Source organism: Polaribacter pacificus (genome assembly GCF_038024035.1).
Classification (GTDB): Bacteria; Bacteroidota; Bacteroidia; order Flavobacteriales; family Flavobacteriaceae; genus Polaribacter; species Polaribacter pacificus.
The window spans coordinates 692055-749725 of sequence record NZ_CP150664.1 but is presented as its reverse complement, the minus strand read 5'-3'; the positions used below and the strand labels follow the sequence as shown (position 1 = coordinate 749725).

The window sequence follows — 57671 nt, the reverse complement described above, 5'->3', positions numbered from 1 at the left end:
GTTCCCTTGTCATTACAATTGCTGTTGGAGAATGCTGTAAAGCACAATGTGGTTTCATCAAACAAGCCTTTGGTGTTGCGAATTTTTGAAGAAGATGGATTTTTAATTATAGAAAATAATGTTAGCCCAAAAGAAGCCATCGGGAAAAGTACAAAAGTGGGGCTAAATAATATTACAGATCGTTATCGATTATTAACTAGAAGAAGCGTAAGCATTGTAAACAATCAAAAAACGTTTAAAGTAAGCTTGCCTTTATTAACCAAAAACAACAAACCTATGTTTTCAGAAGATATAAAAACAACCAGCTATGTAAGAGCTGTAGAAAAAGTAGAAAAATTAAAAGAATTTTATCAGAATTTAGCCTCTTATTGTATTGTAATCCCTTTTTTAATCTTTATAAACCTTTATACCTCTCCAGGCTATCATTGGTTTTGGTTCCCGCTATTTGGATGGGGGATCGGAGTGATTTTTCACGGATTAGATGTGTATAATTACAATCCTTTTTTAGGGAGAAACTGGGAAAATAAAAAGATCAAAGAATTGATGGAGGAAGATGATGATACCTCTAATTGGGAGTAGTATAAAACACAAAATAGTTAGTTATGGAATTTAATAAAGAACAAAAGTATTTAAGAGCAAAAAAACAAGTAGATAAATTAAAAGGGTTTTATGCCAATGTAGCATCCTATTGTATTGTCATTCCTTTTCTAATATTTATTAACCTTAGATTTGTTCCAGAATTTCACTGGTTTTGGTTTCCGATCTTTGGATGGGGAATGGGCTTGACTTTTCATGCCATGGATACCTATAATTTTAATCCATTTTTAGGAAGAAATTGGGAAGAGCGAAAAATTAAAGAATTGATGGAAGAAGAAGAGAAGTATAAAAACTATAAGTAAGAAGAAGATGAACAACCAAAAAACATTAGAAGGTGTAAAATACCTTAAAGCAAAAAAAAGAGTAGAAAAAATTAAAGGTTTTTATGTTCATTTAGTCGTTTATATAGTTGTTAATTCTTTTTTAAGTGGCATCATAATTTTTGGCCTCATGCAGGATGAAGGAGATTCACTCTCTGAGGTTTTACAGAATTTTGGAGTGTATTCAACCTGGGTGTTTTGGGGGATAGGGATCTTCTTTCATTGGTTAGGTGTCTTTGGCTTTTCGGCGGTAGGTAAAAATTGGGAAGCCAAAAAACTAAAAGAAATTCTGGAAGAGGAAGAGCGGAATTCTAAATTTTAAGAGTTTATGGAAGTCGTTCCGTGTCTATTAATGAAAAAGATAGTTGATAAATTAAAAGTGATTTTAGAAAAAGAGTAAACTAATTATGGAAAATAAAGACAAGGCAGATAAGTTAATACAAGCTAAAAAGCGAGTAAAAGAATTAAAAAGCTTTTACAAACACGTAGCTGTTTATCTAGTTATTAATGGGTTTTTTATTGGGAGAAGAATTTATAAAGATATTTCTTATGGTGATTCTATTATTGATGCTTTTACAGAAGTTAGCAACTATAGATTCTTCTTTTGGTGGGGTATAGGGTTAATGATTCATGGTTTAAATACCTATCGATATCTTTTTTTTGGTAAAAACTGGGAACAGCGAAAAATAAAAGAAGTAATGGAAAAGCAAAACGAACACTATTAATGGAGCTTTCTAAAATTAAATTGTTAAAAGCAAAACAGAGAGTTGCAGAGATTAGGCAGTTTTACAAACACGTAATGACCTATTTGCTTTTTAACTTTGCATTTATGTATTTGGGTAATTTTTATGGAGTCAAAATTCGTATTTATGCTGATTTTATTGTGAGTAATAAATTTACGGCGGACGGATTTGAATATTACCCATTGTGGTTTATCTGGGGAGTTTTTTTAATCTTAGATACCATAAAAGTTTTTGTGATTCCAAGTTTCTTTGGCAGTCGATGGGAAGCAAAAAAGATCAAAGAACTTACAGAGAAATAAAGATATACGTATAAAAAAGAACACATGAAAGTACTAATCATAGAAGATGAAAAGCCAGCAGCAAGAAGGCTAAGTAGAATGCTTGAAGAGCTGGAGTTAAAAGCCAATACGATGTTGCACTCTGTAGAAGAATCCATTAATTGGTTTCAAAATAATGAGCATCCTGATTTAATCTTCTTAGACATTCAATTGTCTGATGGTTTGTCTTTTGAGATTTTTGAACACGTGACGATTTCTAGTGCTATTATTTTTACAACGGCCTATGATGAGTATGCTTTAAAAGCGTTTAAATTAAACAGCATTGATTATTTGTTAAAACCCATCGATGAAGATGAGTTAAAAATTGCTGTAGAAAAGTTTCATCAGCAGCAGGCAAAACAAAACGAAGTTCAATTAAATTTTAACGATATTAAAAAATTGTTGGTACATCCTTTAGATCGCAAGTATAAAAAACGATTTAGCATTAAGGTTGGTCAGCATTTAAAAATTGTCGCAACTGATGAAATTGAGTGTTTTTACAGTGAAAATAAGGCCACTTATGTGCATACCAAGTCTAATAGAAAATACCTTTTAGACATTCCTTTAGAGCAGGTTCAAAATGAATTAGATCCTGAATCTTTTTTTAGAGTTAATAGAACATTTATTGTTCAGTTAAACGCTATAAAAGATATTATATCATATACCAATAGCCGCTTGCAATTACATTTGCTTTCTTTTCAAGATTCAGAAATCATTGTTAGTAGAGAACGGGTTAAGGATTTTAAAGAGTGGATTAGTGAATAGTTTATAGAAAAAAGGATTTAATTTTCTACATTTGATTTTTAATCAGCGTTTTAGCTGATTTGTATTTAACAAATTTATTTAAATGATCAAAAAATCAACAACTCCAGCACAATTAGTACTTATCTTTTTTGTTTTTTTAACAATCGCATGTACCAATGATGCCCCGCCAAAAGATTCAGAAATTACCTCTTCAAAAGAACTTTTAAAAGAAGCAGATAGTTTGTTAAGAGCAAAGCAGCTTACTTTAGAGCAAGTAAATGCTAAAATAACCAAAGACCTTGCTGCATTTAATATGAATAATTTGACGCTAGAGCAAATTAATTCATTGGCAGAAAGCAATATGTTATACAAGTTTAATGCTTTGAGAAAATTAGTTGAGCCCTCTTTGATAAAGCTTTCTAATCAGAATGATGTTGTTGGTGCTAATGCAGCATCGATATACAAGACAAATTTACCAATGCCAGAAACATCAAAAGATAGCGCCAGCTTTCAACAAAGATGGATTGCCGCCTATTCTGATTTCATTTCGCATCCGGGAATTGACGCTTACATTAATACTGATGATAGAATGTTATTTGATGTCTTCGGAAGAATTCAGTTTCTTGATCCAGCTTCAGTTGGGAAATCAAATCTAATAGAAGAGATGATGGTTTTGTTAGATAGACCGATGTCCTCTAGAGTAGGTACTACAAGTGTTATTCTATTTGATTTTGTAAAAAAACCAGAATTTGGCGCATCTGAAGAGTATATTCAAGAAGTAAGAACGAAAGTTCTTAAGAAAACAAGAGAGATCATTGCTGAATTGAAAACTCAAGAATCACCAAGTAAATCTACACTTGAGAATTTAGAGCATGTTGCTCTTTATTTAGATGGAGCATCAGCAAGAAAACAACTTATAGGATATGAAGCGCCAAAAATGAAATTTAATTATAATACGATCAAAAATGTCAAGTCACTTTCTGATTTAAAAGGAAAGGTTGTCATTTTAGATTTTTGGGCAACTTGGTGCTCGCCTTGTGTGGGTAGTTTTCCAAATGTAGTCGAATTGCAAAAGCGTTATAAAGATTATCCAGTTGTTATTTTAGGAGTTACGAGTTTGCAAGAAGCACACACCGATAGAAAAAATGGCAAAAGAATTGATACAAAAGGAAAACCTGAATTGGAGTATTCTTTAATGAAGCCTTTTATGGAAGATATGGGGATGACTTGGGAGGTTGCTTTTTCTGAAGCATCTGTTTTTAATGAAGATTTTGGCGTTCGAGGAATTCCGCATGTAGCAGTTGTTGACGCTAAAGGAATTGTAAGATATAATGAGTTAAGACCCTATCATGCACCTTGGCATGAAGCAGAAAAAATAGATCAATTGCTTGAAGAAGCTGGTCTGCCATTTCCATCCGAGCCTATGGAAAAAACCAACTATAGCAAAGTGACAGATTAGCCTACTACTTTGTGTTTTTTATTTCATTTTAATAGCTTCTTTAACAAGGAGCTATTCTTTTAATTAGCAGTATTTTAATTCGTAAAAATTTATTGTTAAATAAATAAATTTTAGTAAATTTGCACTCCTTTTTACGAGAACAGATTTGGAAAGGAACTAGAAAAACAACAATTTATACAAACATCTCTTGATGTTATTATCGTTAAAAATCTGACTAACAGAAAGATACAAAGTAAATTCAGAATGTCTGAAGAAACAAAAAACACTGCTGAAGAAGCAGTACAACCAGCTGCTGAACAAGCAGTGAACCCACAAGAATTTTTAGCAAACTTTGATTGGTACAAATACGAAGAAGGTATTGAAGCAGTTGATGAAGCAAAATTAAAAGAATTTGAAACAGCGTTAGAGGGAACTGTAGGTTTCGTAAACGAACGTGACGTTATCGAAGGAACTGTTGTAAGATTAACAGAAAGAGATGCCATTATTGACATCAATTCTAAATCTGAAGGAGTTATTTCTTTAAACGAATTTCGTTACAACCCTAGCTTAGCTGTTGGAGATACTGTAGAGGTATTAGTTGACAAAAGAGAAGATTCTTCTGGTCAATTGGTATTATCACACAAAAAAGCTCGTGTAATTAAAGCATGGGATAGAGTAAACAATGCACATGAGACTGGAGAAATCGTTAACGGTTTTGTAAAATGTAGAACTCGTGGAGGTATGATTGTTGATGTATTTGGAATTGAAGCATTCTTGCCAGGTTCTCAAATTGACGTGAAACCTATCCGTGACTACGATCAGTTTGTAGAAAAAACAATGGAATTCAAAGTTGTTAAAATCAACCACGAATTTAAAAACGTTGTAGTTTCTCACAAAGCATTGATTGAGGCTGATTTAGAGATTCAAAAGAAAGAAATCATCGGTCAATTAGAAAAAGGACAAGTATTAGAAGGTGTTGTAAAAAACATTACTTCTTACGGAGTGTTTGTTGATTTAGGTGGTGTAGATGGATTAATCCATATTACAGACTTATCTTGGTCAAGAATCAACCATCCAAATGAAGTAGTAGAATTGGATCAAAAATTAAACGTTGTAATTTTAGACTTTGATGATAACAAATCTAGAATTCAATTAGGATTGAAACAATTATCTGCTCATCCTTGGGAAGCTTTAAATGCTGATTTAAAAGTTGGTGATAAAGTTACTGGTAAAGTAGTAGTTTTAGCTGATTATGGAGCATTTATCGAAGTTTCTGAAGGTGTTGAAGGATTAATTCACGTTTCTGAAATGTCTTGGTCTACGCACTTAAGATCTGCACAAGATTTTGTAAAAGTTGGAGATGAGGTTGAAGCTCAAATCTTAACTTTAGATAGAGAAGAAAGAAAAATGTCTTTGGGTATTAAGCAATTACACCCAGATCCATGGACTGATATCACTACTAAATACCCTGTAGGTTCTAAACACAGTGGTACAGTAAGAAACTACACTAATTTTGGTGTGTTTGTAGAATTAGAAGAAGGTATTGACGGATTGGTTTACATTTCTGATTTATCTTGGACTAAGAAAATTAAGCACCCATCTGATTTTGTAAATGTTGGTGATACTTTAGAAGTTGAAGTACTAGAATTAGATGTGGAAAACCGCAAACTTAATTTAGGACACAAACAAACTCAAGAAAATCCATGGGATGGTCATGAGAGTACTTACCAAATCGATTCTATCCACGAAGGTACAATCTCTGAAAAATCAGACAAAGGAGCAACAGTTCTTTTTGCTGATGGAGTAGAAGGTTTTGCACCTAGCCGTTTCTTAGATAAAGAAGATGGTAGTAAATTAGGAAAAGGTGATACTGCAGACTTTAAAGTATTAGAATTTTCTAAAGAATACAGAAGAATCGTAGTTTCTCACACTTCTATCTTTAAAGAAGAAGAAAAGAAAAACGTAAAAGCTGCTGCTAAAAAAGCTGCCGATGTAGAAAAAACTACGTTAGGTGATATTAGCGGATTGGCTGATTTAAAAAAGAAAATGGAGGAAGGTAACTAAGACCCATTTTTTATAGAATTTAAAAGCCGTTGCAATTTGCAACGGCTTTTTTATTACATCAATTTTAGTTTACCAAAATTATTGTGTTTTTAAGAACCCAACGAATTGATTTTTATAAAGATATTACTTTTTCTTTCACGTTAATTTATTTCAACTTCTCCACAAATAATTTATCTTTGTTCAGCTAATAAAAAAAGAACATGACATTAATAAAATCTATTTCAGGAATAAGAGGAACCATCGGTGGAAACACAGGTGAAAATTTAACACCTATTGATGCGGTAAAATTCGCAGCAGCCTATGGTACTTTTATCTTAGAAAGAAATAAAAATAAAGAAAATATTACCGTTGTTTTAGGTAGAGATGCACGTATTTCTGGCAAAATGATTTCTAGCCTTGTTGCCAATACCTTGGTGGGTCTTGGAATTCATGTAGTTGACTTAGGTTTGTCTACAACACCAACTTTAGAAGTTGCTGTTCCTCTAGAGAAAGCAGATGGAGGAATCATCTTAACGGCGTCTCACAATCCCAAACAATGGAACGCATTAAAGTTACTAAACGAAAAAGGTGAATTCTTAAATGGGGCAGAAGGCGAGTTAATTTTAGCAAAAGCAGAAGCTGATGACTATGATTTTGCAAGCGTAGACCATTTAGGTAGTTATACTAAAGACAGTAGTTATTTAGAAAAGCACATACAAGAAGTATTAAATTTAGAATTGGTTGATGTTGAAGCCATCAAAAAGGCTAATTTTAAAGTGGTGGTTGATGGTGTAAATTCTACTGGAGGGATTTTTATTCCAGCCTTGTTAAAAGCATTGAATGTAACATGTGTAGAATTGTATTGCACACCTAACGGTGAGTTCCCTCACAATCCAGAACCTTTAAAAGAACACCTAACAGATATTTCTGAATTAGTGGTTAAAGAAAAAGCTGATTTAGGAGTTGTTGTCGATCCAGATGTAGACAGGTTGGCAATCATTTCTGAAGACGGCTCAATGTTTGGAGAAGAGTATACCTTGGTTGCCTGTGCAGATTATGTATTGGGAAGATTAGGTGGAGGAAATACCGTTTCTAATTTATCGTCTTCTAGAGCTTTAAGAGATGTTACTGAGAAACATGGCGGAACCTATACCGCAAGTGCAGTAGGTGAAGTGAATGTTGTCATCAAAATGAAAGAAACCAATACTGTTATAGGTGGAGAAGGTAATGGAGGGATCATTTATCCAGCATCACATTACGGAAGAGACTCCTTAGTGGGAGTAGCTTTGTTTTTATCGCATTTAGCAAATAAAAAAATATCTTGTAAAGCATTAAGAGATTCGTTTCCTAGTTATTTTATGAGTAAGAATAAAATACAGTTGACACCTCAGATTGATGTTGATGAAGTACTAGCTACGATGGCAGCTACCTATAAAAATGAAGAAGTAAACACAATTGATGGTGTTAAAATAGACTTTAAAAATGAGTGGGTGCATTTGAGAAAATCAAATACAGAGCCAATAATTAGAATCTATACAGAAAGCACAAGTCAATTAAACGCCGATACATTGGCCAAAAGATTTATAGATGAAATACAAGCAGTTATTGCCTAATAAAAAAGGGTTTTTAGTAGTACTTATCGGTTTCTTATTGATGAGTACCGTTGGAGTTGCTCAAAGCACAACAGTGCCATCTCACAAAGGAAAATTTTACTTTTTTTGGGGTTGGAATCGCGGGAGTTTTTCTAATTCAGATATCCGTTTTAATGGGGCTAACTATGATTTTACCTTATACGATGTCAAGGCAAAAGATCGTATGACTCCGTTTAGTTTTAATGACTATTTTAATTTAACGAGAATCACCATTCCTCAGACCAATTTTAAATTAGGGTACTTTTTAAATGATAACTATACCATATCTATTGGTGTTGATCATATGAAGTATGTAATGACCAATGGACAATCAGTTGCCATCGATGGGCGGATTAATGCAGGAACTCCCTATGATAAGGTTTATGCAAATGAAAACATACTACTAGATGAGGACTTTTTAACCTTTGAGCATACAGATGGCTTAAACTATGTAAATGTTGAGTTTAAAAGGTTTGATGATATTAGCGCTCTAATTGGAATGCACTCAGAACGATTTCAACTGAACCTAACAGAAGGTGTTGGAGCAGGGTTTTTATTCCCAAAAACAAATACCACACTTTTTGGACAAGAACGCTATGATGAGTTTCATGTGTCTGGCTGGGGGATTTCTGCAGCAGCAGGGATTAACTTTACTTTTTTCAAGCATTTCTTTGTTCAAACCGATTTTAAGTACGGCTATATTAATATGCCAAATATAAGAACCACAAAAAATACTGCAGATTCTGCTTCACAACATTTTACTTTTTTCGAAAAAACCTTGGTTTTTGGAGGGAGATTTAGACTGTTTTAATACTCTTTTTAATGAATTCCTTAGAACAATACTTTGATCAATTTCGCAAGCATATAGTTGGGGTGGACCAAACCTTTAAATCACCCTATGGCGAACAACAATTAATTTATACAGATTGGACAGCTAGTGGACGATTGTATAGACCAATAGAAGAAAAATTATTAAATGATTTTGGCCCTTTTGTAGCCAACACTCATACGGAAACATCTACCAGTGGAGCTGCCATGACTTTGGCTTACCACGAAGCTAGAAAGATTATTAAAAGCCATGTAAATGCAGATGCTAACGATGTCTTAATTACAGAAGGATCTGGAATGACAGGTGTTGTAAACAAGTTTCAACGTATTTTAGGGCTTAAAGTAACCGAAAGCTTAAAAGAATATACAGAGATTCCAGATAGTCTAAGACCGATTGTTTTTGTCTCTCATATGGAGCACCATTCCAATCAAACTTCTTGGTTAGAAACGATTGCTGATGTAGTGGTAATTCCCTGTGATCAACAAGGGCTTATTTGTTTAGATAGTTTTGATAAGATTATCAAAGAGCACGAAGATAGACCCATTAAAATAGCTTCAGTAACAGCTTGTTCTAATGTTACTGGAATCAAGACAAACTATCATCAAATAGCAAAGATTATACATAATTATAATGGTTTGTGTTTTGTAGATTTTGCATGTTCTGCACCTTATGTAGATATCAATATGCATCCAGAAGATCCAGAGGCTTATCTCGATGCTATTTTCTTTTCACCTCACAAGTTTCTTGGAGGTCCAGGAACTTCTGGAGTGTTAATTTTTAATAAGAAACTGTATAAAAATTTGGTACCAGACAATCCAGGAGGAGGTACGGTTAGTTATACAAACCCTTGGGGAGATCACGACTATTTTGACGATGTAGAAACCAGAGAAGATGGTGGAACTCCAGCTTTTATGCAAACCATTAAAATTGCACTTTGTGTTTTGTTAAAAGAGCAGATGGGTACAGGTAAAATTAAGGCTAGAGAAGATGAAATTAACGCTGTAATTTTTAAAACTTTAGAGTCTATTCCTAATTTAAAAATATTAGCTCCCGATCATAAAAGCCGTTTGGGGATCTTTTCTTTTTATGTTGATAATGTACACTTTAATATGATCGTAAAGTTATTAAACGATCGTTATGGAATCCAAACAAGAGGAGGATGTTCTTGTGCAGGTACTTATGGACATTTCTTATTAAATGTAGACCAACAAAAGTCAAAAGCCATAGAAAAGCAAATTATAGAAGGTTGTTCAGTAGAAAAACCAGGATGGGTTCGTTTGTCAATACATCCAACCATTACAAATAAAGAGGTTGATTTTATTTGCAAAGCTTTAAAAGAAGTTTGCGCAAATGTAGAGGAGTGGTCAAATGATTATGACTATGATGCTGTGCAAAACGACTATAAACACAAGAGTGCCGTTTCTATAGAGAAAGATTTGGTTGCAGCTTGGTTTTCAGATTTGTAAATCAACTTTAGTATCACTTAAATTTATTAGCAAAGTAAAAGGGGGGGGTTAAACCCTCTCTTTGCCTTTGTGCTTAAACCGTTTGTGAGACCATAGGTAAAACTCAGGAGCTTTGTGTATATGTGCTTCCGTTATACGTAGGTACTTGTTTGTAATCTGATGTTCTTCTAATTCTTTTGGTCTGTCTGTAATGAGCTCAAATTCTGATTCATAATACCCTCTTTTGACTCTAGTAGTATTCATATTAACCACTGCAAAATCAAATTTTTTAGAAATCATTTCTGCCCCCATAAATATAGGGACCTTAACGTTTAGAAAATCTGCCCAATATTGGTTTTTTTGAAGCATTGGAGATTGATCACTAATCAATAAATAAAGCCCTTGCTTCTTTTCTTTTACATTCTTAACAATCCCTTTAATGATTTCGCTTGATTTTAAACAAGTCATGCCAAATTTGCTACGAGAATCTTTAATGAGGTTTTCAAATTTTTTATTCTGAATCTTGGTGTAAGAACAATAACAATCCATGTTAGTTAACAGAGGCATCCCAACAACCCATTCCCAGTTTCCGTAATGTGCTCCTACTAGAATAATGCTTTTACCTTGAGCGTGCAAGGAGTCAATGAGCTCAATGTTTTTGTATTTGTATCTTTTTTTAATGCTGGTCTCTGAGATTGTAATAGCCTTAATTGCTTCGATTAAGGTGTCTACAAAGTGCATAAAAAACTTTTTTTGAATGACTTTTAAATCGCTTTCAGATTTTTCTGGATAGACCAATTTTAAATTATCTAAGACTACTTTTTTTCTGTAGCCAATCAGGTAAAAGAAAAGGAAATATATAGCGTCAGAAATTGTATATAAAACTCTAAAAGGCAGTTTAGAAAACAGCCAAATGATAGGGGAAGCTAAATAAAAAACTAATTTGTGCATCTATATTTTTGAATTGCAAATATCGCATATAATTTTCTTTTAATAAAACCCCATTTCACAAATCTTCTAGAAGTTACTAGATTGATTCTATTCCATAGGTTTTAATCAAATTTACCAGCTGTATAGAATGCTATTCCATAGTTTTATACTAAGTTTGTAACTATAGATAAGAAAACTATGAATCAAGTTTTAATTGTATTAATTGCTGCTAATGTGCTTATTTCCATGAAAGGTTTTAAGGATTATTCTTTTTTAAACAGGTACAAATTTCAAATAGGTAAAATACGAAATGGAGAAAAGGAACGTATGCTTACTTCTGGTTTTTTACATGTGGATTGGATGCATTTAGGATTTAATATGTATGCCTTGTATTTGTTTGGTGATATAGTAGCCAACAACCTTGGGACGGCTTCTTTTTTGGCAATTTATATAGGAAGTTTATTAGCAGGGAGTCTTTACTCGTTAACCTACCATAAGAATGAAATGAATTACAGTGCAGTAGGAGCCTCTGGAGCTGTTTCTGGAATCGTTTATTCCTCTATTTTGATATACCCAAATATGAGCTTAATGTTGTTCCCATTACCTATTCCAATTCCGGCTTATATTTTTGGGGTTGGTTATTTGGTATATTCAATCTATGGAATGAAAAAACAACTAGGAAACGTTGGTCATTCTGCGCATCTAGGAGGGGCAATAGGAGGCTTTGTGATTACCTTAGTGCTATTCCCACAAATTTTCTCAATGAATCAAACCATGGTACTTTTATTGTCTGTACCTATCGTTTTGTTGTTGCTTTTTGGAAAGAAACTGAAAAACTTATAAATACATAAACCGAAACAAAACTGTTTCGGTTTTTTTTGAGCTAAAGACTAGGTTTATCTCACCTTTGCTCTATTTAAACCCAGATTGTGGCAGGTAGGTTATCACCTCAGGCAGGTGTTTTTTTAAAGTATGGAGCAAAAAAAAGACTCCATAATAAAATGGAGTCTTTTGAGCGAAAGACCGGGTTCGAACCGGCGACATTCAGCTTGGAAGGCTGACGCTCTACCAACTGAGCTACTTTCGCCTGTAAAGCGATGCAAATATAAGCTCATTTTTTAATTTTACAATAAAATATTTTAGAAAATTGATATTTTTTTTGATCTTTATTCCTGTAAATCAAAATTTAAATATTGAAGTTCTTAACCTTTAGAGAGTTAATGTAAAATGTACCCATAGTATGATCCAAATTAAAAAAATAACAGCAGCTCAAACACATCCAATTCGGTTAAAAGTTTTAAGAAATGGCCTTGATTTACCTGTGGTTCTTGATGGAGATACCCATTCTGATAGTTTTCACTTAGGAGCATTTGAAGAAAAAACGTTGATTGCTGTTTCTTCTTATATAAAAACCAACAATGCGTTATTTAATCAGCCTCAATATCAACTTCGAGGAATGGCAACCAGTAACGAGCACACTAGAAAAGGGTGTGGAAAAGCAATGTTGCAATTTGCCGAAGATATTCTTATTGAAAAAGGCTGTAAATCACTTTGGTTTAATGCTAGAGAAGGTGCCCTCTTATTTTATAAAAAAATGGGTTACCAAATTGTCGGTGAACCTTTTGAAATTCTAGAAATAGGTATTCATTATCAAATGTATAAAGAACTGTAAAACTCGTAGTTATAACCATTACGGCGCTGTTGTGCTCTATATTGCACATAAAACACGATTCTTTAGCCCCAAGGTTGATCGATTAAGAGATGTTGCTTATCTACTTATCGGAAGAAAATTACCATTCAACGGGTCAAATATACCATTCGTCGAACAAGTCAATTTAGAATAAGGGAATGAATGTATCTTTGTAGTGTAATTATTTAATAATTGAATCATTAAATTTTTACCAGTGTTAATTAAATTAATGGTTCGTGTTTTTAATAATAATTGGGGGATTACAAAGAATGCACAGCCTTGTTTAATTAGTTAAAAAGTTTTCAAATAATTGGGGGATTATACAGAAAACAAAACCCAAAGCAGTTAATTGCTTTGGGTTTTTTATGCTTGTTTTTGACTGATTTCGTTCGGAGTTTGTAGAACTTATTATTTAAATGATTAATTCTTATCTATGATACTTCCAGATCCTACAGATTTACTAGAAATCTTTTTAGGATTTCCTCTATAATAAATATTACCAGACCCTACTACATTTGCTTTGATTTGATTGGCAACAGTAGTTCTAATGCTTCCAGATCCGGCTATGTTTGCGTTTACTATAGAGGTTTTTAAATCATAGGCCTTAATACTCCCAGACCCTGCAATAGAACAGGTCAACTCTTTAGAGCTACCAGAAACGTTAATGCTTCCAGAGCCACCAATAGAGGTTTTAAGCTCATTGGCATCAATCTTTAAATTAATGTTTCCTGATCCACCTATACTAAGAGCCATTTCATCTGCCTTGATTAATTCTTTTGCAGTGATGTTACCAGAACCCCCTAAAGATATTTTATCAATGTCTCTATATGGGATCGTTATTGTTAGTTTTCTTGTAGTTCTAATATTCGTATTTCTCTTGTACTGGATTTTTAGAGTAGAACCCGAAACCTCTGTTTCAATATACTTTAGGATGTTTTCTTCACCTCTCAGTGTTATTTTGCCTTCTTTTCCTTTAACGAGTATCACATCAAAAGAACCACCAATACTAATGCCATCATAACTTGATGTTTTTCTGTTTTCAGTTACTACATGACCATTACCTCGAATGCTCTTAGAGTTTCCCCACCAATTTTGTGCTTGTGTACTAAAACTTAAGATTAGCAGTACGCAGCTAATAATGATATTTTTTTTCATAATGTTTGTCTTTAGAGTGATATATTAATCTTTTAGTTTTACGCTTCCAAATTCTGATTTGATAGTTAGTTTAGCCTTATTAGATCCTTTACCGTACACACCTTCATAGTATTTTTTGGTGCTTTTTTCAATGCTTTTATAAAGATCTACATGGCCTTTGTCATAACTAAAACCGGCATAGCTAAGGTCTATGATAAACTGAAAGTTGTTTGTGCTTTTAGTGCCGATAGAAATTCCAGTATATTCTGCATTGATATAGGCATTAGAAAAACCATTAGCCAATTCAGCAATCTTTATTGACCCATAATCAGATTCCAATTTTACATTGTTGTAAACGGTTCCAATTTTAACACTCACATAGTCAGTGTTGGCAACGATATTACGAACTTCATCGACAGAAATGCTTCCGTAGTCACCGTTAAACTCAATACCATTTATTTTACCAAAATTTAGAGTAGAGTAATCTGCATTAACAGACACATCATAAGCTTTGTCTACTGTAAGCTTAGAATAATCAATATTGAGGTCTCCATTTTTTAGATAGTTAATGGTAGATGCTGAACAGTAATCTAAATTGATGTTGTTGTTAGTGTTGTTTAAACTTCCAACGATTATTTTTCCATAATCACAATTGATATCTGCTTTTCCGTTAATTTCATCTACAATGATGCTTCCGTAATCATTATTTAGTTTAATATTATTGTCTTTTGGCATTTTAACAGTGTAATTAATTTGATAATTGACATTGCTAGAAGAGCTCCAAAAACCCCAGCTACTCTTTTTTTCAATAATTGTTTTTGCTTTTACATAGCTAGAGTTTCCGTTAAAATCCACATCAATAGCTTCAAGGCGCTTTTCTACCGCACTAAGACTACTTCCTTTTACAGTAATTTCTACGGTAATCTCTACGCGATTTTTATCCCAACTAATTATGTTAATATTTCCGTATTTGTTTTCTATGTCAACTGTTGCATTCCTAGATACATCATATGCTTTTTTAAGCGTTTTTGTTTTTTCGTGTTTTTGATCAATAGTACTTGAAAAACCAATTTGAGGAATCATCAAAAGGATCAGGGCTAGTTTAAATATAGATTTCTTCATCTTCAGTGTTTTTTGGATTTTTAATTTCGTCAATTTGTTTTAGTACATCTTGTAAAACTTCGATTCTACTTTGGTAATTTCTAATCATTGCATAAATGATTCTTTTATCGTTATTGGTTTTGTTTAGGTCTGTTACCAGTTTTTTATATTGCTTTTCTAAAGTTTTTAACTGGTTTAAGGCATCGTTTATTATTCGCTCTGTTGAGGGATTTCTAAATTTTTCAATTTCTTTAATCTCTTGTTTTATAGTGGCTACAAAAAAACTTTCAGCCTCCTGCATTTGTGGAGAAACATCAGCCAAAGCCAAACTAGAAGACGATAAATTTGTCCCAGTCCAGATGCCTACTAAAAGCAATAAAGATGCAGCAAGACTCAACCATTTAAAGTTGTATTTTTTTTTTCGAGGCTCTTTTAGTCGCTTTTCGAACCGCTCCATATGTCCAAAAGGAGGCTCTTCAATATCAAAATTTTGAGTAGCGAAATAGTTGTCTAATTTTTTATTCATCTTGGTTTTATTTTATGCTGTCTCTAAAACAAGCATTTGCTTTAATTTTTTCTTTGCCCTAGAAATTGTTGTTCTGACGTTTTCATTGGTATAATTTAATAGCTCAGCGATTTCTTCATAATCAAAGCCTTCAATTAAATGTAAGGTTAATACCACACGATAGTTGTCTTTTAGAGATTTTAAAGTCTCTAGAACTCTTTTAGTATCCAAGCCTGCATAATTAACGGCTTCTTCAGTTTCCGTTTGCGCTTCGTATACCACTTCTAGTTTCACTTCGTTATACTTGTTATTTTTTTTTAATTGGGTTAAACTTTTATTAATTACAATCCTTTTTAACCAAGCTCCAAAAGCTACTTCGCCTTTAAAGCTTTCCAGTTTTGTAAAAGCCGTTAAAAAAGCTTCTTGCATCATGTCTTCTGCCTCAAACTCATCTTTAAGTATTCTTAAAGAGGTGTTGTACATGGCTTTGTAATACAATTTGTAAATCTGCATTTGTGCAGAAGTATTGCCTTGCAAACATTGCTTTAGTAAAGAGTTGATATGTTGATTTGAATCTTCCAATGAAACGTTTCTATACTATAGACAGTTGGTTTTTTAAACTGTGACACTTTTGTCAATTAAAAATACATTTTTTTTGCTGGACCTTAGAACTAAATAAAAAAAGCTCGGAATATCCGAGCTTTAAATAGTGTTCATTTTAATATTGATTAGCCAACTTTCATTAGCTCTACATCAAAAATTAAAGTAGCGTTTGGAGGTATAACTCCACCAGCTCCGGCTTCTCCATAAGCTAAGTGTGAAGGTATAACCATACGAGCTTTATCTCCAACCTGAAGTAATTGAATTCCTTCATCCCAACCAGCAATTACCTGACCAACACCAACAGCAAAATCAATAGGTTCCTTGCGTTTGTATGATGAATCAAAAACGGTTCCATCAATCAATTGTCCTTTGTAATGTACAGAAACCATATCGCCTTTGTTTGCTTTTTTACCAGTTCCTTTTTGAAGAATTTGATAACGCAATCCACTAGCAGTTTCATCATAACCTTTAGCAACTTGGTCTAATAATTCTCTTTGTTTAGCTAGTTGTTCAGCTTCGCGTTTTGCTCTTGAACCTTCAAAAGTTCTAAAAGCTTCAACCGCATTAAATGCTTCAGCTTCTTCGCCAACTCTAAGAATTTCTATTGAATCTAAAGTGTCACCTTGTTCAACAGCATCTACAATATCTTGTCCTTCTATTACAGTTCCAAAAACAGTGTGTTTGTTATCTAACCATGGAGTAGGGACGTGTGTAATATAAAATTGACTTCCGTTAGTTGCTGGTCCAGAATTTGCCATCGCTAACTTTCCTGGAGCATCGTGTCTTAAATCTGGATGAAATTCATCATCAAATTTATAACCAGGGTTTCCAGTACCTGTTCCTTGAGGACAACCTCCTTGGATCATAAAGTCTGAAATTACTCGATGAAATTTTAATCCATTATAGTATGGAGTTCCTTGAGGTTTTACTTCATTTTCTAAGTTTCCTTCAGCCAAAGCTACAAAGTTCCCAACTGTTCCAGGAGTTTTGTCATAAGCCAACTCTACAAGAATAGCACCTTTGGTTGTATTGAATTTTGCGTAGATTCCGTTATTCATTTTTATAGTATTTAATCATTAGTAATTATAGGGTACTGAAACGGGTTCAGTTAAATTTATTTTTTTGAACTTAAACTGGCAAAGCCAAAGCTTAATCCAATGTTAACAGTCGTAGAATTAACAGCTCCACTCATGGCAATCATTTTACCTGCTGAACTGTTAATAGATATGACATCATTGAGCGCATAACTTAAACCTAGTGTTGGCTTTAAAATGATCCCTTCACCAGTATCGACACCTGCGCCTCCAGCAGCTCCAATTAAACCTTCTAGCTGTACTCTTAATTTGTTTTTTAAAAATGCAGGACTATAAACACCTAATCCTACCAGTCCTTGTGCATAACCTCCTGATTTTCCTGCATATGCAAATCCAACTTCTCCAATCAAATAAAAACTTTTGTTTAAAGCGTAATTGGCTTGCAAAGCTAATAATTCTAATCGTACCGGATCACTATCGGTTTTAGCTACATCAAAATAACTCTGATTTTGTAGCGCAATACGCATCCCTTGAGTTCTAAATTCCTTGAAATTATCTGTTCCTCCGCTATCTGCTATATATTTAACACCAAATCCAAAGGTATATGCCTCTAAATCTCCAGCAATAGCTCTATAATAACCAAGGTGTGAGCTTAGTGAAAGGTGGTTTGTAAATTGATAATCCAAACCAGCGCTTGGGTAGATCATCAATCCACCCTCTGGAGCCACACGACCACCAGCTGCACCTAAACCAAGTTTTGTAAACAATTTTAACGTGTTTGTCTGATAAGGATAATAGCCTGCACCAAAAAACAAATCCATAAATCCAGCTCTTAGACCTTTATATATGGCATCTGTATGAACAAAAACAAAACTGTTATCGCTAATAAATTTTTGATATTCAAAACCCAGGACATATAAAGTCTCTGTTAGAGGTTCCTGATTGTTTGCATTATCCTTTCTCGAATTCCCAAAAGGTTTGAAAAAATCAAAACGAACCTGTTGAACGTTTTTTACGGCTGGTTTTTTCCAAAAGTGATCTTTTGAAAAGTCTGTTGCGATAAACTTTTTGTGTGACTCCTTGTAATTAGTAAACCTTAAAACACTTGGAATCTCTACAAAAATTGAGACACTATTACTCTTAACTTGTCCTGTATAAAAATTTACATAACTGTATTGTACTCCTATGTTGTATTTTTTTTGTTGGTAAGACAAGCCCATATTTGTGTTGATAAAAGCCCCATCATTGATTAAATAACGGTAACCACCACCACCACCAAAATGAAAATTGGCATCGACAAATAAATTCTTATAAATTCTTTTACGAGCTCCCATGGTAAGACCTAGGGTAAAAAGACCTCCTTGATCACCAGTAATAGCGGCATGCATACCAACGCCACCATACAGCCAATCATTAATAGAAATTAGGTATTGCAAGCCAAAGGTTCCCATAGTCGGTTTAAGATTAGGATCAAAAGCCGTAGGCATGCTCACAGGTATATAATTTAAACGAACAGTACTTTTTAAAGTGTTTCCTTCTAAATTAGAGATGCTATTTTGTGAAAATAATGTAAAAGAGAAAAGAAATAAGCAAAGAGTAAAAACAACTGATTTGTAGGTAAATAACAGTCTTTTAAAAAAAGATTGGTGCGTTTTTATAGCTATAAAGTTTTGGTTTTCTCCTTGTCGATTTGTCATTCTTAATTATTTGTATTCACTAACAAAGTGTAATTTTACAGTAGGATATTTGCTTTGAGTCATTTGAATGGTAAAGGCAGAATCGGCTAAAAACACAAGTTTTCCTTGTTTGTCTTTTGCCAAATATCGCTGTTTTACACGTTTAAACTCTTTAAACTCTTCATTTTTAGGGTCTTCGGCTTCTACCCAGCAAGCTTTGTGAACTTGAAGGTTTTCATAGGTACATTTAGCGCCATACTCATGTTCTAATCGGTATTGAATAACCTCGTATTGCAGAGCTCCAACGGTACCGATTACTTTTCTACCATTCATGTCTAGGGTAAACAACTGTGCGACACCTTCATCCATTAATTGATCCAATCCTTTGTACAATTGTTTGGCTTTCATTGGGTCTGCATTATTGACATAACGGAAATGCTCAGGAGAAAAACTTGGAATCCCTTTAAAGTTTAAAATTTCACCTTCTGTTAGGGTATCACCAATTTTAAAATTACCTGTATCGTGTATTCCAACAATGTCACCAGGATAGGATTCATCAACGATTTCTTTTTTCTCAGCAAAGAATGCGTTTGGGCTTGAGAATTTTACCTTTTTACCGTTTCTAACGTGTAAATACGGAGAATTTCTTCTAAACACGCCTGAAACTATTTTTATAAAGGCAAGACGATCTCTGTGTTTTGGATCCATGTTGGCATGAATTTTAAACACAAAACCAGTCATTGTTTTCTCTTTTGAGTCTACTAAGCGTTCTTCTGCTTTTTTAGGCTGTGGAGTAGGGGCTATTTCTATAAACGCATCTAATAGTTCTTTGACACCAAAATTGTTCAATGCAGATCCAAAAAAGACAGGCTGTAATTTTCCTTCTAAATATTCTTGATGATTAAACTTAGGATATACTTCATCAATCAGTTCTAGCTCTTCACGCAAGGTGTCTGCAGCTTTTTCACCGACTATTTTATCCAACTCTGGGTTAGAAACATCATCAAACTGAACACCATCAGAAATGGTTGTTTTAGCATCCCCAGAAAAAAGATTCAATTTCTTTCCCCAGATATTATAAATCCCTTTAAAGTCATAACCCATTCCAATAGGAAAGCTCATTGGTGTAACTCTTAGTCCAAGTTTTTGCTCAACTTCATCCAGTAAATCAAAAGCGTCTTTTCCTTCTCTATCCAATTTGTTGATAAATACCAACATGGGGATATTTCTCATTCGACAAACCTCCACCAATTTTTCTGTTTGCTCTTCAACACCCTTTGCTACATCAATAACAACAATAACGCTGTCAACGGCAGTAAGAGTTCTAAAAGTATCCTCAGCAAAATCTTTATGTCCAGGGGTGTCTAATATGTTTATTTTTTTGTCTTTGTAAATAAAAGCAAGTACAGAAGTTGCAACAGAGATTCCACGTTGACGTTCGATCTCCATAAAATCAGAAGTAGCTCCTTTTTTTATTTTGTTATTTTTAACGGCACCAGCTTCTTGAATTGCACCTCCAAATAAAAGTAACTTTTCAGTAAGTGTTGTTTTACCTGCATCAGGATGCGATATAATACCAAATGTTCTTCTACGTTCTATCTCTTTTAAAAAACTCATTGACAAATTTTGAGCTGCAAATATACTGCTTAACTAGAGAATTATCAATCTAAAACTTCAACTTTCATATCGATGTCAATAAGTGGCCATTCATCAGGACCAACTTCTACTTGAGCAATTTTGTCAAGTGCAGAAAAACCAGAAACGACTTCACCAAAAACGGTGTGTTCATTGTTTAAATGATGAGCTCCTTTTTTACTTTGAACGATGTAAAATTCAAAAGGACTAGATAGTTTGTTTGGATTGTTCTCATAGTCCCTTGCAGCAGCTAGAGCACCGTATTTGTGCTTTCTATTGCTTCTAAACTCTGGCTCCATTAAATAATTATCATATTTATTTCGTTGCGCCTGGGTATAACTTTCATCAGAGTTTCCTCCTTGAATAACAAAGCCTTTAGCAATGCGGTAAAAAACTGTTGTATTAAAATAATTTATTTTACTTAAAAAGATAAAACTGGCTCTATGTATAGGTGTGTCATTATATAAACGCAATTTAATCTCGCCAAACTTTGTGCTAATAAGTACATTCGTTTCTTTGTTTTGTTTTCCGTATTCAGTAAAAAAAGCAGCAACGTTATTTCTGTTTAAACTGTCCCATTTTTTTTGAATACTTTCTGGTTTTTTGATTTCTTTTTTTTGAATTTTTTCAGTTTTGATAATAGGCTGATGTTTAGGCTCCTCTTGGCATCCCATCAAAAGAAACATAAAGCTTAAAATTGATATTACTGGTTTTAGTTTTATGAACTGCATGTTTTAGGTCTGTAAATTTGATGCTATAAAGATACTGCAAGTATCTAGTTTGTTCTAAAACTTTGGCTTTAATTTGATTTTTTTAAATGAAAAGGCTTTAGGAATTGAAGCTTAAATTAGTACATTTGTCTCATGACGGAAGAACAAGTTATTTTAGTAGATACACTCGATAATCAGATTGGTTTGATGCCAAAAATGGAGGCACATGAAAAAGCCTTATTGCATCGTGCCTTTTCGGTATTCACTTTTAATGATAAAGGAGAGTTGTTATTGCAACAAAGAGCTGCTGATAAGTACCACTCGCCACTTTTATGGACAAATACCTGTTGTTCGCATCAAAGAGACGGAGAAGGTTCTTTAGAGGCTGGAAGACGCAGATTGCAAGAAGAAATGGGTTTTTCTTGTGACCTAGAAGAAGTGTTTTGGTTTATTTATAAGGCTCCTTTTGACAATGGTTTAACAGAACATGAATTAGATCATGTAATGGTTGGGAAACACAACGAAGACCCTGTGATTAATCCAGAAGAAGTTGCTGATTTTAAATGGATGACTTTAGCAGCTGTAAAAGAAGAAATGACAGCTAAACCAGAAATTTATACTGCTTGGTTTAGGATTATTTTTAACGAGTATTATCAACGAATTGTTGAAAGAACCTAGTTGAAACACGAAAAGACCCAACCTAGAAATCTTTTAAGATTTTTAAGAATTTCATAGTGTATGGGCGTATTTTTAGATAATTTAAAACTCATAACTGAACCATGCCTATAGTAACTGCACACAGAAAAGCACATTTTAACGCTGCACATAGACTCTTTAACCCAGAGTGGAGTGATGAGAAAAATGCAGCTGTTTTTGGAAAATGTAGTAATCCAAATTTTCATGGACACAACTATGAGTTGATTGTTTCTGTAACCGGTGAGATAGATCCAACTACAGGTTTTGTCATGGATTTATCTATTTTAAGAGAGTTGATCAAAACAGAAATAGAAGATGCTTTTGATCACAAAAACTTAAATGTAGAAGTTCCAGAGTTTAAGTCCTTAAATCCAACAGTAGAAAATATTTCAGTAGTTATTTATAATAAGTTACGCGCAAAAATTAGAACTTCATTAGCAGTAGCTGTTACCTTGTATGAAACGCCGAGAAATTATGTAACCTATTCAGGTGAGTAAATTTAGTTTACTCTTTTAATAGATTTAATTATTACAGGTTTTAATAACTGTTGGTTTCTATTTTCTCCAGATTGAATTTTACGAACGATATCCATTCCTTTGGTCACTTTTCCGAAAGCAGCAAAACCAAATCCATCTGGATTTCTCTTGCCTGCAAAATCTAAAGCAGGTTGCGGATTGATACAAATAAAGAAATTATTGGTTGCTGTATTTGGGCCACTTCTCGCCATTGACAGTGTTCCGTCTTCATGTAATATTCCCGTCTCTTGAGTGGTTTCGATTTTAATAGGAGGGAAGCTTTTATCATTTCCCTGGATTCCCCCTTGAATAACCTCGATTTTCACCTCCCTTTTAGCTTCATTTTCTGGTGTTGTAACTCTAAAAAAAGAAGAGTCTGTGTATAAACCTCCATCTACATATCTTAAAAAGTTAGCGACTGTAATAGGTGCCTTATCAGGATATAAAGCTACTATGATAGTGCCTTCTGTGGTTTCAATTTTGCAGTCAATGCTGTTGTCGCAGCTTAGTAAGCTAAAAGCAAAAACAAGAAGTAAAAATAACTTAGATTTCATAAAAGGTTGATTTAAATTTAGTTTAAAAGTTGAGAAATTAAAGATACAGAGAAAATGGTTAACATAAACCAACCTATAAACCCTTGTACAACTGCTAAATACCTTGGGATTCCTTTGATTGGTATTTCTCCAAAACCAAGTGTGGTAAAGGTGTTAATAGATAAGGTTAGGGCGTTTAAAAACTTAATTATCAGGTCAATAAAAATTAAACCCAACATCCAGCTACCAATAACAAAGCTGGTTATTAGCTTTCTTCTTTTTGGTAAATCAACCCAACGACCTTTTAAAATATCAGTATGGCGTAAAACTTTACCCGTCATTTTATAATTGTATGATGAAAAATAATATATAGGTTTTGTCAGCCAAAGAAAAAACCAAGGTACTTCCTTTTTACTACTGTGCATATAATCTCTAAACTCGGTATACGACATGACATCGTATTGTTTTTCTTCTTCGTAAATCTCTCTAATTCCTTCGTTTTGTCTAAAGTATTTGGTAAAGAAGCGCAAACGATTCATCAGTTTGTTTTTCTTGCCAGATTCCCAATTATTAGGGAATAACATATAAACAAGAGCAAAGATAAATATGACATATAAAGAGAAGATGATCGATAAGGAAGGGTTGGTGCCATAACCAGAGAATACTTTTAAAAACTGATTTATTTTCCAAGTAAAAAACGAACTAAAAGTTGGATCTTTCTCGTACAAATAAGCATAGCGTTTGGTCTCTAAATTCTTAAATTCTACATAAACCTGATTTGCATAATCAGAGTCGTGCTGGGTTTTGTAAAAATCATAAAATTGCCCTAGCAATTGCATTTCAAATTTATACGAGTTTTCGTATTCAAATTTGTATTTGTTTTTATAGTTGTTAAAAACAGAATCGGTATAATACAAGTCGTAATAATCCAAGCTGTTGTCTTTGTCTACTAAGCTCTTTAGGTATAGGTCAAAACCACCATTTGAGACCACTTTGTTTTTCCATTGTTTCCAGCGATAGGTGTGACTAATACTAAACGCGTCAATTCGCAATAACAGTTCTTTGTTAAAAATATTTTCTTCAACCAAATATACTTGAGCATTGTTTAAGGAAGCTTTTGCAAAATCGACTCTAAAATCGCCAAAATCATTTCTATAAACACTCAAAAACATTGACGTATCTACATGGAGATTCAAGAAACCGTTTCCTATAAAAAGGTTCTCATCAAAATGCATCTCTTTAATATTGCTTGTTGAAACTTCATTTTCGGTTCTAATTTCATCAGATATAAATGTGTTGTAAAACATCTTAAAAGAGATAGGAGAATAGTTATCTATATCTCCGACACTTAAAATTATATCATTGTAAAAAGTGGTATTGTAAAATCCAATAGTAGCGTCATAGTCTAGGTATTTTTTATCCAATTCAATTATCAGATTGTTGTCTAAAACCTGAGTGTCAATATCTAAGAAACCTTTAAAAACACAGTTAAAAAACAATATAGAGGTGGTTTCAGTGATAATCACATCTTTATTAAAAACAATTAAGGGTAGTCCAATAGGGAAGCCCAATTCATTATTATTATGTTCAAAATGAACATTCTCCAGTTCTATCACTTTATCAATAAAAATAGTATCGTTTGATTTAAATTGAAATGTTCCATCAATTATTTCATAGGTAAATGCACTGTCGTTTTCTGCGTAATAAATAAAAGCATCTTGTAGTTTAAAGACAGAATCTTTTTCTGCTTTGATTAAATTAAAAAATTCTGTGTGAGAGTACTCTTTGAGTTTTGCATCTTGACTATATCCAATAAAAAAGATGAATATGAATACTAGTGTGAGAAGTTTTTTCATAGAAAAAGTTTGCGCATAAAATCACAAACAATTTTTTGTTTTTAATAATTTTATAGGCTTGGTTATAAGTTGATTGTCATCTCAAAGTTAATTAAAATTTATTTGAAAGCTAAGAATAAAAATTTGCCTTATTTTTGTAAATCAAATACCCGTATCATTTTTATGAAAATTAATCAGTTTTTAAAATTTACACCTATCTTAAAAGAGAAAATTTGGGGGGGTGAAAAATTGAAAACCCAACTCGGTAAAAAGCTAACCGCTTCAAATGTAGGCGAAAGCTGGGAGATTTCTACTGTAGAAGATGCTGTTTCTATTGTAGAAAATGGTGCTTTAGCAGGTGAGAGTTTAAATAATTTAATCGGACTATATAAAGAAGAGCTCCTAGGGAAGTCAGTTTATGCTACTTTTGGTACTCAGTTCCCATTGTTGATTAAGTTTATAGATGCAAAAGAAGCTTTGAGTATACAAGTGCATCCAAATGACTTATTAGCCAAAGAAAGACATCAATCTTTTGGTAAAACAGAAATGTGGTATGTTGTTCAGGCAGATGCTGATGCAAATCTTATTGTTGGTTTTAAAGAAGATGAAAGTCCTTCTAGTTATTTAAAACATTTAGAAGAGCATCGTTTAACAGAAATACTAAATATAGATAAGGTCGTTAAAGGAGATGTTTATTTTATTCCTACTGGTAGAGTCCATGCCATTGGGGCAGGAGTATTGTTGGCAGAGATTCAGCAAACATCAGATATTACCTATCGAATTTATGATTGGGATCGTAAAGATAGTGAGGGAAACTCTAGAGAATTGCATTTAAACGCTGCTCTAGACGCTATTGATTACAGCTCACAAGAATCTTATAAAACAGATTATCTTAAAGAAGAAAACACAGCCACTAAGGTTATTTCATGCCCTTATTTTACAACAAATTTTTTGCCAATCAGTCAAAGGTTAGAGCTAGATCATAGCGATTTAGATTCATTTGTTATTTATATGTGTGTAGCTGGTAAAGTGCGTTTAGCGTATCAGGATTGTGAAGCAACTTTACAAATGGGGGAAACCATTTTGGTGCCCGCTTGTATCAAGACTTTAAGTCTAATTCCAGAAGAATTTTCAGAATTGTTAGAAGTTTATTTAACTAACTAAACAGCCCCAACGTATTTATTAGGGCTGTTCAGTTTAACTTTAAGAAGCTTTTTTAAAGACATAGCCTATAGAAGCCTTGCAAATAATATCGTGGTGGTTTTTTTGTTGTTTTAAAACAACAATATCCAACTCTAACTCTGTTTTTGTTAATTTTTTGATGCGATTCTTAACAATCAATTGATCGTCTAAATACGCCTGCTTTAAAAAGTTAAAATCGATGCTCTTTGGGTTCTCAATGAGCATATGTTTATAATTAGAGATGGTTTGGTCGATGGCTAGATCGACTTTGTCAAGTAAGATAGAAGATCGAAGTATTTTCTTCTTGTCTACTTGCTTTTTATGAACTATAAAATGAAGAGGGTTTTGTTGGTGTTGTAAAAATTTAGACATGGCTTTAACTTGTTAAGATGAGTATTGGTTCTGGTTCTGCTGCTGTTGGTAAAAACAAATTTGAAATTTGAATTGACATAGTAAAAATCTGTTGAATCATTGTGATCATTGTTTTCATAAGGTTATTATTTTGGTTAAAAATTGAGATAAAAAAAAGGTGCTTTTTGTTAAAAGCACCTTTTTAATTTATGAGTAAATAAATAATTATTTCTTTCGAGTATTTTTAAAGGTACTTTTTTCTACATAAATGGTCTGCTTCTGCATTTGTTGTTTAGGACAAATCATAAAGACATCACACAAGATCTTTGAAATCAATTGTGCGGTATAATTTAGTATGTAATTTAGTTCTTTCATCTGTTATCAAAAATAACGATTAAATCCTTGATAAAAACCTTTTTAATTAAAATCTTTTGTTAAAGTTTACGGCTAGTAAATCAGCCCGTTTTTCCTTGTCTATATCCAGTATTAATTTTTTATCTTTGGTACTTCATTAAAAACATAAAAGAATGCCAGGATTTGAATTATTTGGAGACGCAGAACGCAAAGAAGTGAATGATGTTTTAGAAAGCGGTGTATTGATGCGTTACGGATTCGATGGAGCCAGAAATGGACATTGGAAAGCAAAAGAACTAGAACAAGAGTTACAAAATAACTTGGGAGTAAACCATGCACAACTAACAAGTAGTGGTACTACTGCTTTAAATGTAGCCTTGGCTGTTTTGGGAGTTGGAGCAGGAGATGAGGTCATTATGCCTACGTTTACTTTTGTAGCAAGTTTTGAATCTATTTTAGCTGCTGGTGCAACCCCTATTTTAGTAGAGATTGATGATACCTTAACCTTAGATCCAAAAGCTGTAGAAGCTGCTATTACGCCAAAGACAAAGGTGGTGATGCCAGTTCATATGTGCGGTTCTATGGCAGATCTAGATGCTCTAAAAGCCATCTGTGACAAACACAATTTAATCTTGTTAGAAGATGCCTGTCAAGCAATTGGAGGTTCTTACAAAGGAAAAAAATTAGGTACCATAGGTGATGCAGGTTGTTTTTCTTTTGATTACGTAAAGACCATTACCTGTGGAGAAGGAGGAGCGATGATTACAAACGATCCAAACTTAGCAGTCAACGCAGATCATTATACAGATCACGGTCACGATCATGTAGGAAATGATCGTGGAGCAGAATCACATCCATTTTTAGGATACAATTTTAGAATTTCTGAATTGAATGCTGCTGTTGGTCTGGCGCAAGTTAGAAGATTGGATAGCTTTGTTGCTACTCAGCGTAAAAACAAAAAAGTATTAAAGGATGCTCTAAGAACAATCCCAGAAGTCACTTTTAGAAGAATTCCTGATGAAGCTGGAGACAGTGCAGGGTTTTTATCTTTCTTTATGGAAACAAAAGAATTGACAGATAAAGTGGTTAAAGCTTTTAAAGAGCACGGTGTAGATGCCTATTGGAATTATTATGAGAACGATTGGCATTATGTGCGTAAATGGAATCATTTAAAAGATCAAGTTTCTTTGTTTCCTTTATCAGATCAAATTGTCAATGGAATGCAAGATTTAAACAACGCTAAATTTCCACAATCAGATGATTTAATTTCAAGAAACATTTCTTGTTTGATTAAATTATCGTGGACAGAAGAGCAAGTTAAAGAAAGAGCGGCCAATATGGTAGCTGCAATAAAATCAGTATTGTAAAGCACAGTTATTCCTTTAGCTTTTGGGGCTTGATTAACAAGTAAGGAATTTTATTATTAAAAATAAAACACAGCAGGAATGAAAATTATTGCAATGATCCCGGCTCGATATGGAGCAACGCGATTCCCAGGAAAACTAATGGCTGATCTAGGCGGAAAGCCCGTGATTGTTAGAACCTATGAGGCCACTGTAAAGACCGCTTTGTTTGATGATGTATATGTGGTGACCGATAGTAAAATCATTAAAAATGAAGTAGAGAGATTTGGTGGTAAAGCCATTATGAGTATCAAAGAGCATGAGTGTGGGTCTGATAGGATTGCAGAAGCTGTAGAGAACCTTGATGTAGACATCGTAGTCAATGTGCAGGGAGATGAGCCTTTTGTAAAAAAAGAGCCCTTAGAAAAGGTTTTAGAGGTTTTTAAAGGAGAAGATGCTGATCAAATTGATTTGGCTTCACTAATGCAAGAGATTACAGACTGGAAAGATATTACAGATCCTAATTATGTTAAAGTCATCGTAGACGAAGCTAATTTTGCATTGTACTTTTCAAGATCTCCGATTCCATATCCACGTGATAAAAATGCAGGAGCTCGATATTTTGAGCATATAGGTGTCTATGCGTTTAGAAAACAAGCTATCTTAGATTTTTATCACCTGCCAATGCGGGCCCTTGAAGCTACAGAAAAAATTGAGTGCATCCGGTACTTAGAGTATGGGAAGAAAATTAAAATGGTTGAAACTGATTTTATGGGGATAGAAATAGATACCCCAGAAGATTTAATCAAAGCTCAAAAATATTTAGAAAATTAAAAACCAGAAACCTCATACAATTGTATGAGGTTTTTTAATTTTAAAGTATGTATAAAAATATAAAAGTAATTGCTTTTGATGCCGATGATACGCTTTGGGTTAATGAAACCTATTTTAGAGAGGCAGAGCAGCAATTTGCCAAACTATTGGCAGCTTACGAGACAGAGAATAAGATTGATCAAGAACTGTTTAAAACCGAAATAAAAAATCTAGCTATCTATGGCTATGGTGTAAAAGGTTTTATGCTTTCTATGGTAGAAAGTGCTTTAGAGTTGTCAAACTATAAAATCAGTCAACAAAAACTTGCTCAGATTTTAGAAATAGGAAAAGAGATGTTAGAAAAGCCCATAGAGCTTTTACCAGGGGTAGAGCAAGTGTTAAAGGCATTGCATGGTAAGTATAAACTTATCGTGGCAACCAAAGGCGATTTGTTAGATCAGGAGCGAAAGTTAAAGAAGTCTGGATTGTTGAAGTACTTTCATCATATAGAAGTAATGAGTGATAAGCAGGTGTCTGATTATGAAAGCCTGGTTAGGCATCAGGATATTGATGCTTCAGAGTTATTGATGGTTGGAAACTCTTTAAAGTCTGATGTGCTGCCTTTGATTCAAATAGGAGCTGCTGCTATACATATCCCTTTTCATACCACTTGGGCTCATGAAGAGGTATCAGAGAACGAGCAACAGGCTGATCAATATAAAACTGTAAAAAAATTAACAGAAATACTCACTTTTCTTTAGATTGATGTATTTTTGTATAGTAATTAAATTGTAAACTAATGAGTTTTAGAAATTTCCCAATGGTTCCTCGCGTCGTTTTTGGTAGAGGATGTTTTAATCAATTAGATGAAATCTTAACACCAAAGCGCAATAGCGATAAAGCACCATTTATATTTATTGTAGATGATGTTTTTAAAGGAAACGATTGGTTAATAAGTAGAATCCCTCTGCATCACAATGATAAAATAATCTATGTCAGTGCAGAAGAAGAGCCTAAAACAAGCTATGTAGATAAATATAGAGATGATTTAGTAGCTGAATTTGATGAAATTCCTTCTGGAATTATCGGAATCGGTGGTGGTACCATGTTGGATTATGCAAAAGCAATTGCTTTGATGTTAACCAACCCAGGAAGTTCTGCTGATTATCAAGGTTGGGATTTGGTAAAGAATCAAGGTGTTTACCATGTTGGGATTCCTACAATTTCTGGTACCGGAGCTGAAGTTTCAAGAACTACAGTTTTAACAGGGCCTGAGCGTAAATTAGGAATGAATTCTGATTATACACCTTTTGATCAAGTGGTATTAGATCCAGAATTGACCAAAGATGTGCCAACCAACCAGTGGTTTTATACTGGGATGGATTGTTATATTCATTGTATAGAATCTTTAACAGGAACTTTCTTGAATGCATTTAGCCAGAGTTACGGAGAGAAGTCTTTAGACTTATGTAGAGAGGTCTATTTAGAAAAAGACCTAAGAGATGAAGATTCACAAGATAAGCTAATGATGGCTTCATGGCATGGAGGAATGAGTATCGCATACTCTCAAGTGGGTGTAGCTCACGCGATGAGTTATGGGTTGTCTTATCTGTTAGGGACCAAACACGGAATTGGAAACTGTATCGTTTTTGATCAATTAGAAGAGTTTTATCCAGAAGGAGTTGCAGAATTTAAGCGAATGGTAGAAAAGCACAATATTGATATTCCTCAAGGATTGTGTAAAGATTTAACCGATGCTGATTTTGATATTATGATCGATGTGTCATTAAGTCTAGTGCCTTTATGGGAAAATGCATTAGGAGCTAATTGGAAAGATACCATTACAAGAGAGAAGTTAAGATCGATGTACGAAAAAATGTAATTGTACTAATTAGGTTTTAAATCAATAATTTATAGTAAATTTGCACCCAAAATAAAAGAATATGGCAAGCATTAAAAATTTAAAAAAAGACATTAACTATACTTTAGGAGATATCATTGAAGAATGTTATGTTGCAGATATGTTGAATCCTCAAAACGATTCTAAAAAAACAGAAGCAATTATTGATGAAGCTATCGAAACATTCGATACTTTAATCGCTCAATTAAACGCAAAAGGAGTTGAGAATAAAAAAGCTCACTACAAAGCGATTAGTTTTGAGTTAGAAAATAAAGCGAACGAATTGGTTGCAAAGATTAACGATTTGTAATTGTGAAAATTATCATAAAAAAGCCCATCTTTAAAAAAGATGGGCTTTTTTTATTTAAATTTATAGTGTAAATACTAAGCAGATGTTTTTATACGTTACTAACTATATAATTTAAGTTTTAAAAATGGCAAGAGCAATGTTTGAGTACACCAAGACTGTACTAAAAAAAGTAAGTTTTAATTCTGAATTGTTTTGTAAAGAACTTGAAAAAGCGGTAAAAAGATTATTGCCTCATGAAATCAAAGAACTTGAGATATGGGTTCGAAAATTTACATCTAATAAACCAGAATTATATGCTTGTTTAGCAATTATAAAGTAAAAAAAAAGGAACTACATTGTAGTTCCTTTTTTTTTATTCTTTTACCTCTGTGAAGTAGGTTTCTTTTGTTTCTTGTAGCGTGATAATAATTTTCTATTAAAATCGCGTTCAGCATTTTGTAGTTTGATAATTTTAATATCAGAGATAACGGTCCTCATTTCTTTAAAGTAATTAATCTGAGTGTCGTATTCTGCTTTGTCTAAAGCAAGCATTTTATCTGTAATAGTTTTTGCTTCTCTTTCATTAATCTTATCAATACCTCCAAGCTGTTCAATCTCTTTTTTTAGATTTCTTCTTTCGTTATAATAAAGATCATGACGTTTTTTGTCAAACTTATTGTAAACAGGCCAAAATTTTATAGCTTCTTGTTGTGATAAATTTAATTCTTCTGTAATAAAAGCAACTTTAAGTGCTTTTATTTTATCTCTACTTTCATTATCATTTTGAGAAAATGAATTCAAGCTGAATGCTAAAGTAAAGAGTACTAATAGGGTGTGTTTTGTACGCATTATTATTCAATTTCTGTTAATAGGACTGAGTTGTCTATAGTGTTTAAATATTCAAAAATTTCTTCATCAGTAAGCGTTAGCTCATCTTCTAATAATAAAGTTTCTGTAAAATCAGCATCCACAAATTGGGCATTAAAGCTTTCTGGGTGGAGTGTTAAATAACTTTCATCTATCCAGTTTTCTAATTCGGTTGATGAAATGTTTTCAAAAGAGGTCGTATTGGTCAAGGTTAGGTAATTTAACCCGAAAAACAACAGTACACTTGCAGCAGCAGCAGTTGGAATGTAGCTTAAGATTCTTGAGCGTAATGAAATAACTTTGACTTCTTTTTTAGAGAGGTCTAAGCGTGAAAATATGGTTTCTTCAACAGTGCTAAAATAATTATTTGGTATCTGATGTCCAGTTTCTTTTGGAAACTCACTGGTTGCTAAGTTTGCAAATAACTGATCTTCTACAGTATCAAAATAATTTGTAGGTACTGAAAAACCATGCTGCTTTTGTGGTGTTTTTCTGTCCGTATTGTTAAACATATTTTTATTTTCTTTAGGCATTACGATTCTTAGACTATTATAAATTTAAAAGGTTTAATTGAGTGTATTTTTTATATATGCTTCAACTTTTTTTACTGCGTGAAAATACGAAGCTTTTAACGCTCCTTCAGTTAATTCAAGAATTTCAGCAATCTCTTTATATTTTAAATCTTCAAAATACTTCATATTAAAAACCAACTGTTGTTTGGGTGGTAATGTTGCAATTGCTTTTTGTAGCAATACCTGAACATCATCACCAGAAAACCAATGATCACTATCTAGGTTTGAGGTTAGTTTTTCTTGATAATCACTAATGTCTAAATTGCGTTCTTTGGCTCTTTTATTGATAAAGTATATAGCCTCATTAGTGGCTATTCGATACATCCAAGAAAAAAGTTTACTCTCTTGTTTAAAATTATCAATTCCTCTAAAAATTTTAATAAAAGTATTTTGCAAAACATCATCAGCATCGTCGTGAGAAACAACAATTTTACGAATATGCCAATACAGTCGTTCCTTGTATAACTTTACAAGTTCTCTAAATGCTTTTTCTTTAGTCTTAGCATTCTGTAATTGTTCAATAAAAGCATTTTCGTCAGTAAACAAATTTGTTTGTTTTTTAGTTAGACGGTTTGGATGTGAAAAAGTTTAAGCCGAAAATTATTTTTTTAGCATTTTTCTTTTAGAATATCCAAAAAGTCGATCTTTTTTAATGATTTCAGCGATCCCTTTAGGCAGCATTTCTTCCCAGCCAGTTTCACCTTCGGTAATCATTTTTAATACTCTCCTAGAGAAAATATGAAGAATCTCTGGATCAAAATCTGTAATGTCTACTAGTTTTCCATTGTGTTTAAAGAATTTGTATAATTCTTTCATCCTTGGATGTACTTTTAAGTTGTCGCTAGTAATGTAGTCTCCAGTTTCTTTTTCTTTATAAGGATACATGTATACCTTAAGGTCTCTGTAAAACATCTTCCCGAAAGCTTCTAAAATACCCCCGCTTACATTGCGGTAATACTTTTCATCAAAAATCTGAATCAAATTGTATACGCCCATGGCTAATGCCATGCGCTCTTTGGTAAACTCGCTAAAATACTCCACTAATTTGTAGTATTCTTGAAAGTTGGTAATCATTACTTTCTGACCTAAGGAGCAAAGAAGTTCTGCTCTATCTAAGAAATCTCGTTCATTTATTTCTCCTTCTGCTCGAAGATTTGATAGGGTGATTTCAAAAATTATTTGAGTGGTCTTTGGGTCAACCTTGTTTTCTTTAAAAAATAAGGCTTTGGACTTTTCGTACATGTCCATATTTACCTTGGTAACAGGTCTAAAACTGCCACGTAAGGCCAAGATATTCTTTTTGTATAAAACTTGTGCTGGTAATAGGTTGTTTCCGTTAGCATCAAACATTACAGCGTTGGTCATTCCGTTTTTCACTAACTGTAAACTCATTAAACGGTTGTCAACGTACATAAAACGAGGGCCAGAAAAATTAATCATATCAATTTCTAGCTGATCTTTATCTAAGTTATCGTAAAATGATTTAACCAAATCTTTTGGGTTGTCATTCATATAGAAAGCACCATAGATAAGATTTACACCAAGTACACCTAATGTTTCTTGTTGTAATCGAGCATCGGTTTCTTTAAAGCGCAAATGCAAAACAATTTCATTATAATCCTCAAGTGGATCTAATTGAAATCGAAAACCAACCCAACCATGACCTTTAAATTTTTTGCTAAAATTTATAGTAGCAACAGTATTTGCATAACTAAAAAATAACTTATCTGGATGTTTGGTTCGGCTTAAGCGCTCTTCCATCAACTCCATTTCATGACGAAGCATCTTTTTTAATCGAGACTCTGTTACATATCTATTGTCTGGTTCTTCACCGTAAATGGCATCAGAGAAATCTTTGTCATAAGCACTCATGGCTTTTGCTATAGTACCAGAGGCACCACCAGCTCTAAAAAAATTACGAACGGTTTCTTGACCAGCTCCAATTTCTGCAAAGGTTCCATAAATATTTGCGTTTAAATTAACACGCAAAGCTTTACTCTTGGTTGTAGGTACCGAATTTATTTTTTGATCTCCTTTTAAGTTTACTGCCATTGATAAATAGGTAATGATATAGATAATATAAATTTACAGAAACAAATGTACTAAAAATCGACCTGCCTACTTAAATTTTAACGTATTTTTGTCATATAGATTTGTATTATTTTTGTCTATGAAAATTACTTTTTTAGGAACAGGAACTTCACAAGGAGTTCCAATGATAGCGAGTAATCATCCCGTGTGTTTATCAAAAGACTCTAAAGATAAGCGTTTGCGTTCTTCGGTCCTTGTTTCTTGGGATGACAATGTTTTTGTGGTTGATTGCGGGCCAGATTTTAGACAGCAAATGCTGCGTGAGCATGTTCAGCATATTAATGGTGTTTTGTTTACGCATGAGCATGCTGATCATACCGCTGGGTTTGATGATCTAAGACCTTTTAGTTATCAATTAGGTGAGGTGCCTGTCTTTTTAAATGAGCGTACCTTTAAGAGTTTAGAACAACGATTTTCTTATGTTTTTGATGTAAAAGATCGATATCCAGGAGCGCCTAAGGTAGCTGTAAATATCGTTGATAAAGATCCTTTTGATTTGAATGGCTTAACGGTTGTTCCGATTGAAGTGCTACATGGAAGATTGCCTGTAACTTGTTACAGATTTCAAGATTTCGCATATTTAACGGATGTTAAACATGTTTCTAAAGAAGAGAAGCAAAAGTTAAAGGGGTTAAAAGTCTTAGTGATAAATGCACTCCGAATAGAAGAGCATCCAACGCATTTCAATCTGCAAGAGGCCTTAGATTTTGTCTCAGAATTAGCTCCAGAAGTAGCCTATTTTACTCATATCAGTCATAAGTTAGGGTTTCATGCTGAGGTAGAGAGAACACTGCCAAAAAATGTGCATTTAGCCTATGATGGTTTGCGTATAGAAGTCTAACTTTAATCTGGGACTAGTTATTTTTAATAAAAAAGTTTAAAGTCTTTCTGCAATCCAATCTCTAAAACTAGAAAAATTTTGTGGTGCAACCGCATGTCCAACAGGGTATTCAGTATAGCTGTGTTTTAAGTTGTGTTGATTTAAAAATACAGGTGTTTTTCTGGCTAATTCAATAGGGATTACCTGATCAACAGCTCCATGAGAAACATAATAATCTGTTTTTATTTCTCCATCTATTAAATCCTTTTTTGGTAATAAGTGGGTGTCAATATAACCACTTAAGCCAATTACATGCTGCACTTTGTTTGGGTGTAAAAAGCTATAAGCATAACTTAATATTGCACCTTGACTAAAACCAAGTAAGAAAATTTTGTTTGGATTTGCATGATAGGTACGTGTAAGGTAATCTATAAAATTATTTATTTTTTTTAAAGAAGAATTAGCTTGTTTTAAGTTTGATGTTTTTTTACCATCATCACTAAGAGCAATGTCATACCATCCATTAACTCCATATCCATATTCATATGGGCCTTGTGCGCTAACAATAAGAAGCTCTTCAGGTAGGCTGTATGCAAATGAAAACAAATCCATTTCATTGCTTCCGTAGCCGTGAAGTAAGATTAGTAAAGGCGGGTTTTCACTTTTAATTTTTGGTTGACGAACCTCGTAGTTTAATTCGGATTTCATAAGCTTTTATTGATTCAGAATAAGTTGATGATTAGCGTAGATTCCATACGCACTTCCTTTGAGTTTTTTCCCTAAGAAAACACTATTTTTTGAACTAGAGTAAATTTGTTCTTTTGTGAAGATGCTAAGTTTCTCTGGATTAAAGAGTGTTAAGTCTGCAATTTCATTTACAGCTATAGTGCTTTTTGGGATGTTAAATATATCTTTTGCCTGGGTTGTTAGACAGGCAATTGTTTTGTCTAAAGGCAGTATCTTGTTTACACTACCAAAAAGACTTTCCAGTCCAATGGTTCCGTCTGTAGCAGCGCTAAATTCTACTTTTTTATTTTCGATATCAATAGGATTGTGATCAGAGGTAATTGCATCAATAACACCTTCTTTAACTCCTTTGACCAGCGCTTTGCAATCTGCTTGTGTTCTTAAGGGAGGGTTTACTTTTGTATTTCCGTCAAAACCGATAAGTTCATCATCAGTGAGCGTTAAGTGATGTGCGCTAACACTACAGGTAATTTGAAGCCCTTTTTTCTTTGCATCTTTGATTAATGATACAGATTTAGCAGAGCTAATTGTAGGAATGTGTAAACGTCCGCCAGTGTATTCTAATATACATAAATCTCGAGCTATTTGTAGGTGTTCTGCAAAAGCAGGGATGCCTTTTAGCCCTAATTTGGTGCTGTTTACGCCTTCGTTGGCAATACCTTCTCCAGCAATTGCATTATTTTTAGGGAAACTCAACACAAGTCCATTAAAATTTTGCGCATATAAAAGCGCAATCTTCATTAGATTATCGTTGTTGATTGGCTTGTTGTAATCTCCATAAGCAATAGCTCCAGACTGTTGTAAGTCATACATCTCTGAGAGTTCTACACCTTGGCAGCCTTGACTTAAAGCGGCGATAGGGTATAGCTTAGTTGCATGGTCTTTTGCTTTGTTTTTTAAAAACTCTACAGCAGATTTATTGTCAATAACAGGTTGTGTATTTGGATTTACAGCTACTGCTGTGAAACCGCTTTTGGCAGCGGTGTTTAACCCGTTAGTTATGGTTTCTCGCTCTTCGAAACCCGGTTCTCCAAAGCAAACACTGCTGTCAAACCATCCAGTTGAAACATGAAGATTGTCTAAAGAGATTACTTGGTAATCTTTTTTTTCTTCGATGTGATTCTCGATGGCTATAATTTGTCCTTTTTGGATCAATATGTCTTTTTGTAGATTGTGAAACGGGCTCGTTTCATCAATTATAGTAGCTGATTTAAGAAGCGTACTCATGGTTTGAAGAGTTTTAAAATCAAAATTTCAAAGAACAAAGATACAATAGCTAACGCTAAAAACCATTTCCAAAGCCAAGTAACTTCATTTTTTTTGTGATTTTCATACAAAAGTTCTTTGATAGAGTTGGCTGTGTTTAGCTTGGAGTTTTCTTTGCTTAGGTTGTTTAGGTCTAAAAAGCGGAGCGAACTTTCTGTATTGCTATAGTTAAAAGCAATGCTTTGAATACTGTTGCCCTCGTTTTTAACTTGGTAAATTCCGGCTTGACTAAGTTGATCTCCTATCTGTAGGTTAACTTTGTTCGTGTAGCTTTGCTGCAGCGGGATAAAAGATTGTTCTACTCCTTCTATGCTCAGTACCTGATCTTTTGAAATTCGGGTAGGGATTTCTATGTTGTTTTGTGCTCCAATGGTATAGTAGGAGATAGGTTTGTTTAAGCTGAACTTTGCGATATTATAAAATACAGGCACCACTAGTGGAGAATAGGTAAAGTTGCTGTAAGCTGGATCTAGTGGAGAGGAGAACCAATAGAAATTGGAGTTGTTGAGGTTAAAGCTGCTTAAAAAGGACTGTTCATTTTCCAAGCTGAGTAATTTGTTTTGTTTTGAAGTTTTTACCCAATAGTTGAAACTTGCGTATGGGTATTGGAAGTTTTGGATTGATTTTTCAAAAACACCTGTAAAGAAAGGATGATTGTAATTGATGGCCGTAATTTGTAAACTGTCCCTAGCTAGAGGTTGAATAAATCCTGCTTTTAATTTTGATAATAATTGATTGTATGAATTGAGGTTTAGAAATGCATTTGGAATGATGGCAATTGTACCTCCGTTTTTTGTAAAACCACTTAGAAAGTCAGTAAGTGAATTTGGAATTTCTTGTAGTTCATTTAAGATGATAAGGTTTTGATTTTCGGCAATTGCATAGTTGATATTTGTAACAGAAGTGCTGCTAAAATTATAGGCTTCTTTATTAAAGATTCTTGTTGTAAATGTAGCTGTTTTTCCGATGCTTAAAACGTTGATTTTTTGCTGTGGATGAAGGCTAAAAAATAAGCGATTGTCAAAATGAAAAACATCGTCATTTTCAAGCTGAATATTTCCTTTAAAATTTGGGTTGTTTTGGATGGGGAAGTGGAGTGTTTTTGTTTCGTTTTGAGCGATAGAAAAAGTTTGTTTTGCAATTGGATTTTCTGAGTTGAAAACGGCAATTGAAATATTCTCTTTTGCTGCGCCTTGATTTTTTATCACTGCGTAGATGTCAAAATCAGTATTGTCTTTAGGTTCGATGTAAAGACTGTCGATGGAGAGGTTGTAATTTTGCTCAGGTTGCAGCTTGATAAGTGAAATAGGGGGTGTTACATTTGTAAAATCTATTTCTGTATTTTTATTATTTATTTGAAAATCAGATATTAAAACATAGTTATTTAAAGTTTTTATTTTACTTAAGAAATGTAAATTTATTTGAAGTAAAACAGCGTTTAAATCTGATTCTTTTCCACTTGTTTTTGTTAAAAGTAATGTTTTTTTGAGTTCTTCAGCGCTAAGATTTTCATAAAAATCTGTATTTGTTAGTAAGCTATAACTTACATTTTCAAAACTATTTTCTATAATTTCTTGTATAGCAACAGCTAATAATTCTCCTTTTTTTCCTTTGGCACTTGTGCTTAATGAATTGTCTAAATAGATAAAAGTATGTTGCTTTTTCGAGTGAATTTCATCACTAAAATACGGTTGAGAAAAAGCAAAAATTAAACCGGAAAACACAAGCAATCTAGCAGTTAAAATCAACCACTTTTTTAGCTTGGAACTCTTGCGGTTTTTAAGGCTTATTTTTTGTAGAAAAGCAACGTTGCTAAAAGGTGTTTTTTTTAACTTTTGCAACTGAAATAAGTGCACTAAAATAGGCACTAGTAAGAACAGTAAAAAGTATAAAATTTCTGGTTGCTTAAATTGCATTTATTAAATATATAAAATCAAAGATACTCAAAGTTTATCACTTTTTTTAAACCTAAAATTTCTCAAAAACTCCTAAGCCAAATAGTGCAAAATCATATTTTACTGGATCTTTTGAATCCATTCTTCTCAGTGCCAAATCTAATTCTGAGACTGCTTTCCAATCATTTTGTTTACGCTTTAACAGGGCTAGTTTTCTTGCTACATTTCCAGAATGTACATCAAGAGGACATGAAAGCAAAGAAGAGTTGTGTGATTTCCAGAGACCAAAATCTACACCAACCTGATCTTTCCTGACCATCCAGCGTAAAAACATGTTGATACGTTTAGCTGCAGAATTTTTTAAGGGGTCAGAGATGTGTTTTTCTGTACGTTGTGGGTGTTGATGCTTAAAAAACACTGATTTAAACCGTGAGATGCTTTGTTGGTAGCTAGCTTCAGCTTGCCTCGGTTTAAGTGCTGATTCAAGCCCTCCATCTTGCTTGTATATCTGTTGTAGTGCACTTATAAAAAAACGCAGATCTACTGCGTTAAATGTTCTGTGTACAAAGCTGTCAAATGCTTTTAAATCTTCTTCTGTATGGTTTAAAACAAAGTCATACGGTGATTCATCCATCAAAAGCATCATCTTTTTTGCATTGTTGATAATCATCTTTCTGTTTCCCCAAGCTATAGTTGCTGTTAGGAAGCCAGAAATTTCGACATCTTCTTTTAATGAAAATTGATGTGGTATTTGTATAGGGTCTGATTCTATAAATTTAGGATTGTTGTATAGGACAACTTTCTCATCTAGAAAATCTTTGAGTTCAATATGTGTTTTTAGGCTAGCTGATGATGCCATCTTTCATTACTAATTTTCTGTCTGCCATGTCGGCAAGTTCTTCATTGTGAGTTACTAATACGAATGTTTGCCCAAATTGATCTCGAAGTTTAAAAAACAATTCATGCAAGTTTTTTGCAGATTCTGAATCTAAATTTCCACTAGGCTCATCAGCTAAGATTACCGCTGGATCATTTATCAAGGCTCTTGCCACGGCAACTCGCTGTTGTTCTCCTCCAGAAAGCTCGTTGGGTTTGTGGTGGATCCGGTGGGATAAGCCTAAGAACTCTAAGATTTCTTTTGCTTTTGATTCTGTTTCCTTTTTGTCTTTTTTTGCTATAAATGCAGGGATGCATACATTTTCAAGAGCCGTAAACTCTGGAAGCAATTGATGAAATTGAAAAATAAACCCAATGTTTTGGTTCCTGAAAACGGAGAGTTCTTTATCAGAAATATTTTTTAAGGTTGTATTGTTAATCTGTAGCTCATAATCAATCCCTTTTTCAGGGCTATCTAGGGTACCAAGAATCTGTAATAATGTTGTTTTTCCTGCGCCAGAAGGCCCAACGATTGATATTATTTCTCCAGATTTGATATGAAGGTTTACACCTTTCAGTACTTCTACCTTTCCAAAATATTTATGAATATTTTTTGCGATGATCATAATGCTTTTTTAAGTAGAACGAAAGTATTAAAAATATGTTATATAAAAAGCAAAGACCTTGAAGCTTTCGGCTTCAAGGTCTCTTTTAGTCCTAAATTATAGGTTTAGAACATTTTCTTAATTTTATTATAATCGATATAGTAAACAAATCGCAAAGAAAATAGATGCTGATTTGGTTGATTAAAAAGGTCGTCAATATTTTCAAAGAAGTCTAAATTGGCATTGTTGTTTTGATTGAAAATAGAATTTCTATACAATGCAATAAGTTGACTTCCAGGAGCAAACTGCCAAATATAGTTGATGTCTAAATTCCAATTGTTAAAATTTACATCACTTCCGTTGTTGTAGGCTGTAGGTGATAGGCCTCCATTGCTATTTAATTGATAGTAGTTGTTATTGTAGTCAACTGAGCTCCAATAGTGTCTAAAAGTCAAGGATAAGGATGATTTTGTACTAAAGCTGTATTTTCCAGACAAAGAATTTACATAGCTTTTTCTATTTCGCTCTCCAAGAATAACTGCGCTACCAATTTGATCAACATAGCCTCTATCAGCTAATGTTTTATTATAGTTAAAGTCATATTGTAAAGACAATTGATTGTTAAATCGATATTTTGGACTAATTCCAAAACCGAAACTACTCTTAGGGTCGTTGCTGTATCCTGTGTAATATATGTCAGCAGATACTCTAAGTCTTTTTTGAGAGTTGGTCCCTACCCAAGCGTTTACATTTAGTCGCTGAGGTCTTAAAAAGTACACACCACTGGTGCTACCTTGTCTTGGTTCGAAGAAATCTTTGTTTTCTGAACCGTAATTTAAATTCCCTTCAAAACTCAGTCTTTTTTTAGTTTGTGCATTAAAGTTTAATCCTGCTTCATAACCTGTATATACTCCAGAATGATGTTGGTAGAGAAGGTTGTTGTAAAAATTAAAACTATAGTTGTTAAAAATTCCTTCAGGTTTTAGAGTTCTAAATCCTGCGCTTCCATAGATTTGCTGCTCATTATTGCTAAACAAGATCCCCATATCATTTGGGTTAAAATTTTTGTCTTCAAAATTATAACCGATTTCCCAGCTCCATCTTCCAGAGTTTTTCCCAAAGCTAGTATCAAATGTATAACCTGTATTTGGGTTGTTGACATCGTCAAAAATAGTACTCATTTTTACAGAACCATCAACATTGTATTTACTGTCTTTGGTCTCTAAATGCCATAATAACCCCGTAGTATTTGCATCTCTAAAATCTCCAGATCTTGTTACATTTGTGTTGATCAAGGTGATGGCAGAGTTTTGATTAAACTGTTTGTCTAATACTAAAATATTGTAATTAGAAAATGGACTGGTTACTGCTTTTCTGGTCTCTCCTGTGTTATTGTCTCTTATGGTTGCTTCTGTTTTGTTAGTAATGGCGTTAAAAACACCGATCCCCAAACCGTTTTTAGTTCTTCCAGAAACTTTAATTGCATTAAGCATGGTTACTTTTTCTGGGTAATCAATTACTTCCTCGTTTGGGTTTAGCTGACTATAAACATCAAATTGATCTATTGGATTGCTCCCAATTCTTCTAGAGTAGAATAAGTTTCCTTTGTTAAACAATTCTGTTCCTTCTGTAAAAAATTGACGTTGTTCAGAAAATTGTTGTTCAAAAGGACCTAAGTTTAATTCTACATTATCAAAACCAGCTTGGCTAAAATCAGGAATCAGTGTTGCATCTAGCGTAAAATTTTCTGAAAGCCCATATTTTACATCCATACCAATACTCCAATCGTAATCTGTATTTCCCTTATAGGTATTTGCTGCAGAAGAAGCATAAGGGTAAAACTCTAAGCGAGTAGGAGGTTTGATGTTTTTAAAGTCTTCTACCAATCCATCGTGCTGAGTCCATCGACCAATAGAATTGTCTATATGTGTCCAGGTATGTTGCTCATTGAGTCTTTCTAATCTTCGATGAAAATTAAAGCCCCAGTGTTGAATTGGTTGGTTGGCAAAACGCAAAGCACTATAAGGTATCTTCATTTCTACGGACCATCCTTTATCGTTGGTCACTACAGCGCTTTCCCATACGGCACTCCAGTTAAAATCTTCATTACCGTTAGATACTTTAGAATCTGCTTGATTACCTGTGCTTTGTACCACAAATTCAAAAGGGTTTTGACCATCATCGTTTGGATTGATGGTTACTAAAAAGAAATCAGCCTGGCTAAAGTTATCTCTAGTGGCAAACTCCATCGGGATTTGATCAGGATTAGGATCATGCATCATAGCAGAAATATAAACTGCATCATTATTGTATATAATTTTTACGATTGTTTGATAATCTGAGGCTACCTTTTCTCCATTTTCAGGTCTAAAGACAATAAAATCAGTTGCCTTTTCAGCACCTTTCCAAGCGGCATCATCTAGTTTTCCATCAATTTTTGGGGCTGTGGTAGTTCTTTTTGCCCTAATTTTTTTTCGATCAAGTTTTAGCTGAGCTTGTGTAAACTGAAAAACAAACAAGCATAAAAATAGTGTAAGTGAACGTGTGTACATTTTAATTGTATTGATTATATAAGGTAAAGACTGTATAAAAATTAAAACGTCACACTTTTAGAGAAAAAAAACTAAAAAGCCACTTTTAAAACACTAGTATAAAGGTTTAATGCTTATCGTAAATGGTTGTAAAACAAGTATTTGAGAGAGGTTGTAGGGAGGCAAAAAAAAGCTCAATGAAAACATTGAGCTTTTTGATAAAAAAGTTGGTTTTACTAACTAAAAGATGTTTTTTAGATTGTTGTAATCTACAAAATACACCAATCTTAAAGAGAATAGGTGTTGGGATTTTTCTTGCAATAATAGGTCTAAATTGTCAGAAAAGTTTAAGTCGGCTGGAGCAAAGTTTGTGCTTGGTTGTATGGTGTTTCTGTACAAAGCAATCAGTTGGCTACCTGGGGCAAATTGCCAAGTATAATTTAGATCAAAGTTCCAGCTGTTAAAGTTTACATTAGAAGTTCCATTATAGTTGGTTGCTGCTAGCCCACCATCATTTTGTAATCTATAATATTGATTCTGATACTCTGCTGTCTCCCAATAATGTCTAAAAGTTAACGACAAAGAAGATTTGATGCTAAAATTGTATTTTCCTGTTAATGAGTTATTGTAAGATCTACGATCACGCTGACCAAAAATAATATCGTTTCCAATTTTATCAACATAGCCTTGATCATTAGTGGTTTTACTATATTGATAATTGTAAATTAATGTAAATTGTTTGTTAAAGCGATATCTAGGTGATAACATGTAATTGTAGCTGTCCTTTTGGTGGTCTAGATACCAAGTTTTATTTACCCGAACATCATAAGCAAATTTATTTCTGTAATCTGATGAAACCCAAGGGTTAAAATTAATGGATCCGGGCTGGTTGAATACGCGATTTGCTTCAACTGGCTGAAAAGCAGCAAAATAATCGTATTGTGTTCCTAAATTAGAGTTTAAACTAGCTCCAAAGCCAAAACGTTCAACTGTTTGAAAAAACGAGCTTAATGAGACTGTATTGCCCGTATATTTTCCAGGGTTGTGTAAATAATTGACATTGTATTTAAAGGTGTAGCGCATTTGATTAAAATGCTTGGTCGGTTTTAGAATTTGATATGATGCTTCTCCATAAAGGGTTTGAGCATTGTTTCTGTTTTGAAAACCTAAATCATTAATATTAAACTTGTTGTCTAGATAGTAATAGCCAACTTCAGCTTGCCAATTTCCAGCAGCTTTAGCGATGCTTGTGTCAAAGCTATAACCTGTGGTTGCTGGTCCATCATTTTTAATAGAACTAGTTTTAATAGAGCCATCAATAAAATATTTGCTGTCTTTGGTTCTTACATGATATAACAGACCGGTAACATTTCCATCTCTAAAATCATCTCCAACTCTTGTTACGTTTGTGTTAATTAAGGTGATGGCTGAGTTTTGATTAAATTGTTGATCCAAAACAAAAACATTGTAATTGGTAAATGGCTCAACCGTTTTTTGAGTTAATTCATCTGTAGTTGTATTGCGAATACTTGCTGATGCTTTTTCTGTAAAGGCATTAAAAAAACCGATTCCCAAACCATTCTTAGTTCTTCCAGATATTTTAATTGCATTTAGCATCTGAACCTTATTTGGATAATCAACTAATTCTTCGTTTGCATTTAAGCCATTTAGAACGCGTCCCTTGCTAATTGATGCTCTGTCTCCAATTCTTCTGGAGTAGAATAGGTTTCCTTTACCAAAAAGTTCTGTTCCTTCAGTAAAAAATTGTCGTTGCTCGTTAAACTGCTGTTCAAATGGCCCTAAGTTTAAGGTTACATTGTCAAAGGCGGTTTGTCCAAAGTCAGGAATTAAAGTCGCATCTAAAGTAAAGTTTTCTGTAATTCCATATTTAATATCTAAACCTAGGCTGTTGCTAAAGTTTGTATTGCCACCATAATTAGACATTGTCGTTGATGCGTAAGGAAAAAAGCTCAACCTCGTAGGAGGTTTAATATCTCTAAGTCCTTCTACTAAGCCATCGTATTGAGTCCATGAACCTTCTTGGTTGCTGATAAAGTTCCAAGAGTATTGAGCGTTTTGTCGAATCACTTTTCTTTGAAAATTAATCCCCCAAGATTGTACTTCTCTATTGGCAAAACGAAGCGCACTATAAGGAATTTTTAGTTCTGCGGACCATCCTTTGTCATGAACCTTTACCGCACTTTCCCAAACAGCACTCCAGTTGTAATCTTCATTTCCCTCAGAAACTTTTGCATCTGCTTGTGAGCCCGTGCTCATCACGACAAATTGAAAAGGGTTTTGTCCGTCATCATTAGGGTTAATGGTCACTAAGAAAAAATCTGTTTGACCAAAATCATCACGATCAGTGAATTCCATGGCGATAGCACTTGGATCGTCGTCATACATTAAAGCACTAACGTAAATAGCTTCATCATCGTAGATGATTTTTACTTCTGTTTTATGTGTTTTTGGTTCCGCTTTCCCGTTTACAGGACTATTCATGATAAAATCCTTCGCGACTTCTGCATCGTCCCATGCTTTGTCTGTAAGAAGACCGTCTATTCTTGGAGCTTTATGGATGGATCTATTCGTGGTGAGTTTTTTTCTGTTTTTGTTGATTTGCGCATGTGATTGTACTACAGTAAAGAGCGCAATTAATGCGAAAAAGAAGGGTTTGGTCATGGTTTTTGGTTCGCTACAATATTAATATGTAAAAATATCTATGATTATTTTGCGAAAATCATAAATTCTTGTTAATTCTAAACAAAGATTTATTAATTTTTTTGAATCACAAAAAATATAAAGGTTTTTAATAAAAGTGGTCTTATTTTCGAATTTGAATTTGTACTTTTGTAATCGTTAAAAAACATTCAAAAAATGAATTTACACGAATATCAAGGAAAAGAAATTTTGAGCAGCTTTGGCGTAAGAATCCAACGCGGAATTGTTGCCGGGAGTCATAAAGAAGCTGTTGATGCAGCAAAACAACTAACCGTTGAGACTGGTACAAGCTGGTATGTGGTTAAAGCACAGGTTCACGCTGGTGGTCGTGGTAAAGGTGGTGGAGTTAAGTTGGCAAAAAACTTAGCTGAAGTAGAAAGCATCTCTAACGATATTATTGGAATGATGTTGGTAACACCTCAAACTTCTGCAGAAGGGAAAAAGGTAAACCAAGTATTAATCTGTGAAGACGTATATTATCCTGGAGATTCAGAGCCAGAAGAATATTATATGTCTGTTTTATTAAACAGAAACACGGGTAAAAACATGATCATGTATTCTACTGAAGGTGGAATGGACATTGAAACTGTTGCAGAAGAAACTCCGCATTTAATTTTTACTGAAGAAATTGATCCTTTATTAGGAATCATGCCTTTTCAGGCACGTAAAGTTGCTTTTAACTTAGGTTTGTCAGGTACAGCAATGAAAGAAATGGTAAAATTTGTTACCAACTTATATACTGCTTACGTAAAGTCTGATTCTTCTTTGTTTGAAATCAATCCTGTATTAAAAACGTCTGATTCTAAAATTTTAGCTGTTGATGCTAAAGTAACTTTAGATGAAAATGCATTATATCGCCATAAAGATTACGCTCAAATGCGTGACTTACGTGAGGAGAATCCAATCGAAGTAGAGGCAAAAGCTGCTGGTTTAAACTATGTAGATTTGGATGGAAATGTTGGATGTATGGTAAACGGAGCTGGATTAGCGATGGGAACTATGGATTTAATTAAACAAGCTGGAGGAGAGCCTGCAAACTTTTTAGATGTTGGAGGTACTGCTGATGCAAAGCGTGTTGAAACAGCCTTTGGAATCATCTTAAAAGATCCAAATGTAAAAGCTATTTTAGTAAATATTTTTGGAGGAATCGTTCGTTGTGATCGTGTTGCTCAAGGTGTTGTAGATGCTTATGTAAGTATGGGAGACAAAATTACTGTTCCTATTATTTGTAGACTACAAGGAACCAATGCTAAAGAAGCTAAAGAATTGATAGATAATAGTGGTATGAAAATTATTTCAGCTACAGAATTCCAAGAAGCAGCAGATAAAGTACAAGAAGTACTAGCTTTGTAAGTTTTTAGGACATATAAATATAATAGACGCCTCACATTGTGAGGCGTTTTTTTTGTTGCTTGTATTCTTGTAAATAGGCTTATATTGCTTTTTATAAATTTTAAAATTTCAACATGAGAAAAATTCTTGTTTTAATCTTATTTCCACTGCAACTGATTGCTCAAGAGTTGCCTGGATCTGTACAGTTTTGGAATACATTAAAGACCCATTGTGGAAAATCTTATGAAGGTGTAATTACTGCTGGAGGTAAAGAAGGGGATGGTTTTGTAGGAGAAAAACTAGTGATGCATGTGCGTTCATGTGAAGGCACAACCATTAAAATCCCTTTTTTTGTAGGAGAAGACAAATCTAGAACCTGGGTTTTTACTCTGACTCCAGAGAAATTAATCCGATTAAAACACGATCATAGACATCAAGATGGTAGTGAAGATAAAATAACTCAATACGGTGGACTTAGTCCTAATACGGGTGCTGCAAACATTCAATATTTTCCAGCAGACCAAGAAACAGCGAATCTAATTTCGTATGCTGCTCAAAATGTGTGGTGGGTAACCTTAAATAAAACAAGTTTTACGTATAACTTGCGTAGAATTGGAAGTGATCGTTTGTTTACGGTAAAATTTGATCTCACAAAAGAAGTGGAGAATCCAGGTGCGCCTTGGGGGCATAAATAAAGTTATAGATGCTTTTTAAGCGCTTCAATTTCATCTCTAAATTTGGCAGCTGCAAGAAAATCTAAAGCTTTGGCAGCCTGTTCCATTTGTTTTCGGGTTTCTCGAATTCTTTTTTCTATTTCTGATTTTGGCAAATATTCCAAATCCTGCTCAGCTGCTTTTTGGATAGCATTGTCATAATGATATGAAGAAACCGCGTTTTTAGAGAGGGTATTGTCTATGCTTTTTTTAATCTGCGTAGGAGTGATGTTGTGTTTGGTATTGTAATCTTCTTGTTTTTTTCTCCTTCTATCTGTTTCGTCTATGGTCAGTTTCATACTGTTGGTGATCTTGTCAGCATATAAGATAGCAAGCCCATTGACATTTCTAGCAGCTCTACCGATGGTTTGTGTTAAAGAGCGGTGAGATCGCAGAAAACCTTCTTTGTCTGCGTCTAAGATCGCGACAAGCGACACCTCAGGCAAGTCAAGACCTTCTCTAAGTAGGTTAACGCCAATCAGCACATCAAACAGTCCAGTTCTTAAGTCTTGCATAATCTGAACCCGCTCTAAAGTATCAACGTCAGAGTGGATGTATCGACAGCGAATTTGTATTCGGGTTAGGTACTTAGCCAACTCTTCTGCCATTCTTTTGGTTAATGTTGTTACTAATGTTCGCTCATCTTTTTCAACTCGAATTTGTATTTCTTCAATCAAATCATCTATCTGATTCTCGCTAGGACGAACCTCAATAATGGGATCTAACAAGCCTGTAGGCCTAATGACCTGTTCTACAAAGACACCATCCGTTTGCTGTAGTTCGTAATCAGCAGGTGTTGCACTCACATAAATTACTTGATTTTGTATGGCTTCAAACTCTTCAAATTTTAAAGGGCGGTTGTCCATGGCGGCAGGCAATCGAAACCCGTATTCTACCAAGTTTTCTTTTCTGCTTCTATCTCCTCCATACATGGCGTGAGTCTGTGGGATGGTTACATGACTCTCATCGATAATCATTAAATAATCATCCGGAAAATAATCCAAGAGACAAAAAGGTCTTGTGCCAGCTTGTCGACCGTCCAAATAACGAGAGTAATTTTCAATTCCAGAACAATAGCCCAGTTCCCGAATCATTTCTAAATCAAATTCGGTTCGTTCCTTTAAGCGTTTCGCTTCTAAGTGTTTTCCAATTTCTTTAAAATAATTCACCTGTTTTACCATATCCTCTTGAATCTGGTGTATTGCGTTTTGAAGGACATCTGGAGAAGTTACAAACAAATTTGCTGGATAGATGGTCAATTCCTTAAAACGTTCAAGAATTTGATTGCTTTCCATATCAAAAGATTCAATTTCTTCTATCTCATCTCCAAAAAAGTGAACTCGATAGCCATGATCTCCATAAGATGGATAAATGGTTACTACATCGCCTTTTACTTTAAAAGTCCCACTCTTTATTTCTACTTCGGTTCTCGCGTATAAGCTAGTGACCAATTGGTGTAAAAATTTAGTTCGAGAAATTTGTTGGTCAACGGCAATAGGGATGACATTTTTTTTGAATTCAACCGGGTTCCCTATCCCGTATAAACAAGAAACGGATGCAACTACCAAGACATCTTTTCTTCCAGAAAGCAAGGAAGATGAGGTGCTTATCCTCAATCGCTCTATGTCATCATTAATAGAGAGATCTTTTTCTATATAAGTTCCCGATACGGGAATGTAAGCCTCGGGTTGATAGTAGTCGTAATACGACACAAAATACTCGACGGCATTGTTTGGAAAAAACTGCTTAAACTCTGAATACAATTGAGCTGCAAGTGTTTTGTTGTGTGCTAAAACAAGGGTAGGTTTGTCTATTTTTTCAACTACATTGGCAATTGTAAATGTTTTACCAGAACCAGTAACACCCAGTAAAGTTTGATGCTTCTCTCCACTTAAAATACCATCGGTAAGCTGCTTAATGGCAGCAGGTTGATCGCCGGTGGGTTTGAATTTAGATTCTAATTTAAATTGCATACAACAAAAATACAGATACTTTTTATAAAAATATCTGTATTTAAATTCTTTTATGAAACTGTTTTACAAGTCTCTCTTTTTAAGGAGTGCATAAGATAAATAGATAAAGATTGCAGTCCAAGCAATGACTATAAACACATCGGTAAATTGTACCGAAAAATCTTTGCTGACGTCCTCTCCAATTTGATTGGCGATAGACTTAACAGCACCAAGTCTTGTGGCAGGTTCTTTAATTAAATTAGCCATGGCCTCTAAAGGCAAGAATTGCATAATATTAGAAACTCTCTCAGAAGTATTGTCTACATCACGTAGGCTCCAATACAAATAGCCTTTAAATATGCTTTCTATGATTAACCAGATTAACATTGCACCCACAGCAAAAGCTGAACGCTTCACTAAGATCCCTAAAAACAGACCGAAGCTAAAAAAGCCGACTAGCTTTATAAAAAATGCTAACAAGTACTCGAGTTCTGAGAAAATGATACTGAGTTCGTTAAAATCAGAATAAATTAACCCCAAGATTAAAGAAACTGCAAACACAAAAAGGGTCGAAATAAATGCAAAAGCAACAACGGTATAAAACTTAGATAGGATGAATTCTTTTTTGCTCAAACCGTCTATTAAGTTTTGCTTTAAGGTCTTGTTGCTATATTCATTAGCCATCATAGAAACGATGACCAAGAGCAAGAAGAATTTAAAGATAGCTGCTACATAAGTGTTAAAGTGCCAGATATAAGGAAAGTTAAAGATTCCTTGATCTGCCAAGTGAAACTTAATTACGCCAATATCAAATTTGATAGCGGCTATTAGTGCAATCGAGGTTAATAAAGCAAAATAAATAATGGAAAGAACTTTACTTGCTCGGTTGTATTTTAATTTATGAAATTCAATATTTAGCAATCTAAACATGGTGGTGATTTTTTAGTTGATTAGTTGTTTTTGGTCAGGTCTAAGAACTGTTGTTCTAAGCTAGGCTTACGTTTTACCAAATGCGATACAACAATATCGTTTTTAAATAAAAAGCTGTTTAATTCTGAAGCTGTGATGTCTTCTATAATAGTAGCGATGATAACTCCATTATCTGTTTTTACAGACCCAATGGCTTCGTTGCTTTCTAAAAGGCTTAAGAGTTTTTCTTCATTGTCATCAACCTTTAGTTCAAACAATCCTTTTGATGCTGTCATTTCATCCACACGACCAGCATACAATTTAATACCATTTCTAATCACCACAACATGGCTACATACTTTTTCAACTTCATCAAGTAGATGCGATGCAAGAAGGATGGTTGTGCCTGTAGCAGCAATGTCTTTAATGATTTGTCTAATTTCGTGAATACCTTGAGGGTCTAATCCATTGGTAGGTTCATCCAATATTAATATTTCAGGATCGTTTAACAAGGCAGAGGCAATAGCCAGTCGTTGTTTCATCCCTAAGGAGTAGGTGCTAAATTTGCTGTTTCTACGGTCAAATAAATTAACGGCTTTAAGTTTTTCTTCAATTTTTACAGAAGAAACCCCCTTTATTTTACAAATGAGGTTTAAATTTTGTGCAGCCGTCATATATGGGTAAAAGTTAGGTCGCTCTATAATGGCGCCAACTTTTTTTAAGGCTTCATGGGTTGATAGCCCTCCGTCAAACCAACTGAAGCTTCCAGAGGTTTTATTTACAACATTTAAGATAATGCCAAGTGTGGTTGATTTTCCACTTCCATTTGGGCCAAGAATACCGTAAACATTTCCTTTTTGAATATCAAAAGAAAGGTTATTAACAGCGTGAACGGGTCCAAATTTTTTGTCTAAATTTTTAAGTGATAAGATTGTTTCCAAAGAATTTGTTTTAGTCGATATAGTATTCGACGAACAAGATACGCAATTGTTACAGAAAGATAAAAATTGACCTTTGTATTCTTGAGGTAATTTGGATGAGGTTTAGAGGGGTTTAATAATTTTCAAAATCATAATCATCCAAAGAATCAAAGAGATCGTTGTCTAAAAGATCGTCATCATCATCAAATCCTTCGTCAGATAAGCGCTCAGCAACAAATTCTTTTTCGGGTGCTGTTTCTGGAATTTCACCTACAGATAAAATAATTGTGCTAGCCTCAAGTACTTCGTTGTTAATTTCAACGACATCAACATAAAAAGTCCATAGATTTAAAAAGTCATAGACATAGATAAGCTTGTCGTTAACTGCCTCAAGAGTTTCGTTTAAAGTGCAAGTTTTCATAGAAATTGCATCACCAAACTCAGACATGTTAAAAAGAGGAATTTCTTCTCCTTGATTCCATTCTTGATCAGTTCTGTAAAAAGAAGCCATTTCTTGACCATTAAAACCAAAAGCTGCTGCAATGGTTGTGTGTAGCTCTTCTAAATTGAAGTTGTTGTTTACAGAAATGGTTCTGATAACATCTTCTTTGCTATCAAGGATAACGCGTATTTTATACATGGGCAATTACTTCTTTCGGAGCTGCAAAAATACAATAAATTATGTGTATTTTTACGTTAAAATACAATAGAATGTTGGATAAAACTACCTTGTTAAAACGGTTTAACGATCGTGCAAAAAACAGCTTAATGGAAACCTTAGAGATTGTTTATACAGATATTGGTGATGATTTTTTGACAGCACAAATGCCTGTTAATCCTAGAGTTCATCAACCTTTAGGTCAACTTCATGGAGGTGCAACTGCAGCTTTGGCTGAGAGTGTAGGGAGTGCGGCTTCTAATTTTTTTATCGATAGTGAAACTCAATATGTCAATGGGATCAATTTATCTATCAATCACCTGAAGAGTAAAAGAGAAGGTATGGTGACTGCCATTGCAAAAATCATTCACAAAGGAAGAACAACTCATTTATGGGAGATTCGCGTAGTAGATGAAGAAGGGCAATTAATTGCAATTTCAAAACTGACCAACATCGTTTTGCAGAAGAACAGATAAACATGAAGCGACTGAAAAAAACTCTTAAGTTGCTTGCATATCTGGTTATAGCTGCATTTTTGATTTTGTATTTGGTTTTTATTTATTTTTCTCAGCCCAAATCAGATGATAAACTTCTTGCCAGTTTTAAAGGAACTATGACTGAACCTACAATTTTTAAGAAAACCTTTCAAGGATCTACTTACAGGGTGTTAGCAATGCAAAAAGAGATTGATACGCTTTTGCCAACAATGGTTTTTGTTCATGGAACACCGGGGTCTTCATCAGACTTTAAGGCCTATTTATCAGATTCTACGCTTAATGCAAGAGCAAACTTACTAGCATACGATCGGGTGGGATACAACTACAAGGATTCAAGTTCCACTCAAGCATCCATTGCTTTTGAAAGAGATCTATTAATTAATTTATTAGGAGAGTTACCTCAAAAAAATACAGTTGTTGTTGGATACTCATATGGAGGACCTGTAGCTTTGTCGCTTCAAATTCCATTAAAGAAAATTGTTTTATTGGCTCCAGCAGTTTATAGTAAAGAAGAGCTGGTGCCTTGGCCGATTAAATTTTATCAATGGAAGCTTACCCGTTGGTTGGTTCCACATATTTGGAAAATGGCTTCATTAGAAAAGTTAACTCATGGTGAAGATCTAAAAACGTTTGAAAACAATTGGACACTAAATCCAAACTCTATTGTCTGTATCCAGGGAGATTCTGATCAAATTGTACCTTATGGCAATTCTTTGGCATTAAAAAAGCAATTTCCAAAAGCGCAAGTGCAGTTAAAAACCATAGTTGAGGCTGGACACGGGTTAATTTGGAGTGAATTTGAAAGTATTAAAGAACAATTATTAAAAAGCATCGATTGAAAACAATTATAGAAAAAGCCAAAGATCATTTGCAAAAGCAGCAGCCTTTTGTGTTGTATAAACAGCCAGATGCTAATACTGTATCTGGCTTGTTTCAGCTGGATGCAAAAACATATACCTGTGTTGACTATAGTGAAAAAGGTTTTGTATTTGCACCCTTTAACACACAAGAGGACGTGTTTTTTATACCTTTTGATAAAGCAGATCTATTTGTTGCACCGTGGACTCCAAAAGAAATTATTGAGTGCCCTAATATTATTTCAAAATCTTTAGAAAAAGAGAAGGAAACTCATGTTCAACTGGTTCAAAAAGGAATTAATCAGATAGGTTTAGGTGATTTTAAAAAGGTGGTTTTGGCAAGAAAAGAATCAGTTGCGCTAACCAACTTTAATCTAGAAGATGTCTTTTCTCAGATGACAAGTCGGTATACCAATGCTTTTGTATATGCATGGTTTCATCCAAAAACTGGTTTGTGGATGGGTGCCAGTCCAGAAACACTTGTAAAGATTAATGAGGCCTATTTTGAAACCATGTCTTTAGCAGGAACCCAGCAGATAAGTGAATCACTTGATCATATAGATTGGGGAGCAAAAGAAAAAGAAGAGCAGTTATTAGTTACGCAGTTTATTCAAGAGCAATTATATCCAGTGAGTTCTTCTTTGTCTATAGGTGAGGTTCAAACAGCCAAAGCAGGAAACTTACTGCATCTGAGAACCAAGATACATGGAGAAGTTTTAAAAGGCTTGCCTGTGGTTAAAACACTGATAGAAAAGCTACATCCCACTCCTGCTGTTTGTGGCTTACCAAGAGATAAAGCCAAGCAGTTTATTCTTAGCCAGGAGGCTAATAATCGAAAGTATTACAGTGGCTTTTTAGGATTGTTAAACACCTCTGATTTACAGTCAGAACTCTATGTTAATTTGCGCTGTATGGAGCTTTCTGGCGATATAGCAAATCTGTATATTGGTGGAGGAATTACTCAAGAGAGTGATCCAGAAAAAGAATGGGAGGAGACAGTTGCCAAATCTTTGGTAATGAAAAAGGTTTTATCATAAAAAAAAGCTATCAGAATTTGATAGCTTTTTTTAGTGTGAGAAATTATTTGAATATTAAATGTCATCAAAAGAGACATCTGTAAAACTGTCTGTTGAGGTTGGTGTTTTATCCTCGGTAGTTGTTTCTTCTTTTTTATAATCTTTTTGGTGTCTTTCGCTGATCACCTCTTCGCCTTTTTCATTTAAAATAAAACGTGTAGCTGCCTGCAGCATTTCGTTAAATTCAGTAAAGTCTTCTTTGTACAAGTAGATTTTATGTTTTTGATAGTGAAAAGACCCATCATCATGTGTAAATTTCTTACTTTCTGTGACAGTTAAATAGTAGTCATCTGCTTTTGTTGATCGTACATCAAAAAAATAGGTTCTTCTTCCTGCTCTTAATACTTGAGAAAAAATTTCTTCCTGTTCGGTTCTTTCTGTTCTCTCTGTTCTCTCTGCCATAATAATCGGTACAATAAAATTATAATTTTTTTTATTTGCTGAACAAATCTAAAAAAATATTTTACTTTTTCTAACGAAACCTTAACTTTCTTTTTCTAAAAGTTGTTGTTCGTACATTTCTTTATAATAACCATCTACTGCTATTAGTTGATTATGAGATCCTTGCTGAATAATACTACCTTCATTTAGCACGATAATTTTGTCTGCATTCTTTGCTGATGAAACACGATGACTTATGATAAAGGTTGTCTTGTTTTTAGAGACCTTGTTTAGGTTTGCTAATATTTGTTCTTCAGTTTCTGTATCAACTGCGGATAAACAGTCGTCAAAAATTAATATTTTAGGATCTTTAATGATAACCCTAGCAATAGAGACCCGCTGTTTTTGTCCACCTGATAAGGTTACGCCACGCTCACCAAGTATGGTTTGGTATTCGTTTTTAAAGCCCATAATATTATCGTGAATCACAGCGCCTTTTGCCGCAGCTATAATTTCTTCTTTGCTTGCGTCTTCTTTCCCAAATTTAATATTGTTTTCTATGGTGTCAGAAAACAAGAAAGGGTCCTGAGGAACAAAACCGATTGAACTTCTTAAATCTGTAAGATTTACTTGTTTGATAGGGGTGCCATCAATTAAAACCTCTCCATTGCTGACGTCATACAAACGAGCAATTAAATTAACGATACTCGATTTACCAGACCCTGTATTTCCTAAAATGGCAATTGTTTCACCTGCATTAACTTTAAAACTAATGTTTTTAAGTGCTGTAATGTTGGTGTCATCATAGGTTAAGCTAACATTTTTAAAGGTAACTGCTCCAACAACTTCTGTATTTTCTTTGGTGTTATTAACAATTTCTGGTTGCTCTTTTAAAAATTCATTGATTCTTTGTTGAGAAGCTTCAGCTTGCTGCACCATAGAAGTTACCCAGCCAACAATAGCAACCGGCCAGGTTAGAATATTAACATAAAGCATAAACTCAGCGATGACTCCAATCTGGATTTCACCAGCGATGTACTGTTTTCCACCCACATAAATAACAATCAGGTTGCTCACTCCAATTAATAAAATCATCATCGGAAAAAAAACAGCCTGCGTTTTGTATAAATCGATGTTTTTTTCTTTACTCTGATTTGCTAATTCATCAAAATTCTTGATAATAGAAGGTTCAATACCATATGATTTTACCACGTTTATACCTGAGAAGAACTCTTGATTAAAGGTGGTTAGTTTTGATAAAAACTGCTGAACGATATTGCTTTTTTTATTGATGACCTTACTTAAGATAAAAATAGAAACAGACAATATAGGAAATGGAATCAGCGTATAGAGTGTTAGTTTTGCATCAATTTTAATCATTTGATAAAATCCAACAGCAAACAAAACCAGCATGTTCATGCTGTACATAATTGCAGGGCCAAAATACATCCGAACTTTAGAAACGTCTTCACTAATTCGATTCATTAAATCACCCGTTCGATTTTTTTTATAAAAATTCACAGACAGCCTTTGGTACTGCTGGTAGATTTCATTTTTTAAATCAAACTCAATCAATCGAGAGGTCACAATAATGGTCTGTCTCATTAAAAAAGTTAAAAAACCAGCAACCAAAGCAACCCCTACAATGATCAAGATGTTGATAAGCAATTGATGCTTTACTTCATCAACATCTGTAATTTTACCCAGTTTGTAGTCTTCTATGCTATTAAAAGAGTTTCTGATTATCTGCGGAATCTCCAATGCCAAAAACTTAGAAACAATGGTGATAAAAATCCCGAGTAGGAGTCTGTATTTGTATTTGTAAAAATATTTATTTAAGTATTGTAATGCTTTCATTCTAAAAAAAATAGGCAGATTATGTTGATTTTAGGCAGTATTTATGGACTTGTAAATTAAATGATGTTAATAAATGTATAATTTGATTCGGTTTTTTTTGATATGTTTTGTCAATATCTTATTTTTGCGGCTTAATTTTTGAGAAATCATAAAACGAACCCTCAATTTAATACTTACATAAATGACTACAAATATAATTGATACTAAGGATTTAAAAAACGATCCAGTCTTTGGACAAATCTCTTTTGATGGCCATGAGCAAATTGTTTTTTGCAACGACGAAGATACAGGTTTAAAAGCAATAATTGGCATACATAATACGGTTTTAGGGCCTGCACTTGGAGGAACTAGAATGTGGTCTTACAACAGTGAGTGGGATGCATTAAATGACGTATTGCGTTTGTCTCGTGGAATGACCTTTAAATCAGCAATTACTGGTTTAAACTTAGGTGGTGGTAAAGCTGTTATTATTGGTGATGCAAAAACTCAAAAAAATGACGATTTAATGCGTCGTTTTGGACAATTTGTAGATTCATTAAGCGGAAAGTACATCACAGCAGAAGATGTTGGAATGGAAACACGTGATATGGAT

Annotated in this window: 58 protein-coding genes and 1 tRNA gene (2 of these 59 cut by a window edge); 29 read left to right on the top strand and 30 right to left on the bottom strand. The window is 33.9% G+C overall.

Annotation, left to right across the window (positions count from 1 at the left end; translation table 11 throughout):
• The 11 genes from WHC90_RS03400 to WHC90_RS03350 form a co-directional block, all read left to right on the top strand.
• On the top strand, positions 1-579 hold the 3' end of the coding sequence (locus WHC90_RS03400; protein ID WP_188599405.1) for a 2TM domain-containing protein. It extends 786 nt beyond the left edge of the window; only the last 579 of its 1365 coding nucleotides appear in the window; its start codon lies beyond the left edge, outside the window; its stop codon occupies positions 577-579.
• Positions 580-602: 23 nt separating this feature from the next.
• Positions 603-899 (top strand): 2TM domain-containing protein, encoded by a 297-nt coding sequence (locus WHC90_RS03395; RefSeq protein ID WP_188599406.1) that lies wholly within the window; start codon positions 603-605, stop codon positions 897-899.
• 7 nt (positions 900-906) lie between these two features.
• The gene (locus WHC90_RS03390) at positions 907-1239 is read left to right on the top strand and encodes a 2TM domain-containing protein (protein ID WP_188599407.1); all 333 of its coding nucleotides are present in this window, start codon (positions 907-909) and stop codon (positions 1237-1239) included.
• A gap of 85 nt (positions 1240-1324) precedes the next feature.
• Positions 1325-1642, top strand: a complete 318-nt coding sequence (locus WHC90_RS03385) for a 2TM domain-containing protein (protein WP_188599408.1) — start codon at positions 1325-1327, stop codon at positions 1640-1642.
• A complete protein-coding gene (locus tag WHC90_RS03380) occupies positions 1642-1959 on the top strand; it encodes a 2TM domain-containing protein (protein WP_188599409.1) in 318 nt (105 codons plus the stop codon). Before WHC90_RS03385 ends, WHC90_RS03380 begins: the two co-directional genes overlap by 1 nt.
• A 24-nt stretch (positions 1960-1983) precedes the next feature.
• Positions 1984-2742, top strand: coding sequence for a LytR/AlgR family response regulator transcription factor (locus tag WHC90_RS03375; protein ID WP_188599410.1), 759 nt, complete (start codon positions 1984-1986; stop codon positions 2740-2742).
• 82 nt (positions 2743-2824) lie between these two features.
• On the top strand, positions 2825-4180 hold the full coding sequence (locus tag WHC90_RS03370) for a TlpA family protein disulfide reductase (protein ID WP_188599411.1): 1356 nt from the start codon (positions 2825-2827) through the stop codon (positions 4178-4180).
• Positions 4181-4423: 243 nt separating this feature from the next.
• Positions 4424-6223, top strand: a complete 1800-nt coding sequence (gene rpsA / locus WHC90_RS03365; RefSeq protein ID WP_188599412.1) for a 30S ribosomal protein S1 — start codon at positions 4424-4426, stop codon at positions 6221-6223.
• A gap of 200 nt (positions 6224-6423) precedes the next feature.
• Positions 6424-7815 (top strand): phosphoglucosamine mutase, encoded by a 1392-nt coding sequence (gene glmM, locus WHC90_RS03360; protein ID WP_188599413.1) that lies wholly within the window; start codon positions 6424-6426, stop codon positions 7813-7815.
• The gene (locus WHC90_RS03355; RefSeq protein ID WP_229664946.1) at positions 7790-8644 is read left to right on the top strand and encodes a hypothetical protein; all 855 of its coding nucleotides are present in this window, start codon (positions 7790-7792) and stop codon (positions 8642-8644) included. The genes glmM and WHC90_RS03355 overlap by 26 nt, the downstream gene beginning before the upstream one ends.
• Positions 8645-8655: 11 nt before the next feature.
• Positions 8656-10128 (top strand): aminotransferase class V-fold PLP-dependent enzyme, encoded by a 1473-nt coding sequence (locus WHC90_RS03350; protein WP_188599414.1) that lies wholly within the window; start codon positions 8656-8658, stop codon positions 10126-10128.
• A gap of 48 nt (positions 10129-10176) precedes the next feature.
• Here the strand turns inward: WHC90_RS03350 and WHC90_RS03345 are convergent, their stop codons facing one another.
• Positions 10177-11058 carry a lysophospholipid acyltransferase family protein gene (locus WHC90_RS03345; RefSeq protein WP_188599415.1) on the bottom strand — a complete coding sequence of 294 codons (882 nt, stop codon included), beginning with the start codon at positions 11056-11058 and terminating at the stop codon, positions 10177-10179.
• Positions 11059-11235: 177 nt separating this feature from the next.
• Here WHC90_RS03345 and WHC90_RS03340 point away from each other — a divergent pair, with 177 nt between their 5' ends.
• Entirely contained in the window at positions 11236-11880 is a 645-nt protein-coding gene (locus WHC90_RS03340; protein ID WP_188599416.1) for a rhomboid family intramembrane serine protease, read from the top strand.
• A gap of 171 nt (positions 11881-12051) precedes the next feature.
• Here the strand turns inward: WHC90_RS03340 and WHC90_RS03335 are convergent.
• Positions 12052-12124, bottom strand: a tRNA-Gly gene (locus tag WHC90_RS03335).
• 153 nt (positions 12125-12277) lie between these two features.
• Between WHC90_RS03335 and WHC90_RS03330 the strand changes: the two genes are divergently transcribed.
• Complete coding sequence (locus WHC90_RS03330) at positions 12278-12709, top strand: GNAT family N-acetyltransferase (protein WP_188599417.1); 432 nt, start codon at positions 12278-12280, stop codon at positions 12707-12709.
• Positions 12710-13147: 438 nt separating this feature from the next.
• Here WHC90_RS03330 and WHC90_RS03325 read toward each other — a convergent pair whose 3' ends face one another.
• The 8 genes from WHC90_RS03325 to WHC90_RS03290 all read right to left on the bottom strand — a co-directional run bounded on the left by WHC90_RS03325 (position 13148) and on the right by WHC90_RS03290 (position 21146).
• Positions 13148-13882 carry a head GIN domain-containing protein gene (locus WHC90_RS03325; protein WP_188599418.1) on the bottom strand — a complete coding sequence of 245 codons (735 nt, stop codon included), beginning with the start codon at positions 13880-13882 and terminating at the stop codon, positions 13148-13150.
• 24 nt (positions 13883-13906) lie between these two features.
• Positions 13907-14983 (bottom strand): hypothetical protein, encoded by a 1077-nt coding sequence (locus tag WHC90_RS03320; RefSeq protein WP_188599419.1) that lies wholly within the window; start codon positions 14981-14983, stop codon positions 13907-13909.
• On the bottom strand, positions 14964-15488 hold the full coding sequence (locus tag WHC90_RS03315; RefSeq protein WP_188599420.1) for a hypothetical protein: 525 nt from the start codon (positions 15486-15488) through the stop codon (positions 14964-14966). Before WHC90_RS03315 ends, WHC90_RS03320 begins: the two co-directional genes overlap by 20 nt.
• A gap of 12 nt (positions 15489-15500) precedes the next feature.
• The gene (locus tag WHC90_RS03310) at positions 15501-16049 is read right to left on the bottom strand and encodes an RNA polymerase sigma factor (protein WP_188599421.1); all 549 of its coding nucleotides are present in this window, start codon (positions 16047-16049) and stop codon (positions 15501-15503) included.
• A gap of 146 nt (positions 16050-16195) precedes the next feature.
• Positions 16196-17128 carry a peptidylprolyl isomerase gene (locus tag WHC90_RS03305; protein ID WP_188599422.1) on the bottom strand — a complete coding sequence of 311 codons (933 nt, stop codon included), beginning with the start codon at positions 17126-17128 and terminating at the stop codon, positions 16196-16198.
• Positions 17129-17184: 56 nt separating this feature from the next.
• Positions 17185-18801, bottom strand: a complete 1617-nt coding sequence (locus tag WHC90_RS03300) for a hypothetical protein (protein ID WP_229664947.1) — start codon at positions 18799-18801, stop codon at positions 17185-17187.
• A 6-nt stretch (positions 18802-18807) separates the two neighbouring features.
• The gene (locus tag WHC90_RS03295; protein ID WP_188599423.1) at positions 18808-20397 is read right to left on the bottom strand and encodes a peptide chain release factor 3; all 1590 of its coding nucleotides are present in this window, start codon (positions 20395-20397) and stop codon (positions 18808-18810) included.
• 44 nt (positions 20398-20441) lie between these two features.
• Positions 20442-21146, bottom strand: coding sequence for a peptidylprolyl isomerase (locus WHC90_RS03290; RefSeq protein ID WP_188599424.1), 705 nt, complete (start codon positions 21144-21146; stop codon positions 20442-20444).
• 132 nt (positions 21147-21278) lie between these two features.
• Between WHC90_RS03290 and idi the strand changes: the two genes are divergently transcribed.
• Both idi and WHC90_RS03280 read left to right on the top strand, forming a co-directional pair.
• Positions 21279-21803, top strand: coding sequence for an isopentenyl-diphosphate Delta-isomerase (gene idi, locus WHC90_RS03285; RefSeq protein WP_188599425.1), 525 nt, complete (start codon positions 21279-21281; stop codon positions 21801-21803).
• Between the two features lie 101 nt (positions 21804-21904).
• A complete protein-coding gene (locus WHC90_RS03280) occupies positions 21905-22318 on the top strand; it encodes a 6-pyruvoyl trahydropterin synthase family protein (protein WP_188599426.1) in 414 nt (137 codons plus the stop codon).
• Between the two features lie 2 nt (positions 22319-22320).
• On the opposite strand, the gene WHC90_RS03275 is transcribed toward WHC90_RS03280, so the two are convergent.
• Positions 22321-22890 carry a peptidylprolyl isomerase gene (locus WHC90_RS03275; protein ID WP_188599427.1) on the bottom strand — a complete coding sequence of 190 codons (570 nt, stop codon included), beginning with the start codon at positions 22888-22890 and terminating at the stop codon, positions 22321-22323.
• A 17-nt stretch (positions 22891-22907) separates the two neighbouring features.
• Positions 22908-24725: a two pore domain potassium channel family protein gene (locus tag WHC90_RS03270; RefSeq protein ID WP_188599428.1), complete on the bottom strand. Its 1818-nt coding sequence runs from the start codon at positions 24723-24725 to the stop codon at positions 22908-22910.
• 162 nt (positions 24726-24887) lie between these two features.
• Here WHC90_RS03270 and WHC90_RS03265 point away from each other — a divergent pair, with 162 nt between their 5' ends.
• On the top strand, positions 24888-25868 hold the full coding sequence (locus tag WHC90_RS03265) for a type I phosphomannose isomerase catalytic subunit (protein ID WP_188599429.1): 981 nt from the start codon (positions 24888-24890) through the stop codon (positions 25866-25868).
• A 39-nt stretch (positions 25869-25907) separates the two neighbouring features.
• On the opposite strand, the gene WHC90_RS03260 is transcribed toward WHC90_RS03265, so the two are convergent.
• Entirely contained in the window at positions 25908-26258 is a 351-nt protein-coding gene (locus tag WHC90_RS03260) for a hypothetical protein (protein ID WP_188599430.1), read from the bottom strand.
• A 506-nt stretch (positions 26259-26764) separates the two neighbouring features.
• Here WHC90_RS03260 and WHC90_RS03255 point away from each other — a divergent pair.
• The 6 genes from WHC90_RS03255 (at position 26765) to WHC90_RS03230 (ending at position 31276) form a co-directional block, all read left to right on the top strand.
• The gene (locus WHC90_RS03255; RefSeq protein ID WP_188599431.1) at positions 26765-27958 is read left to right on the top strand and encodes a DegT/DnrJ/EryC1/StrS family aminotransferase; all 1194 of its coding nucleotides are present in this window, start codon (positions 26765-26767) and stop codon (positions 27956-27958) included.
• Positions 27959-28036: 78 nt separating this feature from the next.
• On the top strand, positions 28037-28768 hold the full coding sequence (gene kdsB, locus WHC90_RS03250) for a 3-deoxy-manno-octulosonate cytidylyltransferase (protein ID WP_188599432.1): 732 nt from the start codon (positions 28037-28039) through the stop codon (positions 28766-28768).
• A gap of 47 nt (positions 28769-28815) precedes the next feature.
• Positions 28816-29508, top strand: a complete 693-nt coding sequence (locus WHC90_RS03245; protein ID WP_188599433.1) for an HAD family hydrolase — start codon at positions 28816-28818, stop codon at positions 29506-29508.
• A 38-nt stretch (positions 29509-29546) separates the two neighbouring features.
• Positions 29547-30629: an iron-containing alcohol dehydrogenase family protein gene (locus WHC90_RS03240; RefSeq protein WP_188599434.1), complete on the top strand. Its 1083-nt coding sequence runs from the start codon at positions 29547-29549 to the stop codon at positions 30627-30629.
• Positions 30630-30690: 61 nt separating this feature from the next.
• Positions 30691-30957 carry a hypothetical protein gene (locus WHC90_RS03235; protein WP_188599435.1) on the top strand — a complete coding sequence of 89 codons (267 nt, stop codon included), beginning with the start codon at positions 30691-30693 and terminating at the stop codon, positions 30955-30957.
• 124 nt (positions 30958-31081) lie between these two features.
• Positions 31082-31276 carry a hypothetical protein gene (locus tag WHC90_RS03230; RefSeq protein ID WP_188599436.1) on the top strand — a complete coding sequence of 65 codons (195 nt, stop codon included), beginning with the start codon at positions 31082-31084 and terminating at the stop codon, positions 31274-31276.
• Between the two features lie 41 nt (positions 31277-31317).
• Here the strand turns inward: WHC90_RS03230 and WHC90_RS03225 are convergent, their stop codons facing one another.
• Genes WHC90_RS03225 through WHC90_RS03210 form a run of 4 tightly spaced genes read right to left on the bottom strand, consistent with a single transcriptional unit; the run spans position 31318 to position 34427 of the window.
• Complete coding sequence (locus WHC90_RS03225) at positions 31318-31785, bottom strand: sensor of ECF-type sigma factor (RefSeq protein WP_188599437.1); 468 nt, start codon at positions 31783-31785, stop codon at positions 31318-31320.
• A gap of 2 nt (positions 31786-31787) precedes the next feature.
• Entirely contained in the window at positions 31788-32315 is a 528-nt protein-coding gene (locus tag WHC90_RS03220; RefSeq protein WP_188599438.1) for a hypothetical protein, read from the bottom strand.
• 54 nt (positions 32316-32369) lie between these two features.
• Positions 32370-32921 (bottom strand): RNA polymerase sigma factor, encoded by a 552-nt coding sequence (locus WHC90_RS03215; RefSeq protein ID WP_188599439.1) that lies wholly within the window; start codon positions 32919-32921, stop codon positions 32370-32372.
• Between the two features lie 54 nt (positions 32922-32975).
• Positions 32976-34427, bottom strand: a complete 1452-nt coding sequence (locus WHC90_RS03210; protein ID WP_188599440.1) for a TonB-dependent receptor — start codon at positions 34425-34427, stop codon at positions 32976-32978.
• Positions 34428-34545: 118 nt separating this feature from the next.
• On the opposite strand from WHC90_RS03210, the gene WHC90_RS03205 reads away from it, so the two are divergent.
• Positions 34546-35307 (top strand): MBL fold metallo-hydrolase, encoded by a 762-nt coding sequence (locus tag WHC90_RS03205; RefSeq protein WP_188599441.1) that lies wholly within the window; start codon positions 34546-34548, stop codon positions 35305-35307.
• Between the two features lie 36 nt (positions 35308-35343).
• Here the strand turns inward: WHC90_RS03205 and WHC90_RS03200 are convergent, their stop codons facing one another.
• The 7 genes from WHC90_RS03200 to WHC90_RS03170 all read right to left on the bottom strand — a co-directional run bounded on the left by WHC90_RS03200 (position 35344) and on the right by WHC90_RS03170 (position 45888).
• Positions 35344-35994: an alpha/beta hydrolase gene (locus WHC90_RS03200; RefSeq protein ID WP_188599442.1), complete on the bottom strand. Its 651-nt coding sequence runs from the start codon at positions 35992-35994 to the stop codon at positions 35344-35346.
• A 6-nt stretch (positions 35995-36000) separates the two neighbouring features.
• A complete protein-coding gene (locus WHC90_RS03195; RefSeq protein ID WP_188599443.1) occupies positions 36001-37260 on the bottom strand; it encodes a dihydroorotase in 1260 nt (419 codons plus the stop codon).
• Positions 37257-39215: a BatA domain-containing protein gene (locus WHC90_RS03190; protein ID WP_188599444.1), complete on the bottom strand. Its 1959-nt coding sequence runs from the start codon at positions 39213-39215 to the stop codon at positions 37257-37259. The genes WHC90_RS03195 and WHC90_RS03190 overlap by 4 nt, the downstream gene beginning before the upstream one ends.
• Before the next feature lie 52 nt (positions 39216-39267).
• Positions 39268-40053, bottom strand: a complete 786-nt coding sequence (locus WHC90_RS03185) for a TIGR02757 family protein (protein ID WP_188599445.1) — start codon at positions 40051-40053, stop codon at positions 39268-39270.
• A complete protein-coding gene (locus WHC90_RS03180; protein ID WP_188599446.1) occupies positions 40037-40696 on the bottom strand; it encodes an ABC transporter ATP-binding protein in 660 nt (219 codons plus the stop codon). The genes WHC90_RS03185 and WHC90_RS03180 overlap by 17 nt, the downstream gene beginning before the upstream one ends.
• 104 nt (positions 40697-40800) lie before the next feature.
• Positions 40801-43227: a DUF5916 domain-containing protein gene (locus WHC90_RS03175; protein WP_188599447.1), complete on the bottom strand. Its 2427-nt coding sequence runs from the start codon at positions 43225-43227 to the stop codon at positions 40801-40803.
• Positions 43228-43446: 219 nt separating this feature from the next.
• Complete coding sequence (locus WHC90_RS03170; RefSeq protein ID WP_188599448.1) at positions 43447-45888, bottom strand: DUF5916 domain-containing protein; 2442 nt, start codon at positions 45886-45888, stop codon at positions 43447-43449.
• Between the two features lie 195 nt (positions 45889-46083).
• Here WHC90_RS03170 and sucC point away from each other — a divergent pair, with 195 nt between their 5' ends.
• Together sucC and WHC90_RS03160 are read left to right on the top strand one after the other, a co-directional pair.
• Positions 46084-47280, top strand: coding sequence for an ADP-forming succinate--CoA ligase subunit beta (gene sucC / locus WHC90_RS03165; protein ID WP_188599449.1), 1197 nt, complete (start codon positions 46084-46086; stop codon positions 47278-47280).
• 113 nt (positions 47281-47393) lie between these two features.
• Complete coding sequence (locus tag WHC90_RS03160) at positions 47394-47954, top strand: hypothetical protein (protein ID WP_188599450.1); 561 nt, start codon at positions 47394-47396, stop codon at positions 47952-47954.
• A gap of 2 nt (positions 47955-47956) precedes the next feature.
• Here the strand turns inward: WHC90_RS03160 and uvrB are convergent, their stop codons facing one another.
• The 4 genes from uvrB to WHC90_RS03140 form a co-directional block, all read right to left on the bottom strand.
• On the bottom strand, positions 47957-49945 hold the full coding sequence (gene uvrB, locus WHC90_RS03155) for an excinuclease ABC subunit UvrB (protein WP_188599451.1): 1989 nt from the start codon (positions 49943-49945) through the stop codon (positions 47957-47959).
• Positions 49946-50008: 63 nt separating this feature from the next.
• Positions 50009-50854 carry an ABC transporter permease gene (locus WHC90_RS03150; protein WP_188599452.1) on the bottom strand — a complete coding sequence of 282 codons (846 nt, stop codon included), beginning with the start codon at positions 50852-50854 and terminating at the stop codon, positions 50009-50011.
• A 20-nt stretch (positions 50855-50874) separates the two neighbouring features.
• A complete protein-coding gene (locus tag WHC90_RS03145; protein WP_188599453.1) occupies positions 50875-51774 on the bottom strand; it encodes an ABC transporter ATP-binding protein in 900 nt (299 codons plus the stop codon).
• A 112-nt stretch (positions 51775-51886) separates the two neighbouring features.
• On the bottom strand, positions 51887-52393 hold the full coding sequence (locus WHC90_RS03140; RefSeq protein WP_188599454.1) for an IS1096 element passenger TnpR family protein: 507 nt from the start codon (positions 52391-52393) through the stop codon (positions 51887-51889).
• A gap of 41 nt (positions 52394-52434) precedes the next feature.
• Between WHC90_RS03140 and WHC90_RS03135 the strand changes: the two genes are divergently transcribed.
• Genes WHC90_RS03135 through WHC90_RS03125 form a run of 3 tightly spaced genes read left to right on the top strand, consistent with a single transcriptional unit; the run spans position 52435 to position 54802 of the window.
• Positions 52435-52887 carry a PaaI family thioesterase gene (locus WHC90_RS03135; protein WP_229664948.1) on the top strand — a complete coding sequence of 151 codons (453 nt, stop codon included), beginning with the start codon at positions 52435-52437 and terminating at the stop codon, positions 52885-52887.
• Positions 52888-52889: 2 nt separating this feature from the next.
• Positions 52890-53747, top strand: coding sequence for an alpha/beta fold hydrolase (locus WHC90_RS03130; RefSeq protein WP_188599456.1), 858 nt, complete (start codon positions 52890-52892; stop codon positions 53745-53747).
• The gene (locus tag WHC90_RS03125) at positions 53744-54802 is read left to right on the top strand and encodes an isochorismate synthase (RefSeq protein ID WP_188599457.1); all 1059 of its coding nucleotides are present in this window, start codon (positions 53744-53746) and stop codon (positions 54800-54802) included. Before WHC90_RS03130 ends, WHC90_RS03125 begins: the two co-directional genes overlap by 4 nt.
• Positions 54803-54856: 54 nt before the next feature.
• Here the strand turns inward: WHC90_RS03125 and WHC90_RS03120 are convergent, their stop codons facing one another.
• Both WHC90_RS03120 and WHC90_RS03115 read right to left on the bottom strand, forming a co-directional pair.
• On the bottom strand, positions 54857-55243 hold the full coding sequence (locus WHC90_RS03120) for a PUR family DNA/RNA-binding protein (protein ID WP_188599458.1): 387 nt from the start codon (positions 55241-55243) through the stop codon (positions 54857-54859).
• Between the two features lie 81 nt (positions 55244-55324).
• The gene (locus WHC90_RS03115; RefSeq protein ID WP_188599459.1) at positions 55325-57079 is read right to left on the bottom strand and encodes an ABC transporter ATP-binding protein; all 1755 of its coding nucleotides are present in this window, start codon (positions 57077-57079) and stop codon (positions 55325-55327) included.
• 181 nt (positions 57080-57260) lie between these two features.
• On the opposite strand from WHC90_RS03115, the gene WHC90_RS03110 reads away from it, so the two are divergent.
• On the top strand, positions 57261-57671 hold the beginning of the coding sequence (locus tag WHC90_RS03110; RefSeq protein WP_188599460.1) for a Glu/Leu/Phe/Val family dehydrogenase. The gene runs 690 nt beyond the window's last position; only the first 411 of its 1101 coding nucleotides appear in the window; it begins with the start codon at positions 57261-57263; the stop codon falls past the right edge of the window.

What these genes read in the sequence shown, in the direction of transcription:
- WHC90_RS03235 (WP_188599435.1), top strand. Translation starts at nt 30,691, where the DNA reads ATGGCAAGCATTAAAAATTTAAAAAAAGACATTAACTATACTTTAGGA.
- WHC90_RS03115 (WP_188599459.1), bottom strand. Translation starts at nt 57,079, where the DNA reads ATGAAAGCATTACAATACTTAAATAAATATTTTTACAAATACAAATAC.
- idi (WP_188599425.1), top strand. Translation starts at nt 21,279, where the DNA reads ATGACGGAAGAACAAGTTATTTTAGTAGATACACTCGATAATCAGATT.
- WHC90_RS03255 (WP_188599431.1), top strand. Translation starts at nt 26,765, where the DNA reads ATGCCAGGATTTGAATTATTTGGAGACGCAGAACGCAAAGAAGTGAAT.
- WHC90_RS03195 (WP_188599443.1), bottom strand. Translation starts at nt 37,260, where the DNA reads ATGAGTACGCTTCTTAAATCAGCTACTATAATTGATGAAACGAGCCCG.
- WHC90_RS03200 (WP_188599442.1), bottom strand. Translation starts at nt 35,994, where the DNA reads ATGAAATCCGAATTAAACTACGAGGTTCGTCAACCAAAAATTAAAAGT.
- rpsA (WP_188599412.1), top strand. Translation starts at nt 4,424, where the DNA reads ATGTCTGAAGAAACAAAAAACACTGCTGAAGAAGCAGTACAACCAGCT.
- WHC90_RS03210 (WP_188599440.1), bottom strand. Translation starts at nt 34,427, where the DNA reads ATGGCAGTAAACTTAAAAGGAGATCAAAAAATAAATTCGGTACCTACA.
- WHC90_RS03230 (WP_188599436.1), top strand. Translation starts at nt 31,082, where the DNA reads ATGGCAAGAGCAATGTTTGAGTACACCAAGACTGTACTAAAAAAAGTA.
- WHC90_RS03385 (WP_188599408.1), top strand. Translation starts at nt 1,325, where the DNA reads ATGGAAAATAAAGACAAGGCAGATAAGTTAATACAAGCTAAAAAGCGA.
- glmM (WP_188599413.1), top strand. Translation starts at nt 6,424, where the DNA reads ATGACATTAATAAAATCTATTTCAGGAATAAGAGGAACCATCGGTGGA.
- WHC90_RS03245 (WP_188599433.1), top strand. Translation starts at nt 28,816, where the DNA reads ATGTATAAAAATATAAAAGTAATTGCTTTTGATGCCGATGATACGCTT.
- WHC90_RS03205 (WP_188599441.1), top strand. Translation starts at nt 34,546, where the DNA reads ATGAAAATTACTTTTTTAGGAACAGGAACTTCACAAGGAGTTCCAATG.
- WHC90_RS03340 (WP_188599416.1), top strand. Translation starts at nt 11,236, where the DNA reads ATGAATCAAGTTTTAATTGTATTAATTGCTGCTAATGTGCTTATTTCC.
- WHC90_RS03150 (WP_188599452.1), bottom strand. Translation starts at nt 50,854, where the DNA reads ATGTTTAGATTGCTAAATATTGAATTTCATAAATTAAAATACAACCGA.
- WHC90_RS03225 (WP_188599437.1), bottom strand. Translation starts at nt 31,785, where the DNA reads ATGCGTACAAAACACACCCTATTAGTACTCTTTACTTTAGCATTCAGC.
- kdsB (WP_188599432.1), top strand. Translation starts at nt 28,037, where the DNA reads ATGAAAATTATTGCAATGATCCCGGCTCGATATGGAGCAACGCGATTC.
- WHC90_RS03260 (WP_188599430.1), bottom strand. Translation starts at nt 26,258, where the DNA reads ATGTCTAAATTTTTACAACACCAACAAAACCCTCTTCATTTTATAGTT.
- WHC90_RS03160 (WP_188599450.1), top strand. Translation starts at nt 47,394, where the DNA reads ATGAGAAAAATTCTTGTTTTAATCTTATTTCCACTGCAACTGATTGCT.
- WHC90_RS03190 (WP_188599444.1), bottom strand. Translation starts at nt 39,215, where the DNA reads ATGCAATTTAAGCAACCAGAAATTTTATACTTTTTACTGTTCTTACTA.
- WHC90_RS03240 (WP_188599434.1), top strand. Translation starts at nt 29,547, where the DNA reads ATGAGTTTTAGAAATTTCCCAATGGTTCCTCGCGTCGTTTTTGGTAGA.
- WHC90_RS03375 (WP_188599410.1), top strand. Translation starts at nt 1,984, where the DNA reads ATGAAAGTACTAATCATAGAAGATGAAAAGCCAGCAGCAAGAAGGCTA.
- WHC90_RS03320 (WP_188599419.1), bottom strand. Translation starts at nt 14,983, where the DNA reads ATGAAGAAATCTATATTTAAACTAGCCCTGATCCTTTTGATGATTCCT.
- WHC90_RS03290 (WP_188599424.1), bottom strand. Translation starts at nt 21,146, where the DNA reads ATGCAGTTCATAAAACTAAAACCAGTAATATCAATTTTAAGCTTTATG.
- WHC90_RS03390 (WP_188599407.1), top strand. Translation starts at nt 907, where the DNA reads ATGAACAACCAAAAAACATTAGAAGGTGTAAAATACCTTAAAGCAAAA.
- WHC90_RS03170 (WP_188599448.1), bottom strand. Translation starts at nt 45,888, where the DNA reads ATGACCAAACCCTTCTTTTTCGCATTAATTGCGCTCTTTACTGTAGTA.
- WHC90_RS03315 (WP_188599420.1), bottom strand. Translation starts at nt 15,488, where the DNA reads ATGAATAAAAAATTAGACAACTATTTCGCTACTCAAAATTTTGATATT.
- WHC90_RS03395 (WP_188599406.1), top strand. Translation starts at nt 603, where the DNA reads ATGGAATTTAATAAAGAACAAAAGTATTTAAGAGCAAAAAAACAAGTA.
- WHC90_RS03135 (WP_229664948.1), top strand. Translation starts at nt 52,435, where the DNA reads ATGTGTATTTTTACGTTAAAATACAATAGAATGTTGGATAAAACTACC.
- WHC90_RS03130 (WP_188599456.1), top strand. Translation starts at nt 52,890, where the DNA reads ATGAAGCGACTGAAAAAAACTCTTAAGTTGCTTGCATATCTGGTTATA.
- WHC90_RS03370 (WP_188599411.1), top strand. Translation starts at nt 2,825, where the DNA reads ATGATCAAAAAATCAACAACTCCAGCACAATTAGTACTTATCTTTTTT.
- uvrB (WP_188599451.1), bottom strand. Translation starts at nt 49,945, where the DNA reads ATGCAATTTAAATTAGAATCTAAATTCAAACCCACCGGCGATCAACCT.
- WHC90_RS03185 (WP_188599445.1), bottom strand. Translation starts at nt 40,053, where the DNA reads ATGGCATCATCAGCTAGCCTAAAAACACATATTGAACTCAAAGATTTT.
- WHC90_RS03280 (WP_188599426.1), top strand. Translation starts at nt 21,905, where the DNA reads ATGCCTATAGTAACTGCACACAGAAAAGCACATTTTAACGCTGCACAT.
- WHC90_RS03180 (WP_188599446.1), bottom strand. Translation starts at nt 40,696, where the DNA reads ATGATCATCGCAAAAAATATTCATAAATATTTTGGAAAGGTAGAAGTA.
- WHC90_RS03220 (WP_188599438.1), bottom strand. Translation starts at nt 32,315, where the DNA reads ATGTTTAACAATACGGACAGAAAAACACCACAAAAGCAGCATGGTTTT.
- WHC90_RS03265 (WP_188599429.1), top strand. Translation starts at nt 24,888, where the DNA reads ATGAAAATTAATCAGTTTTTAAAATTTACACCTATCTTAAAAGAGAAA.
- WHC90_RS03325 (WP_188599418.1), bottom strand. Translation starts at nt 13,882, where the DNA reads ATGAAAAAAAATATCATTATTAGCTGCGTACTGCTAATCTTAAGTTTT.
- WHC90_RS03275 (WP_188599427.1), bottom strand. Translation starts at nt 22,890, where the DNA reads ATGAAATCTAAGTTATTTTTACTTCTTGTTTTTGCTTTTAGCTTACTA.
- WHC90_RS03350 (WP_188599414.1), top strand. Translation starts at nt 8,656, where the DNA reads ATGAATTCCTTAGAACAATACTTTGATCAATTTCGCAAGCATATAGTT.
- WHC90_RS03175 (WP_188599447.1), bottom strand. Translation starts at nt 43,227, where the DNA reads ATGTACACACGTTCACTTACACTATTTTTATGCTTGTTTGTTTTTCAG.
- WHC90_RS03295 (WP_188599423.1), bottom strand. Translation starts at nt 20,397, where the DNA reads ATGAGTTTTTTAAAAGAGATAGAACGTAGAAGAACATTTGGTATTATA.
- WHC90_RS03330 (WP_188599417.1), top strand. Translation starts at nt 12,278, where the DNA reads ATGATCCAAATTAAAAAAATAACAGCAGCTCAAACACATCCAATTCGG.
- WHC90_RS03120 (WP_188599458.1), bottom strand. Translation starts at nt 55,243, where the DNA reads ATGGCAGAGAGAACAGAGAGAACAGAAAGAACCGAACAGGAAGAAATT.
- WHC90_RS03355 (WP_229664946.1), top strand. Translation starts at nt 7,790, where the DNA reads ATGAAATACAAGCAGTTATTGCCTAATAAAAAAGGGTTTTTAGTAGTA.
- WHC90_RS03270 (WP_188599428.1), bottom strand. Translation starts at nt 24,725, where the DNA reads ATGAAAAAACTTCTCACACTAGTATTCATATTCATCTTTTTTATTGGA.
- WHC90_RS03140 (WP_188599454.1), bottom strand. Translation starts at nt 52,393, where the DNA reads ATGTATAAAATACGCGTTATCCTTGATAGCAAAGAAGATGTTATCAGA.
- sucC (WP_188599449.1), top strand. Translation starts at nt 46,084, where the DNA reads ATGAATTTACACGAATATCAAGGAAAAGAAATTTTGAGCAGCTTTGGC.
- WHC90_RS03305 (WP_188599422.1), bottom strand. Translation starts at nt 17,128, where the DNA reads ATGAATAACGGAATCTACGCAAAATTCAATACAACCAAAGGTGCTATT.
- WHC90_RS03300 (WP_229664947.1), bottom strand. Translation starts at nt 18,801, where the DNA reads ATGACAAATCGACAAGGAGAAAACCAAAACTTTATAGCTATAAAAACG.
- WHC90_RS03380 (WP_188599409.1), top strand. Translation starts at nt 1,642, where the DNA reads ATGGAGCTTTCTAAAATTAAATTGTTAAAAGCAAAACAGAGAGTTGCA.
- WHC90_RS03345 (WP_188599415.1), bottom strand. Translation starts at nt 11,058, where the DNA reads ATGCACAAATTAGTTTTTTATTTAGCTTCCCCTATCATTTGGCTGTTT.